The sequence below is a fragment of the Bradyrhizobium sp. MI1.7 genome (genome assembly GCF_055811795.1).
This window is the reverse complement of sequence record NZ_JBVVPO010000072.1, coordinates 1-43,503: the sequence shown is the minus strand read 5'-3', so window position 1 is coordinate 43,503 and position 43,503 is coordinate 1. Positions and strand designations below refer to the sequence as shown.

General features: G+C 62.6%; 45 protein-coding genes and 11 pseudogenes. 36 read left to right on the top strand and 20 right to left on the bottom strand.

Going from position 1 to position 43,503, the window contains the following annotated elements; all coding sequences use genetic code 11:
- The 4 genes from AC0L3X_RS38970 to AC0L3X_RS38955 form a co-directional block, all read left to right on the top strand.
- Positions 1–259, top strand: a 259-nt coding sequence (locus AC0L3X_RS38970) for a hypothetical protein (protein ID WP_473317306.1), incomplete at its 5' end; no start/stop codon positions are given.
- A 94-nt stretch (positions 260–353) separates the two neighbouring features.
- A complete protein-coding gene (locus AC0L3X_RS38965; RefSeq protein ID WP_354098805.1) occupies positions 354–3,482 on the top strand; it encodes a CheR family methyltransferase in 3,129 nt (1,042 codons plus the stop codon).
- A gap of 56 nt (positions 3,483–3,538) precedes the next feature.
- Positions 3,539–3,907 carry a hypothetical protein gene (locus AC0L3X_RS38960; RefSeq protein WP_354098806.1) on the top strand — a complete coding sequence of 123 codons (369 nt, stop codon included), beginning with the start codon at positions 3,539–3,541 and terminating at the stop codon, positions 3,905–3,907.
- Between the two features lie 175 nt (positions 3,908–4,082).
- Positions 4,083–4,385: a hypothetical protein gene (locus tag AC0L3X_RS38955; RefSeq protein ID WP_028154436.1), complete on the top strand. Its 303-nt coding sequence runs from the start codon at positions 4,083–4,085 to the stop codon at positions 4,383–4,385.
- Between the two features lie 60 nt (positions 4,386–4,445).
- Here the strand turns inward: AC0L3X_RS38955 and AC0L3X_RS38950 are convergent, their stop codons facing one another.
- The 5 genes and pseudogenes from AC0L3X_RS38950 to AC0L3X_RS38930 form a co-directional block, all read right to left on the bottom strand.
- Complete coding sequence (locus AC0L3X_RS38950; protein WP_354098808.1) at positions 4,446–4,577, bottom strand: hypothetical protein; 132 nt, start codon at positions 4,575–4,577, stop codon at positions 4,446–4,448.
- 12 nt (positions 4,578–4,589) lie between these two features.
- Positions 4,590–4,834: pseudogene (locus AC0L3X_RS38945) on the bottom strand (hypothetical protein); the annotation flags it as partial.
- Positions 4,828–5,118, bottom strand: a pseudogene (locus tag AC0L3X_RS38940) (Ku protein); the annotation flags it as partial. The pseudogenes AC0L3X_RS38940 and AC0L3X_RS38945, both read right to left, overlap by 7 nt.
- The gene (locus AC0L3X_RS38935) at positions 5,079–5,264 is read right to left on the bottom strand and encodes a hypothetical protein (protein WP_354098809.1); all 186 of its coding nucleotides are present in this window, start codon (positions 5,262–5,264) and stop codon (positions 5,079–5,081) included. The gene AC0L3X_RS38935 and the pseudogene AC0L3X_RS38940, both read right to left, overlap by 40 nt.
- Positions 5,204–6,013: a helix-hairpin-helix domain-containing protein gene (locus tag AC0L3X_RS38930; protein ID WP_473317304.1), complete on the bottom strand. Its 810-nt coding sequence runs from the start codon at positions 6,011–6,013 to the stop codon at positions 5,204–5,206. The genes AC0L3X_RS38935 and AC0L3X_RS38930 overlap by 61 nt, the downstream gene beginning before the upstream one ends.
- Before the next feature lie 1,162 nt (positions 6,014–7,175).
- Here AC0L3X_RS38930 and AC0L3X_RS38925 point away from each other — a divergent pair.
- Positions 7,176–7,316, top strand: a complete 141-nt coding sequence (locus AC0L3X_RS38925; RefSeq protein ID WP_354098811.1) for a hypothetical protein — start codon at positions 7,176–7,178, stop codon at positions 7,314–7,316.
- A 119-nt stretch (positions 7,317–7,435) separates the two neighbouring features.
- Here the strand turns inward: AC0L3X_RS38925 and AC0L3X_RS38920 are convergent.
- Positions 7,436–7,658, bottom strand: a pseudogene (locus AC0L3X_RS38920) (YciE/YciF ferroxidase family protein); the annotation flags it as partial.
- A 137-nt stretch (positions 7,659–7,795) separates the two neighbouring features.
- Between AC0L3X_RS38920 and AC0L3X_RS38915 the strand changes: the two are divergent.
- The 9 genes and pseudogenes from AC0L3X_RS38915 (at position 7,796) to AC0L3X_RS38875 (ending at position 12,821) form a co-directional block, all read left to right on the top strand.
- Positions 7,796–7,985, top strand: a pseudogene (locus tag AC0L3X_RS38915) (hypothetical protein).
- Between the two features lie 60 nt (positions 7,986–8,045).
- Positions 8,046–8,777: pseudogene (locus AC0L3X_RS38910) on the top strand (ATP-dependent DNA ligase); the annotation flags it as partial.
- Positions 8,778–8,893: 116 nt separating this feature from the next.
- Positions 8,894–9,130: a DUF2934 domain-containing protein gene (locus tag AC0L3X_RS38905; RefSeq protein WP_354098812.1), complete on the top strand. Its 237-nt coding sequence runs from the start codon at positions 8,894–8,896 to the stop codon at positions 9,128–9,130.
- 209 nt (positions 9,131–9,339) lie between these two features.
- Positions 9,340–9,537, top strand: a complete 198-nt coding sequence (locus AC0L3X_RS38900; protein WP_354098813.1) for a hypothetical protein — start codon at positions 9,340–9,342, stop codon at positions 9,535–9,537.
- Positions 9,538–9,752: 215 nt separating this feature from the next.
- On the top strand, positions 9,753–10,145 hold the full coding sequence (locus AC0L3X_RS38895) for a VOC family protein (RefSeq protein WP_354098814.1): 393 nt from the start codon (positions 9,753–9,755) through the stop codon (positions 10,143–10,145).
- Between the two features lie 30 nt (positions 10,146–10,175).
- Positions 10,176–10,783 (top strand): annotated as a pseudogene (locus AC0L3X_RS38890) (cysteine hydrolase family protein).
- A 453-nt stretch (positions 10,784–11,236) separates the two neighbouring features.
- Positions 11,237–12,197 (top strand): annotated as a pseudogene (locus AC0L3X_RS38885) (flavodoxin family protein).
- Positions 12,198–12,277: 80 nt separating this feature from the next.
- Positions 12,278–12,608: pseudogene (locus AC0L3X_RS38880) on the top strand (four-helix bundle copper-binding protein).
- A 42-nt stretch (positions 12,609–12,650) separates the two neighbouring features.
- On the top strand, positions 12,651–12,821 hold the full coding sequence (locus AC0L3X_RS38875) for a hypothetical protein (RefSeq protein WP_354098816.1): 171 nt from the start codon (positions 12,651–12,653) through the stop codon (positions 12,819–12,821).
- A 7-nt stretch (positions 12,822–12,828) separates the two neighbouring features.
- Here AC0L3X_RS38875 and AC0L3X_RS38870 read toward each other — a convergent pair whose 3' ends face one another.
- Positions 12,829–13,551 carry a DUF72 domain-containing protein gene (locus AC0L3X_RS38870; protein ID WP_354098817.1) on the bottom strand — a complete coding sequence of 241 codons (723 nt, stop codon included), beginning with the start codon at positions 13,549–13,551 and terminating at the stop codon, positions 12,829–12,831.
- 122 nt (positions 13,552–13,673) lie between these two features.
- On the opposite strand from AC0L3X_RS38870, the gene AC0L3X_RS38865 reads away from it, so the two are divergent.
- Entirely contained in the window at positions 13,674–13,910 is a 237-nt protein-coding gene (locus tag AC0L3X_RS38865) for a hypothetical protein (RefSeq protein ID WP_456679771.1), read from the top strand.
- Positions 13,911–13,916: 6 nt separating this feature from the next.
- On the opposite strand, the gene AC0L3X_RS38860 is transcribed toward AC0L3X_RS38865, so the two are convergent.
- Together AC0L3X_RS38860 and AC0L3X_RS38855 are read right to left on the bottom strand one after the other, a co-directional pair.
- Positions 13,917–14,102, bottom strand: coding sequence for a hypothetical protein (locus AC0L3X_RS38860; protein ID WP_354098819.1), 186 nt, complete (start codon positions 14,100–14,102; stop codon positions 13,917–13,919).
- A gap of 107 nt (positions 14,103–14,209) precedes the next feature.
- Entirely contained in the window at positions 14,210–14,332 is a 123-nt protein-coding gene (locus AC0L3X_RS38855) for a hypothetical protein (RefSeq protein ID WP_354100524.1), read from the bottom strand.
- Between the two features lie 453 nt (positions 14,333–14,785).
- On the opposite strand from AC0L3X_RS38855, the gene AC0L3X_RS38850 reads away from it, so the two are divergent.
- The 3 genes from AC0L3X_RS38850 (at position 14,786) to AC0L3X_RS38840 (ending at position 18,319) form a co-directional block, all read left to right on the top strand.
- Positions 14,786–15,715, top strand: a complete 930-nt coding sequence (locus AC0L3X_RS38850) for a reverse transcriptase domain-containing protein (RefSeq protein ID WP_354098821.1) — start codon at positions 14,786–14,788, stop codon at positions 15,713–15,715.
- A gap of 24 nt (positions 15,716–15,739) precedes the next feature.
- Entirely contained in the window at positions 15,740–16,171 is a 432-nt protein-coding gene (locus tag AC0L3X_RS38845) for a response regulator (protein WP_473317302.1), read from the top strand.
- A gap of 1,443 nt (positions 16,172–17,614) precedes the next feature.
- Positions 17,615–18,319 carry a Crp/Fnr family transcriptional regulator gene (locus AC0L3X_RS38840; RefSeq protein ID WP_085399077.1) on the top strand — a complete coding sequence of 235 codons (705 nt, stop codon included), beginning with the start codon at positions 17,615–17,617 and terminating at the stop codon, positions 18,317–18,319.
- A 397-nt stretch (positions 18,320–18,716) separates the two neighbouring features.
- On the opposite strand, the gene AC0L3X_RS38835 is transcribed toward AC0L3X_RS38840, so the two are convergent.
- The gene (locus AC0L3X_RS38835) at positions 18,717–19,601 is read right to left on the bottom strand and encodes an NAD(P)/FAD-dependent oxidoreductase (RefSeq protein WP_085399078.1); all 885 of its coding nucleotides are present in this window, start codon (positions 19,599–19,601) and stop codon (positions 18,717–18,719) included.
- 309 nt (positions 19,602–19,910) lie between these two features.
- Between AC0L3X_RS38835 and AC0L3X_RS38830 the strand changes: the two genes are divergently transcribed.
- Positions 19,911–20,186, top strand: coding sequence for a DUF3606 domain-containing protein (locus AC0L3X_RS38830; protein WP_085399079.1), 276 nt, complete (start codon positions 19,911–19,913; stop codon positions 20,184–20,186).
- A 20-nt stretch (positions 20,187–20,206) separates the two neighbouring features.
- Positions 20,207–20,437 (top strand): annotated as a pseudogene (locus AC0L3X_RS38825) (glycogen debranching protein GlgX); the annotation flags it as partial.
- Between the two features lie 117 nt (positions 20,438–20,554).
- Here the strand turns inward: AC0L3X_RS38825 and AC0L3X_RS38820 are convergent.
- A complete protein-coding gene (locus AC0L3X_RS38820) occupies positions 20,555–21,337 on the bottom strand; it encodes an SDR family NAD(P)-dependent oxidoreductase (RefSeq protein ID WP_354100521.1) in 783 nt (260 codons plus the stop codon).
- Between the two features lie 172 nt (positions 21,338–21,509).
- Here AC0L3X_RS38820 and AC0L3X_RS38815 point away from each other — a divergent pair, with 172 nt between their 5' ends.
- From AC0L3X_RS38815 to AC0L3X_RS38760, 12 genes are all read left to right on the top strand, one after another.
- Positions 21,510–22,685, top strand: a complete 1,176-nt coding sequence (locus AC0L3X_RS38815) for a zinc-dependent alcohol dehydrogenase (RefSeq protein ID WP_085399080.1) — start codon at positions 21,510–21,512, stop codon at positions 22,683–22,685.
- Between the two features lie 11 nt (positions 22,686–22,696).
- Positions 22,697–23,239 (top strand): hypothetical protein, encoded by a 543-nt coding sequence (locus AC0L3X_RS38810; RefSeq protein ID WP_085399081.1) that lies wholly within the window; start codon positions 22,697–22,699, stop codon positions 23,237–23,239.
- A 28-nt stretch (positions 23,240–23,267) separates the two neighbouring features.
- Positions 23,268–24,872, top strand: coding sequence for an alpha-amylase family glycosyl hydrolase (locus tag AC0L3X_RS38805; protein WP_354266999.1), 1,605 nt, complete (start codon positions 23,268–23,270; stop codon positions 24,870–24,872).
- Between the two features lie 152 nt (positions 24,873–25,024).
- On the top strand, positions 25,025–25,204 hold the full coding sequence (locus AC0L3X_RS38800) for a CsbD family protein (protein WP_354100519.1): 180 nt from the start codon (positions 25,025–25,027) through the stop codon (positions 25,202–25,204).
- 324 nt (positions 25,205–25,528) lie between these two features.
- The gene (locus tag AC0L3X_RS38795) at positions 25,529–26,359 is read left to right on the top strand and encodes a DUF305 domain-containing protein (RefSeq protein ID WP_354100518.1); all 831 of its coding nucleotides are present in this window, start codon (positions 25,529–25,531) and stop codon (positions 26,357–26,359) included.
- A 63-nt stretch (positions 26,360–26,422) separates the two neighbouring features.
- The gene (locus AC0L3X_RS38790; RefSeq protein WP_354080612.1) at positions 26,423–26,989 is read left to right on the top strand and encodes a c-type cytochrome; all 567 of its coding nucleotides are present in this window, start codon (positions 26,423–26,425) and stop codon (positions 26,987–26,989) included.
- Positions 26,990–27,021: 32 nt separating this feature from the next.
- Entirely contained in the window at positions 27,022–27,996 is a 975-nt protein-coding gene (gene coxB, locus AC0L3X_RS38785; protein WP_354098857.1) for a cytochrome c oxidase subunit II, read from the top strand.
- Positions 27,993–29,906, top strand: a complete 1,914-nt coding sequence (ctaD, locus tag AC0L3X_RS38780; protein ID WP_354098832.1) for a cytochrome c oxidase subunit I — start codon at positions 27,993–27,995, stop codon at positions 29,904–29,906. The genes coxB and ctaD overlap by 4 nt, the downstream gene beginning before the upstream one ends.
- The gene (locus AC0L3X_RS38775) at positions 29,903–30,505 is read left to right on the top strand and encodes a cytochrome c oxidase subunit 3 (protein ID WP_354080616.1); all 603 of its coding nucleotides are present in this window, start codon (positions 29,903–29,905) and stop codon (positions 30,503–30,505) included. Before ctaD ends, AC0L3X_RS38775 begins: the two co-directional genes overlap by 4 nt.
- The gene (locus tag AC0L3X_RS38770; RefSeq protein WP_354100517.1) at positions 30,502–30,684 is read left to right on the top strand and encodes a hypothetical protein; all 183 of its coding nucleotides are present in this window, start codon (positions 30,502–30,504) and stop codon (positions 30,682–30,684) included. Before AC0L3X_RS38775 ends, AC0L3X_RS38770 begins: the two co-directional genes overlap by 4 nt.
- A 148-nt stretch (positions 30,685–30,832) precedes the next feature.
- On the top strand, positions 30,833–31,717 hold the full coding sequence (locus AC0L3X_RS38765; protein WP_085399089.1) for a cytochrome c oxidase assembly protein: 885 nt from the start codon (positions 30,833–30,835) through the stop codon (positions 31,715–31,717).
- Positions 31,698–32,108, top strand: coding sequence for a c-type cytochrome (locus AC0L3X_RS38760; RefSeq protein ID WP_085399090.1), 411 nt, complete (start codon positions 31,698–31,700; stop codon positions 32,106–32,108). Before AC0L3X_RS38765 ends, AC0L3X_RS38760 begins: the two co-directional genes overlap by 20 nt.
- A 7-nt stretch (positions 32,109–32,115) precedes the next feature.
- Here AC0L3X_RS38760 and AC0L3X_RS38755 read toward each other — a convergent pair whose 3' ends face one another.
- From AC0L3X_RS38755 to AC0L3X_RS38745, 3 genes are read right to left on the bottom strand one after another with little or no spacing between them, the layout of a single operon-like run.
- The gene (locus tag AC0L3X_RS38755) at positions 32,116–33,030 is read right to left on the bottom strand and encodes a c-type cytochrome (protein WP_354098833.1); all 915 of its coding nucleotides are present in this window, start codon (positions 33,028–33,030) and stop codon (positions 32,116–32,118) included.
- 25 nt (positions 33,031–33,055) lie between these two features.
- The gene (locus AC0L3X_RS38750) at positions 33,056–33,664 is read right to left on the bottom strand and encodes a cysteine hydrolase family protein (RefSeq protein ID WP_085399092.1); all 609 of its coding nucleotides are present in this window, start codon (positions 33,662–33,664) and stop codon (positions 33,056–33,058) included.
- A 40-nt stretch (positions 33,665–33,704) separates the two neighbouring features.
- On the bottom strand, positions 33,705–36,026 hold the full coding sequence (locus AC0L3X_RS38745; protein WP_456679770.1) for an FdhF/YdeP family oxidoreductase: 2,322 nt from the start codon (positions 36,024–36,026) through the stop codon (positions 33,705–33,707).
- A 176-nt stretch (positions 36,027–36,202) separates the two neighbouring features.
- On the opposite strand from AC0L3X_RS38745, the gene fdhD reads away from it, so the two are divergent.
- Positions 36,203–36,997 carry a formate dehydrogenase accessory sulfurtransferase FdhD gene (fdhD, locus tag AC0L3X_RS38740; protein WP_201266130.1) on the top strand — a complete coding sequence of 265 codons (795 nt, stop codon included), beginning with the start codon at positions 36,203–36,205 and terminating at the stop codon, positions 36,995–36,997.
- A gap of 294 nt (positions 36,998–37,291) precedes the next feature.
- Here fdhD and AC0L3X_RS38735 read toward each other — a convergent pair.
- From AC0L3X_RS38735 to AC0L3X_RS38720, 4 genes and pseudogenes are all read right to left on the bottom strand, one after another.
- Positions 37,292–37,497 (bottom strand): annotated as a pseudogene (locus tag AC0L3X_RS38735) (DNA polymerase/3'-5' exonuclease PolX); the annotation flags it as partial.
- 61 nt (positions 37,498–37,558) lie between these two features.
- On the bottom strand, positions 37,559–38,077 hold the full coding sequence (locus AC0L3X_RS38730; protein ID WP_354100516.1) for an inorganic diphosphatase: 519 nt from the start codon (positions 38,075–38,077) through the stop codon (positions 37,559–37,561).
- 2 nt (positions 38,078–38,079) lie between these two features.
- Positions 38,080–39,213: a YihY/virulence factor BrkB family protein gene (locus AC0L3X_RS38725; RefSeq protein ID WP_473317300.1), complete on the bottom strand. Its 1,134-nt coding sequence runs from the start codon at positions 39,211–39,213 to the stop codon at positions 38,080–38,082.
- Between the two features lie 347 nt (positions 39,214–39,560).
- Positions 39,561–40,964, bottom strand: a complete 1,404-nt coding sequence (locus AC0L3X_RS38720; protein ID WP_354100514.1) for a TAXI family TRAP transporter solute-binding subunit — start codon at positions 40,962–40,964, stop codon at positions 39,561–39,563.
- Positions 40,965–40,977: 13 nt separating this feature from the next.
- Here AC0L3X_RS38720 and AC0L3X_RS38715 point away from each other — a divergent pair, with 13 nt between their 5' ends.
- The 3 genes from AC0L3X_RS38715 to AC0L3X_RS38705 all read left to right on the top strand — a co-directional run bounded on the left by AC0L3X_RS38715 (position 40,978) and on the right by AC0L3X_RS38705 (position 42,035).
- A complete protein-coding gene (locus AC0L3X_RS38715; protein WP_354100513.1) occupies positions 40,978–41,190 on the top strand; it encodes a hypothetical protein in 213 nt (70 codons plus the stop codon).
- A complete protein-coding gene (locus tag AC0L3X_RS38710) occupies positions 41,187–41,528 on the top strand; it encodes a DUF1236 domain-containing protein (RefSeq protein ID WP_473317298.1) in 342 nt (113 codons plus the stop codon). The genes AC0L3X_RS38715 and AC0L3X_RS38710 overlap by 4 nt, the downstream gene beginning before the upstream one ends.
- 93 nt (positions 41,529–41,621) lie before the next feature.
- The gene (locus AC0L3X_RS38705; protein WP_354100512.1) at positions 41,622–42,035 is read left to right on the top strand and encodes a hypothetical protein; all 414 of its coding nucleotides are present in this window, start codon (positions 41,622–41,624) and stop codon (positions 42,033–42,035) included.
- 767 nt (positions 42,036–42,802) lie between these two features.
- Here the strand turns inward: AC0L3X_RS38705 and AC0L3X_RS38700 are convergent.
- Both AC0L3X_RS38700 and AC0L3X_RS38695 read right to left on the bottom strand, forming a co-directional pair.
- Positions 42,803–42,949: a hypothetical protein gene (locus tag AC0L3X_RS38700; RefSeq protein ID WP_161495759.1), complete on the bottom strand. Its 147-nt coding sequence runs from the start codon at positions 42,947–42,949 to the stop codon at positions 42,803–42,805.
- A gap of 402 nt (positions 42,950–43,351) precedes the next feature.
- A pseudogene (locus tag AC0L3X_RS38695) lies at positions 43,352–43,503 on the bottom strand (nitronate monooxygenase); the annotation flags it as partial.

Here is a 43,503-nt window from a genome sequence, read left to right as displayed (position 1 = left end):
TTGCTCACACCGCGCCAAACGGCGTAACATCCGCCGAGACTCTAACCGCTACTGGGTGAAACTTCAGGGGCAGGTCACGGCAGATCAAGCCCGGTGCCAAGTTCTCTTTACTTCTAAATTTGGCAATTCGCGGCCCTATCTGGGCTTTCCTCTGTTGCGTGTAGCGATAGCCATTCAAGACACAAGGAACCGAAAAGGATTGGCAGGTTCCAATTTTTCAATGGTTGGGCCATTCCGCTCGCAAGCATCGCGCCATTAAGCCGTTGACAGCGCTTGGGATCATCCCGAGGATGGCGGCGCGAAGCTGTCCGCATTGAAGGCGATGCAGCACCCGCTGTAGATCGCGATTTGCCATGGAAGCATCTGAGTTTCCCATTGTCGGGATTGGCGCCTCGGCCGGCGGCATCGAGGCCCTCGAGGGCTTCTTTCGGGGGCTGCCGTCGGAGCCTGGCCTTGCTATCGTGATTGTCACGCATCTGCCACCGGAGAGGGAGAGCCTGCTTCACGAGGTCGTCCGCCACCTGACCGCCATGCCGGTCACGACCGTGACCGATGAGACCGAGCTCAAGCGTGATTGCGTCTTTGTCCTGAACAGCAGTGCCATTCTGACCGTCAAGCGGCGACGGCTGATCGTGCGACAAAGCGGCAGCCGACGCGAACGCAAGCCGATCGACATCTTTTTCAGCTCACTTGCGGCCGATGCCGGCGAATTGGCCGTCGGCGTCGTGTTATCGGGCGGCGATAGCGACGGAACACTCGGCATCAAGGCGATCAAGGAGCGCGGCGGATTGACTTTCGCTCAAGCCGGCGATGGCTTCGGCCCCGGCCACCCAGATATGCCCAATAGCGCCATCGCGGCCGGCTTCGTCGACTTCGCCATCCCGGTCGATGAGATGGGCGAAAAGCTGGTGCAATTCGCCCGGGGCGGGCTCGATTACGAGGCTCTGCTCGAACCGTCCCAGGGTGATGCGAAAAAGCAAGGTATCCGCGAAGCGATGCCGGAAATCTATGGCCTTCTGCGCAACCAGGTCGGACACGACTTTAGCGGCTACAAGATCAACACCTTCATGCGCCGCGTCGTCCGCCGAATGCAGGTCGCGCAACTCACGTCTATCGAAGGCTATCTTGAGCGACTGCGGCAGGAGCCGCAGGAGGTGCATGCGCTGTTCCGCGACCTCTTGATCAACGTCACGAATTTCTTTCGCGACGGCGAGGCGTTCGAAGACCTCGCAACCTCCGTCGTACCGAAATTGTTCGAGGGACGTGGCGCGGACGATACCGTTCGGGTGTGGGTGCCGGGATGCGCTACCGGCGAGGAAGTGTTCTCGATTGCGATATTGCTGCGCGAGTATATGGACAAGCTTTCGGCAATTCCGCGGGTGCAGGTTTTCGCGACCGACATCGACGAGCGCGCACTTGCCGTGGCAAGAGCCGCCCGCTATCCGGAAGCGCTGCTGGACAGCGTCTCTCCAGAGCGACGTAAGCGGTTTTTCTTGCTCGACGGGGGCAGCTATGTCCTTAGCAAGGACGTCCGCGAACTCTGCATCTTTTCTCCGCACAGCGTCATTCGCGACCCGCCCTTCTCGCGGATCGATCTCATCTCATGCCGTAATATGCTGATCTATTTCGGCGTCGAGGTGCAGAATCAGGTGATTCCGACCTTTCACTATGCCCTGAGACCAGATGGATATCTCTTCCTGGGCTTGGCGGAAAATGTCGGCCAGTTTGAGGATCTTTTCATTCCGGTCGAAAAAAAGCACCGTATTTTCCGGCGGCGTTCGGACGTTACCGCCGGAATCCGCCTTCCGGTCATGCTGAACGCCCTCAGGCCGGGCAATGTCAACGATCTCGTTCCACGACGGCTTCCGCTGGCCGGAGCGACGCTGCGCCGGGCGATCGACGAACATGTGCTGGAGCGGCTTTCGCCAGCGCATGTCGTAGTCAATCGTGACAGTGACATTGTCTATTATTCCAACAAGACCGGAAAATACCTGGAAACGCCCGCAGGGGCGCCAACGCGCCAACTGCTGACGCTGGCCCGCAAGGGCTTGCGGCTCGAATTGCGGACGGCGTTCCGGGAGGCCGTCGAGACCGGCCACGGCGTCTCGCGGGAAGGTGTAGCGGTCGAGGTCGAAACCGGCGGCATGCAAATCGTCAACATTCTGGTCGAGCCGCTGCAGGACGGTGGCAGCGAGCCACTCTATCTCATCGCGTTCCTGGATCACGGCCCGCTTCTCAGCCAGGAAGACTCTCTGCTGCGTGCCCGGACCACCCAGGAAGGTGACGCCCTGCATGTCGAACGCGAGCTTCGCGACACCCGCGATCGGCTGCAGTCGATGATCGAGGAGTATGAGACGGCGCTGGAGGAGCTTAAATCGTCAAATGAGGAGTTGGTGTCCGTAAATGAGGAAATGCAGTCTACCAACGAGGAACTGGAAGCTTCCAAGGAAGAACTGCAGTCGGTGAATGAAGAGCTGCACACCGTCAATGCCGAGCTCAGCAACAAGGTCGAGGCATTGGACCGCGCCAACAGCGATCTGCAGAACCTGTTCGACACTACGGAGGTTGCTACTATTTTCCTCGATAAGTCGCTGACAATCCGCAGCTTTACTCCGAATGTTGCGCGGATTTTCAATATCCTGCCCGGAGACCGAGGTCGCCCGATCACGGATCTGGCGGGTCGATTGAACCTCGCCAGCTTGGCGGATGATATCGCGCATGTATTGGCGGAACAGAATCGGCGCGAACGGCGGGTGACGACGGAAGACCACACGACACACTATCTCGTTCGCCTGTCTCCCTATCGCGGCGGCGATCGCCAGACCGAAGGCATCATCATTGCGTTCGTCGACATCACCAATATCACCCGTGCCGAAGCGCGCCAGGACGTGCTGATCGCTGAACTTCAGCATCGCACCAGAAACCTGTTGACGGTTGTGCAATCAATTGCGCACCAGACGATCGGAAAGGGCGGCCCTCTGGAGCAATTCACCTCAAGACTCGCAGCTTTGGGGCGCGTTCAAAGTCTGGTCAGCAGGGGGCAGACCGATACGGTGGATTTGGGCGAACTCGTCCGTCTCGAACTGGATTCCCTGGGAGCTCTTGAGGGAGACAAGGTTCGGATCTCCGGGCCTTGGTTACCGCTGCCCTTTGAACTTCTCCAGATATTTGGCCTCGCCGTTCATGAATTGACGACCAATGCGCTGAAACACGGCGCACTCAAGCAGCCGACGGGTTCGCTTTCGATTTCTTGGGAGTTCCGACAGGATGAAAAACAATCGCTTATTGTGTTTGATTGGAATGAAGCCGGCGTCGCCATTCCTGCGCCCCCCCAAAAGAAAGGATTTGGAAGGGAATTGATCGAGCGCGCGTTGGCGTTCACCGCCGAGGCAAAGAGCAACCTGATCTTCGGGCCTGATGGCTTGATGTGCCACATTGAACTTGCGCTTCCTGAGGGGCTCGATCGCCAAACAAGCCATTAGCAAAATCGTGTCCGATCACGGCTGAACAAGGCGCCCGGGGCGACTGGGCCCGGAAGATGGAAGTCGATCACCCCGTCTGGCCCAACCACGGCTGGCGCCACCGCTGGAAAGCCGAAGCGCGGCTATCGAGAGCCGAGCCCCGGCTGACCTTGCTTGAAGATCTGGGAATCTGCGACGGCATCGCGGACCGCAGCCGCCCCGGAGCAACGACGACCCATGAAAGCGCAGACGACCGGACGATGGCCAATCTCGATGTCGCTCTCGAAGAAGCTTGTCGATCTCTCCCTCATGGGGGCGACCACGAAATTAGACGGGAGATCGCACAAAAGCTGCTCGACTGCGCCGTCCAAGGCAACAGGACGTTGTCCAGATTGACGGAGGTCGCGCGGGCGGCACTCGCGGAAGCAATCAAGAAGTCCGCCTAACAGCACGACTCCAACGATGCTCCGCCTCCTGATCCGCGAGCCAGCAGCGGGGCCGCGTCATCGGCTTGCATGATTGGACCTCGCATCGCTCCCGCGTTGAGAGACGTCCCGAGATTGGAACTGGTGGCCCTTCCCAGTCTTAAAACGAATATTTTCCAATCGACGGGAGCACGACATGCCTCGTGGCGACAAGTCAAGTTACACGGACAAGCAGAAGCGGCAGGCCGAGCATATCGAAGAAGGTTATGAGCACCGCGGGGTTCCGGAGAAGGAAGCCGAACGGCGCGCCTGGGCGACCGTAAACAAGGAAACCCACGGCGGGAAGAAGAGCGGCTCGGGTCGCGGCACCGAGGAAGATCATTCGCCGTCTCGCAAAGGTGGCCGATTGGGCGGAGCCGCCTCGGCCAAGCGGCCGGCATCGGAGCGCTCGAGGTCGGCCAAGAAGGCGGCCAAGACCAGAAAGCGACGCGCGGCGTAAGTCATAGAGAGCAAGACGGGTCTTGAAGCCGTCTTTTTCCTTGCAGCACTTGTGCTCCTCTCAGCTATCGCTATCGGAACCATGGGCAGGCCTCCGTGACGTCTTCCACTCGGCGACCTTCTGCAGAAGCTTGCGGGCAAGATCCTGCTCTGTCGTCTCCAGATGGCTGGCGGACGAAACTGCAGTGTTCATCGTGGCGGTCTCCTAGGCTGCAGCACGGTCGACCGGCCTCAGCCGCATCGGTTTTCCGCCGGGAGAATTCGCGGCCGCTGGTCCAGGGCGCAAAGCGCCTCCGGAATTTCGTCGATGGTGACCGGCGCCCTCAGTCCGTCGAGCGCCCGCAGCGACGGGCACGAGGCTATTGCGGAAGCGTCAGAAGCCCATGAAGCCAGGATGGCCCGCTTCTCCGCGAGGCTGAGACCCGAATCGGAGACCACGTCGCGAGGATGTCCTTGGTCACTTTGACGTCCTGGATCCCGTCGAAATACTCCTGCTCGGAGCGCACTTCATAGGGGTAGCGCAGCAGCGTCCGACGAGCCCCTTGTCCATCGGGCTCGAGCGCGATGATGTGCTCGCGGTTGGTCAGCACGACACGCCCGATCGCGACCTTGTCCATCTCGCGGATGGTCTCGCGAATCACCGCGAAGGCGTCGCGCCCGACCTTGCCGTCGGGGCGGACGTAGTAGGGGCGGATCAGGTAGCGCGGGTCGATGTCGGCCTTGTCGACGAACTCGCGAGCTCGCCGCGGTCTTCCCGAAGCTCCGGATCGAAGCAGGGCAGACCGAGCGCGCGATAGATCTCGGCCTCGTCGCCGGCGATCAGGGTGCGGCCCTTGTGCAAGCCGTCGGCCTCCAACTGCATTCCTTTCTCCGCAGCCAAAGCCTCGAGCTGTTCAACGTGAGCGGCAGAGCCGGTGGCGAAAAGAAGGGTGGCGCCGAAGTGCTTGCGGTCGGATAAGCGGATCTGCAATCCATCCGCCGCGGACGCCTTCGACGTTTTGGCGTCATGGGCGCTTCTGCAACGATCGTGAGATCACCGACGAGTTCGCAGCCGCGGCGGAAATCACCTGCGATCGTGATGCGCTTGAGCTCGGGCCGGGCCTTGCGAAGCGAGTCCTTGGCGTTCGCGAGCAGGACAGCGGCACGGTGCAGGTGGAGCCGGCCTTCTCCGCTTTTCGCGATGGCGAGGTTCTGCAGGATCTTGGTCTGCAGCGCGGCGCCAAGTCCCTTGGCCTTCTTGATGCGGTCGTCCTTGGCGGCGGCCTCCAATTCCGCAAGCGATGCGATATCCTTGTAGAGACGCAGCACTTTCTCGGGGCGGAGACCCGGCACGGCGAGCATCTCGAGCACGCCCTCGGGAATCTCCTTCCGCAGCTTTTCGAGGCTTGGATGTGTGCCCGTCTTGTGTAGCTTGGTGATGATGTCGGCGATCGCATCGCCGATGCCGGGAATCTCGGTGAGCCGGTCTTCGGCGATGAGTACATCGAGTGGGACGGCAAGAGCTGCCAGGCTGTCAGCGGCCCGAGATAGGCTTTTGCCCGGTAGGGGTTGCCGCCACGCAAGGCGGTGCGCTGCGCATATTCCCGCAGCAGGCTTGCTACGCCGCGGGTGTCGAGGGAGGGCACTCAACAGGCCTCCCGTCCTGCGTCCTGCGACCTCGGCGGACCAAAGCGATTCCCAGCGCCCGCGCCTTCGCCGGGCGGACGGTCGAGAGACCTCTCAAGCTTCTGGGCTGCCCGGAAGTCCTCAAGGTGCTGCGTATTCGGGCCGTAAGCGGCCACTTTCTTGAGGAGATTATAGATCCGCCCGGCCAGCAGCTGCAGATGCTTCATCCTGCCGTGCGGCATGGATCGAGCCTTACATAGAGCGCGGACGTAAGCCCGGAAGTAGTCGAAAGCGTCTGACATAATGTCGATAACGCCTGGTCTCCCTATAGTTCGGTTGCTGGCCTCGCTGGGAGGGCGCCCCCAAAGTCCTCGCACATTCCTTGAGAACGGATGCTGCACCTTTCCCACGGCCGATTTCGCCCGGTCCTCAATCTCCGCCAGCAGCGTCGGCTCGACCAAACGCCTAGGAACGAAACGCAGCAGCATGGCTTCTTCGCTAAAGGAGTCGCCCATGAAACCCTCAGGCATTGCACTTGTCTTAGCTCTCGTCATCCCTTGCGCAGCATTTGCCCAAGGTGGGGGCGGAGGCGGTGGAGGCGGCGGCGGTGGTGCCGGCGGATCTGCCGGTGGAAGCGCTGGCGGTGCGTCGTCCTCTGCAGGTGCAGGGGGTTCGACTGCAGCATCTCCGTCCGCTGCAGGAGCCGCAGGCGCTGCGAACTCGGGCGGGACGGCAAGCCCGTCGGCTACTGCCCCGAATGCAAATACCAATCCAACCACCGGCACCACCAATGCGATAACCGGTATCACCAATGGCACTCCCACCCCTCAATCCGGGCTCAATCAGAGAGCGGTCAATGGAAACAGCACGAATGCCGCAAGCCCCGGCACCAATGCTGCCGGAACCGCAGCTTCATCGGGAACGCCTGCTGCTAATACCCAGGGGGCCGCCGCGGGCGGGATCGGTCGGCCGACGACCACTGATCAACACGATAGTGACGCCACGATCGATAAGGAGAACAGCAAAGTCGACCAGACCGTGAAAAAGATATGCAAAAATTGCTAAAGCATCGACGACAGAGGTGATGGGCCACAGAACCTTCGACGTCCGGCGCGACGACGCGAGGAACAGCGCACAGCAGTGGAGCGTTTTGCCCGCTCTGCCGCCGGGATAGGACAAGGGTAGAATGACCGAGAAGTTTGACCCTGCCCCGCCGGACAAGCACGCGCAGAATCCCAAGCAGCACATCCGGCGTGACAAGGCGAAGGACGACGAGTTGCAAAAGGGACTGAAGGACAGCTTCCTTCGGCAGGGCGGCATCATCTAATGGTTGGAGGAGCGGCCCGCCGCATCGCGGAGCCGCTCCTGCAGGAGGCGGTCTACGCCGCGGTGGACGCCTTGGCGTTGACACACTTGCGCAAGGCAACCGTGTTCAGCTTGGTATTAGATGGCCGGGCAGTGCGTCCCGCTCGGCTCCTTGCCGAGCTTGGCGAAGACCTTCTCGAGCCGCTCGACCTGCTTGTTGGTCTCTTCGAGATGGTTCTTGAGGCCGGTGACGAGATCCCAATTGGTCGCCTTGTCGATCATCTTCGGCAGAGCTTTCAGAATCTGCTGCTCCGCATAATACATAATAGATGTCCTGAAGACCATGCATCAGCAAGTCTTCCATTGATTTGATGTCCTTAGTGAGATGTCCTTGGTGAACAGTCCCATTTCGAATGTCTCCCTTCGCGAACTAAACTAAAGAGATGGAACGCCAGCGAACGTGGGTAGTTCCCTCTTCGAGCAGGACCGGGAGTTATCGAGATGGCCGACGAACGCTTTGCCAAACTGTTGGGTCAGGCGGCTATGGATGTGTGGTGCGATATGCCGCGTGACATCCAGGAGGCGCACGTTCTAGACGGCAATGAAAGATCACGCGGGAGACCGCGAAGCCCTGGCACGGCTGCCGCACGACCGTCATCCACGGACGGCGCATCCCGCCAAGCCCGGTTGAATTGCGGACGGATGCCGTCGCGATGATCAAAGCGTGCCGCGAGTGCTGATCATGGTGCCCATGGAAGCCGAGTCAGTCGGCGAGCTTCCCCGCGGAGCGCAGTGGCAATACGAGGCGAAATGGGATGGATTCCGGTGTCTGCTCATCCGAGAGGGGCAGCGGATCAGGATGCAGTCGAAGGGCGGCCGCGACCTCGTCCGCTATTTTCCGGAAGTCGCCTCGGCGGCGTCGGCTCTCGCGGCCGACTCCTTCATCCTCGACGGAGAGCTGATCATTCGGCTCGACGACGGCTATTCGTTCGATGCCTTGCTTCAGCGCATCCACCCGGCGGCCAGCCGGGTGAAGCGCCTCGCCGGCGAGACGCCAGCAAACTTCATCGCGTTCGATTTGCTGCGATCGGCCGACACGGACCTCTCGGCGTTACCGCTCGCCAGACGGCGGCCCGCACTCGAGACTTTCGCGCGGCGCGAGTTCAGAAGCAGTCATGTGTTCTCGCTGTCGCCCGCGAGCCGCAATTACGCGGAGGCAAAGCGGTGGCTCCAACGTGTGGAGGACGGCCACGATGGCGTCGTCGCCAAGCGGCTCGACCTCGTTTATCGCGGCGGCACGCGCGACGGGATGCAGAAAATCAAGCTGCTGCGGTCGGCTGACTGCGTGGTCGGCGGCTTCAGGTACGGCGAGAAGAAGCTGGGCAGGCGCAAGGTAATCGGCTCGCTGCTTCTTGGGCTCTATGATGAATCGGGGCTTCTGCACCATGTCGGCTTCACGTCGGCCATCGGCAAAAATCGGCGAAAGCCCGCCGGGGAATGGTCGTGAAGCCGGACGATCGACACGGGTGTGAGGTCGCACCTGGAACGTGACGCGCGAAAGCGGGGTTGGGAAGAACAGACATCGAGGAGGGAGCCCAAATGGCAAAGCCGACGGAGGATGACATCCGGACTCGCGCGCATGCGCTCTGGGAACTGGCAGGCAAGCCCGAAGGGCGGCAGGAGGAGTTTGAAGAAGGTGGGGTCTTACCGAGCGGAGCGGCCACTTGTGGCGGTAAGACCACGCGTTCTTCCACACCGGGGCGCGAAGCGGAGCGAGAGCTTTCGGCCGATCCGGCCAACAACGCCGAAGAAGCCTCCGAGACGTTCACGGAATAGCCGATCCGCTTGGTCGCAACGACAGGCGCCGGTCACCATCGAAACGGGACCAGGCCTCGAAAGACCCGTCGCTTTTGGAACTGCCGACCCCTTGCGCGATTAAGCAACATCTTCTCGCACACATCGCAAAACGGCGGAACCCGGCTCCGCCAAGCATTAGCCGTCATGTCAGGCCAAGCATTAGCCGTCATGTCAGGAAGGAGATCGTCGTGCTCAAGAGAACAATGCTGGTTGGCGCCCTGCTGGCGGTCAGCTGGACCATCGCCTTGGCGGGTCCCTGCAACACCGCCAACCGCGACGCAGGCTCAGGGCCGGTCCCGACCGGCAAGGCAGCCGAGACAACCGGTACCGCTTCGTCAGCTGCCAAGGAGCACCCGCCGACCTCCGCCATGAACAAGGCCAGCTAGACCACGGCGACGTCCTCGCAGGACGCCCAGCGTCAGATGCAGGGACAGCCGACGGCCGCCGAACAGTCGAAGACGGCGACGGGACCCAGCGACAAGGATTGCTGAGTCATCGGATTCCAAACGCGGACGAGAAGGAGCCGGCCTCGCTGCTTCTCGCGCGCGACCCCTGGAGGACCACAAAAGTCTGGACGCTTTGCGATGGGAGCAATGAGTCGATGATCCACCACGTCTCCGTCGGAACGAACGACGTGCGTCGGGCGCGCGCGTTCTACGATCTGCTGATGGCGTTGATCGGCTTTCGGATTCTCAAATCCTCGGGTCGCGCCGTTCGCTACGGCGCCTCCGATATCGTCTTCAGCCTCGAAACGCCGGTGAACGGCGAGCCCGCCAGCGCGGGCAACGGCGTGCATATCGCCTTCCAGGCGCCCGACCTGGAGACCGTGAGGCGCTTCCACGGCGCGGCCTTGGCGAATGGCGGGCGCGACGAGGGAGCGCCGGGCATCCGCGAACAGTACAGCGCCAATTACTATGGAGCCTTCGTGCGCGATCCCGACGGCAACAAGATCGAAGCCGTGACCTACACGGCGCGGGAAAGCTTCGGTCTCTGATCGGGCCGAGCGCTTCAGGATGGAACGCCGATGAGGGACGCAAAGACGCCGGAAAGCCAGATCCGGCATGCCGTTCACCTCTGCATCGACATGCAGAACATTTTGCGCCCGGAGGTCTGTGGGAAACGCCATGGATGGAGAAGGTTCTGCCGACGGTCGCCGCGATCGTCTCGCGCCACCAGGACAGAACGATCTTCACGCGCTTCATCACACCGCTGAATCCCGAAGATCGCCCCGGGCAGTGGCAGGTCTACTTTCAACGCTGGCGCCAGGCAAACCGCCTCCAACTTCCGCCGTCGGCACTCGATCTCGTGCCGGCGCTGGCACGCTACGTTCCTCCCGCCCGCGTCGTCGACAAACCGGCCTATGCCGCATTCAGCAATCCGCGCCTTGCCGCCACGCTGGCCGAGAAGAGCATCGGGACCGTGGCGATAACGGGTGCGGAGACCGACGTCTGCGTTCTCTCGACGGTCCTGAGCGCTGTCGATCTCGGCTTCAGGATTGTGATCGTCGAAGACGCGTTGTGCAGCTCGTCGGACGCCGGCCACGATGCGCTCATGACGATGTATCGCACGCGCTTCCACGGTCAGGTCGACCTCGTGACCGCGGAAGGGCTCGCGGAGTTCTGGCGGGAATAGGCGTCCGGTCGTTACCCGGCCGCGCCCCGGGTCAGCGCCGTTTCGCCGTCTTGGTTTGCCGGTTGTAAGGCGAGCGGTTGACGGGCCGCAGCGAAATTCCTTCGCGCTGCGCCTTGCTGCGGATGGCCGCGACAGGCGCTGAAGCTTGATGCTCATGACGCCGGTCGGTGTGTTTCCTTTCGCAAGCTGTTTCAGCTTGCTCACATCCGCAGGCGTCCATGGCTCGCGCGTGCGGCGCTTGTAAGCGGGATTCGCCTTGCGTGGTCCTTTGCGACCGATCGGTGAGCCCGGCCGTTTCCATGCTGCTTTCGCCATGATGCCCTCCTTCAAGTCCTTCATGAACATGCGAATCACCATTTCGGTTCCGGCGCAGTGGCATTCGCCAAGACAGGTGCAGGAACCGCGCACTGCGCGCCGGGTTGGTCGAGTGTACTGATCTGTCGAGGCACCAGCATGACGGACGTCGACGTTCGCAGGGGGATGCCGCCCGTCAAGCTGTCGCGCGAAGCATTCGAGCGGCGCTACAGGAGCATGATTCGCCGATCCCGATTACGATCTCGCCGTGGACTGGCTCGCCGCGCGCGATGCGATTCTAGAGGCGCAGCGGCGGCACGACGATGCCGACGCGACGCCGCGCATCCTCATCGTCAATGGCGCCGCGCGCAGCGAGCACACCTGTCCCGGCGAGATGTCTAAGACCTGGCGCATGGTCAAGCTGGCCGCGGCGGTCTTGGTGGCGATGGGCTATGCCGTCGATATCCTCGATCTCTCCCGCCTGACGTCGGAGTTCGGCAAGACCATCTATCCGTGCAAATCGTGCGTCTCCACCGCGATGCCGCTCTGCCACTGGCCGTGCAGCTGTTACCCGAACTACGCGCTGGGTCAGACCGGCGACTGGATGAACGAGATCTACCCGCTCTGGGTCGCGGCCCACGGCATCCTGATCGTGACGCCGGTGAACTGGTATCACGTCCCTGGCGGTCTCAAGGCGATGATGGACCGCCTGGTCTGTGCCGAGGGCGGCAATCCCGATCCGACATCGACGCACGGCAAGAAGGCGGACGAAGCCAAGGCGATAGAGCTGAAGGGCTGGCCTTATCCGCGTCATCTCGCCGGCCGGCATTTCGGCCTCGTCGTTCACGGCGACAGTGTGGGTGCCGAGAGCGTGCGGCGGACATTGTCCGACTGGCTCACCGACATGCACCTGATCTCGGCTGGCCCCTTTTGGCGAGCTCGACGGTTAGTCGGCTATATGGAGTCATACGCCACGTCGCACCGCGACCTGGATGAGGACGGCGAGTTCCGGCAGGAGGTGCGCAATGTGGTGCGCGCGCTCGGCAACGCAGTTCGGCTGGCGCGCAGCGGGCGGCTCGACCAGCCGGGAGCCGGTCTTCAAGATCCAAATCCCAAATGATGAACGTCGGGAACGAGGCACGCCGGCCTGCTTTGACTGGACAGCGTCGAGAGCAGAGTGCATCCGGAAGGAGAGACGCGATGCCAAAATCAGAAGACATGACCCGCTGCATCGAGCTGTGCCTGGGCTGCTACCGGACCTGTCACGGCATGGCCATGAACCATTGTCTCGAGACCGGCGGCACGCATGTCGAGCCGCGGCATTTCCGCCTCATGATGGCCTGCGCCGAGATATGGCGGACCGCCGCGCATTTCATGCTGATCAACACGCCGCATCACGGGCACACGTGCGGTGAATGTGCCGGAGATCTGCGCCGAATGCGCCCAGGATTGCGAACGGATTGGCGGCATGGACGAATGCGTCGCCATGTGCCGGTCGTGCGCCGAATCCTGCCGCGCCATGGCTGCTTAAGAATGATGGCTGCTTGAAGAGTCGCTGCTGCAGGAGACGTTCATGCTGGAAGAGAAACTCAAGGAAGCCATCGTCGGAGAGCTCAAGCGGCAGGCCGCCAACCGGCCGCAATCGCTGAAGGTCGACTCCTGCGAAGAACTTGTCGTCAACGGAAAGATCGATCTTGCCGAGCTGGCCATGGTAATCGCCGGTTCGGTCGCGGGCGAGCCGTAGCTCCGCATCAAAGCAGGGCCTTCAGCTTCAATGCATCGGCTGGCGCCGCGCTCTTCTGGTCGTTGTCGAAATAGATGTAGACGTCGCAACCCTGCCGCTTCCACGATTTGATCCGCCGTGCCCATTGCGCCAGCGCCGCCGACGAATAGTGGCCGTGATAGCGCCCGCCCGGTCCATGCCCGCGCACATAGACGAAGTCCGCGGTGCGTTTCCACGGCGCCGGTGCGTCGTGATGGTCCGAAAGGCAGAGCGAGATGTTCTCGTCGGCGAGCATCCGCAGGATGCGGGGCTGATACCAGCTCGGATGACGGAATTCGAAGCTGTAACGCCGCTTCCCGGACAGCAGCTTGAAGAAGGAGGCGAGCCGGTCGGCGTTTGCCTCGAATTGCGGCGGCAACTGGAACAGGATCGGTCCAACCTTGCCGCGCAGCCGGGAAATACGATCCTCCAGCAGCTCGAGGCTGTTGACGGAGCGGTCGGACAGGCGCTTCCAGTGCGTGATGAACTTCGATGCCTTCCATGCGAAGACGAAGTCGCGACCGGTCTGCTCGCGCCACGCTGTCACCGCTTCCGGCGTCGGCGTGCGGTAGAACACGCCGTTCAGCTCCGTCGTCTCGAACTGCCCGGCGTAATAGCGAAGCTGTTCCTTCAGCGGCAGGGCCTCGGGAAAAAACGGGCCGCGCCAGGAGTCGTAGTGCCAGCCGGAGGTTCCGATCAGAACGCGCGCCATGGGTCTCTATCGCAACTCCTGTCTTAATGCTCGCGCGGAGAGAACAGACTGCGCCAGCCGGGGAGGGAACGTCCGTGCAGGGGATACGTTGCTGTCGGCATCGAAGGCTCGATCTCCGTGCCATGCAGCAGGACTGGATACCGATGTACGCGCTGTTCGAAGGCAACAAGCAGATCGGCGATCCCTTTCCCACCGAGAAAGAGGTGTGGGAAGCCGCGCTGATCGAGGGACTGGTGACCGACGTTCCCGTCGCGGACGAGGAAGGCGGCCAGCTTCTGCCTGCTGGCTATCACGTCGCGCGCATCGACGAGACGTTCGAGCCGAAGCCGGACTGGAAGCTGCCGCGCGAGATCTCCTGAGCGGGCCTAGTTCGACGCCAGCGCCGCCTTGGCGACCTCGGCCATCCAGGTCGAGGCGACCGGGAGGACCGCATCGTTGAAATCGTAGCGCGGGCCGTGCAACTCGGCGCCGTCGCGCAATTCACCGTTGCCGATCCAGACGAAGGCGCCGGGACGCTGCTTGAGATAGTGCGCGAAATCCTCGCCGGCCATGCTGGGCGCGAGTCGCGCCGCACCTCCGCCCGGCACGTCGGAAGGGTAGTTCGCAGTTATAGGGGGAGACCCGCTTCTCCGCGGCGAGGCGCGCAAGGCCCGCCTCATCAAGGCGTATTGACCACCACGCCGACGCCCATCACGATCTCGGGCGTGACCTTGACGCCGAAGCTCGTCGCGATCCCGGCGCAAATTCGTTCGATGCCGTCGAGAATGACGTCCTTGACCATGCGCCCCGAGGGCGCGAACTATCAGTGAGGGAGGGTCTCACCCGGATAATTGTCGATTGGTCCGGAAGCTGGCAGGCGGCTCGGTCGGGTAACTGGCTGGGTCGGAGCCCTGCGACAAAGGCGGCCTTGGGTCGCTGAGCGATCCGATGGGCCGTAACAAAGTGAAGCCCGAGCAGGCCTCGAAAGTTCTAATGCGGATGCCGACCCTCCGGTCATTTGAGGAAGGCCGCACGTGTGGGGAAGCAATCGACACGCGCACCCACGCGATCCGCCGGGGTAGTGGGCACGGCACACCGTGACCACAGCCTGATGCGATGTTGAGGCCGCTACCCTCGTCCGCGACGTGGGAGTCGGACGGGGCAGTAGGAGCGTTGATGCCGGATAATGCCGGTGGAGCAAAGGGCCCCGACTTCTGGTGCGCTTTTGAAGATGGTGAGGTGAAGGTGATTGGTGATGAGCCTGACAACGCCTGATAAGATCCGGAGCCTTCAGAGAAAGCTCTACTGCAAAGCGAAGGCGGAGCCCACCTTCCGCTTCTATCTGCTCTACGACAAGATCTGTCGCGAGGACATCCTAGACCACGCCTATCGGCTCGCGCGCATCAATGCGGTTGCACCGGGTGTGGATGGGATGACGTTTGCTCGCATCGAGGAGCAGGGCCTGGAAGCCTGGTTGGCGGGCTTGCGCGCGGAACTGGTCTCGAAGACGTACCGACCTGATCCGGTGCGGCGGGTGATGATCCCGAAAGCGAATGGTGGCGAGCGTCCGCTCGGCATTCCAACCATTCGTGATCGTGTGATTCAGACTGCCGCCAAGATCGTGATCGAACCCATCTTCGAGGTCGACTTCGAGGACAATACCTACGGCTACCGGCCCGCTCGCGGGGCGGTGGACGCGGTCAAGGAAGTGCACCGGCATTTATGCCGGGGCTATGCCGACGTAGTTGATGCTGATTTGTCCAAGTACTTCGATACGATACCGCATTCCGAGCTGATGAAGTCGGTAGCCCGGCGTGTGGTGGATCGAAACGTCCTGTGCCTCATCAAGATGTGGCTGAGGGCGCCGATCGAGGAACGGGACGCGGACGGAGCCCGGCGCATGAGTGGCGGCAAGCGAAACACGCGTGGCACGCCGCAAGGCGGTGTCGCAAGTCCACTGCTGGCCAACATCTACATGAACCGGTTCCTGAAGCATTGGCGTTTGACTAGATGCGGCGACACGTTCCAGGCTCACGTCGTCTCCTATGCCGATGACTTCGTTATCCTCAGCCGCGGTCGTGCGGCGGAGGCATTAGCGTGGATGCGATCGCAGGGATTTCGGGTTCTGGACCAGTCCAGCGCGGCCTTCCCCCCGGCGTGTGGAACGATGCCACGCCGCACTTAAGGTGGGCAAAGGAAGGTGCTTTAGATGGCGTCAGCAGTCAGGCGGCCGGTCGTTCTCATCGTCGAAGACGAATCGCTGCTCCGGACCAGCGGGGCGGAGATGGTCGCTGGCGCTGGTTTCGAGGTGGTCGAAGCTGGCAACGCCGGCGAGGCGATCGCCGTCCTCGAAGCCCGAGCCGATATCCCTATCCTCTTCACCGACATCCAGATGCCGGGATCGATGGACGGCCTAAGGCCTGTACGGTTCGTGCGCGACAGATGGCCCCCGATCAAGCTCGTCGCCACATCGGGACGCGTGCCCATCAACGAGGGCGACCTTCCGGAAGGCGGAGTGTTCATCCCCAAGCCCTCCACCGCCCCAACGATCGCCGAGGGTCCTCGGAAGCCTGGCCGCATGTCCGCAGTTCGACGTCGCGTCCTGCCTCACGTGGAGGCGCTCCATTTAACCTTCGCCTGAGAATGGCCCTCGCACGATACCGGATTTTTCTAAGTCGGCGGTCACTAGCGTGGGTGCCGGCGGCCGACGGATGTACCCGGAACGGTTTAGACCTCTCCGGGAGACGATGGCCTCTTTGGCGTTCATCGCGGACGTCAAACTTAGGAGGTCGGCTAGGGGGCCAAACCCAGACATGAAAAGGCCGCCAACGAGGCGAGACTCAACTCAAATGTCTGCGGAGCTTCTTGATACCCTCCCGCAGATCGGATGCGTACTCTTCGATAATCTGGCGCGCCTCCGCCGAGCGGGAAGGCTTTGGCTCCGGCACGCCGCCTTTGCTTGGGGCTGGTTGGTCGGGTTGGTTCATGAGTTCCGTGGTTAGATGAAAACCAAAAGGGCCATTGAGTTAAATCAATGGAAGCCAGTTACGATGGGCGGATGGAAAGAGGCCTTAGCAAGGCGACCTTAGGTCCCCGTATTTCGTTGGGACAGGCGGGCATGTCCCAAAGGTCTAGAGTCGGACATTCCGCCTGCGCACGTTTAATTGGCGTGGTTAAGCACCGCAAAGTGAATTGAGCGCAGCGTTCAGTGTGTTGTGGCGTCTTCGATGATCTGCACGCTTGCACGAATGCCCGCCCGATGGAGCTTCAGCAAACCCTGCGCTAGTTGCCGAAGGTCATTTCGGGCCGGTCCGGGGGGAAGCTTCCGCGCCCGGCGAAGTATGTCCGCAACCTGCACCATGATCGGCATTTTAGGAGTTCGAACTTTCATTGCTCGCTCTTGGGCGTAAAGGTCGCCACCTGACGCGTCTCTTGCCATAGCTCTATCGCGTGCCCGTCGACCAATCGCTTAGCGCATCGAATGGCCTCGTCGTCGTCGCCGCAATTGATCTCGATACGATTGGCAACGTGGCCGTTGTCGTCAATGACGTAGGCGTAATATCCCCAAGGCATGGTGGACCTATTTCGGGCTTTGCACGCCGCGCGCCTTTAGCCAATCGTTCATCTGAGAGGCGGCTTCTGCCTGTCGTGAACGGCGCAAAAGCAGTTCCCGCGCCATACTGCCGACCGGCTGCTCTTCGGCCGCGTACCTATACCGCGCAGCCTCTTGCGCTAATCGCTCTTCAAAAGTCTCTTTGTGTTTGATCCGGCGGCGTACCTGGCCCATAGCAAACCCATCTGATAAGCTGGCCACGGAACCGTTTTTATCTCCCAGAACTGAGTTGTGTCTGTACGCCGGATGACTCAAAAATCGTGATTTTGGGCGGGTTTGATGGTGCGTCACAGCATGGGAAGTGCTGGCTTGGACGAGACAAAAGAAGACACAAAAACAGACCGCGAAGTGTCAGCCACCGTACGTACTCTCGACGTTTAACCTGTTAGGATGTGTTCATTGCCGACCACTGTATCGGGCGTCGGCAACTGAGAGTTCTTGCACTCCCGCCTGCATGCGGGAGCGCAACACATGCTGCAATTAAACGCGATTCTTGCGTCGTTGCCAGAGGGCGACAAAGCAGCCCTGAAACCTCATCTCAAAGCCATTCACCTTCAGCAAAAAACAGTGCTGTATGAGACCGGCGACACGATCAGCGCAGTCTACTTCCCAACAAGCGCAGTGGTCTCACTGGTTTCGACGTTAACGACCGGCGAAATGACTGAGGCCGCGATGGTCGGTAGGGATGGCGCTGTCGGCATCGCGTCGGCATTAGATGGAAAAGTCGCAATGTGTCGTGCCATTGTTCAATTGGGCGGCGATGCGATGGTTTGCGATCCGAGCGCGTTCAGAAGCGCTGCAATGCAGTCAGAGAAATTAATTTCTAAGATTATGAGACATGAGCAGACCTTGTTCGCCCAAGCGCAGCAATCAACAGCTTGCATGGCCAATCACGAAGTCGAAGCCAGGCTTTGTCGCTGGCTGTTGCGGGCCCGCGATCTAGCCGGATCCGACCAACTTCCTTTTACTCAGGAATTTTTAGCTGAGATGCTCGGTGTTCGGCGTCCAAGCGTAACAACTGTTGCGCGTACACTTCAGGAAGCCGGAATCGTTAAGTACAGGCGCGGCCATATAGAAATCGTCGATGTCGAAGCTCTGCGCGAAAGCGCCTGCGAGTGCTACGAAACGGTCAGAGGCCAGTATGAGCAATTGCTCGGAGCGCCGCTTGGGGGTTAGTCACTGCTGTCGATTCGGATTGAACGGCCCCCCGAGTCCAACGTCTGGCCGGGCGCGGCGTTACTCTTCCCGAATGCGTTCGCCGCACCTGTCGCACTGATAAAGCCGTCCCTAAGCGGCTAAGATCGCCTCGTAGCGCGGCGCACAATGTATCTCTGCTTTTTCGCTGGAGCGTGTGATGTCGCCTTCGGGTCAGGAACGCTCTTTTTTGCGTTCACCCGCAACTTCCGGTCTGCCCCTATCAATCGACATCTAGCTGCGTCGCAGCGACGGCCAACATAGACATCGTTGGCACAAATTCTAAAGACACGGACTTGAGCACCCATATTGGCCCGGTGAGGACGGAGAAAGCTGAGGCAGGGCCATTCGTTCCTCATGAAGACGATTTGAGGCTCGGTTACGCCAGCCGTCGCGGCAGGCTGTTGTGGATCGTGCAGGCCGCCAGGGCGGCATGACCAAAGGCGACGGAAATTTGATGCAGATCCGTCACGACGTCGCCGATCCCGTACAGACCGGCTACCGACGTACGCTGATGATCATCGACCTCAAGATAGTCCTGCTCGGTATGCGCCGCGCCAAGCGACAACGCGAGCTGCGATCGCACTTCGGCGCCCATCGCAGGGTAGATGACATCGAACTCCACCGTTCTGCCCTCATAGACGGCTTCGAGCTTGTGACCGGCTCGCCGCAAGCTCAGATCGGATGCTTCGACGAGGTGAACCCCCGCCTCGGCAAGCCCGGGCTTCAGATTGTCCCCATTCAGCCGGGTTGCGAGCAGTGTCACGTCCCGAGAGTAGCCGCGCAGGAACAGGGCCTTGGCCGCCGCCTGGTCCAGCGGCCCTACGACGGCGATGCGACGTCCGATGGCCTCGTGGGCGTCACAGACGGGGCAGTATCGCAAGAGCCCGTCGGCCACGGCCCCGCGCCATTCTTGGAAGGGAGGATGGGTGTCGACGATCCCGCAGGCGAGCACGACGGCGGCCGCATCGATCGATTCCCCGTTCCAGGTCGCACGAAAACCACGCTCGCTCCGCGCCAGGGCGGTAACCTCGGCGCGAATCACGGGGACCTCGAGCTCGGACAGTTGGGCGGACATCCGCGAAAGCAACTCCGGTCCGGACAAGCCGCCGGTGAAACCGGGCAGATTATGGCTGCGCGGAATCAGGGCGGCGCGGCTTGCCTCGGCGTCGACCAGGCAGACGCTACGCCGGAAGCGCGCCAGATAGATGGCAGCCATGAGCCCTGCGGGGCCACCGCCGACGATCAGGCAATCAAGGGACATCGCGCTCCATCAGGTCCGCTCTCGCGCCAGGCACGGCGCCGCTACAACAGGTTGACGGGGGTCCCGTTCCGGGGGCCATCGGAAGCGACGACCAACCTTCAACGAAGCTGCTTTGCATAGGAACGACGTGCTCCATCCGGTCTTCCTTCGCGACGTCAGCGGACAGCCGCAGAGGGCCGCAGTCTACCGGGCCCGCGAGGGGCGCGGTGAGAAGGACCGGGACAGCGAGTAAGTCGGCTGACTGCTTCCAGCGCAATCAGGAACGGGATTACCGAGCTGCAGTTGGCATAGCAGACAGGAGTTGCCGCCATGCGCCGCTCGAAGCCTCACCCAATCCGCAACAAGCTCGACCTGACCGACTCTAGCCAGGTGCGCCTCGTCCGAAAGCGCTTGAAACTCTCCAATGCCGAGCTGACCGCAATCGTCGGCCGGATCGGCAACTCGCTGTCCGCGGTCAGCAAGGAGGCAGAGAGGGCGACCGAACTGCCCGAGCCGGCCGAAGTGCCGCCTGCCGCAGTGATCGCTTCGGCAACCGGCGGCGAGCAGATCGCAACCGATGCGGCGGCGACCGCGCCTGATTCCTAACGGTTTCCTGTGGGGGCACCATGGATCAGCCGGTACATTCAGACGAGGCCCCACCCGGGTGGCGTCGAGCCTGCGCCGCACCACTGAGGCAAGCGTTTCCGCTGGGCGCCACTTGGGACGGACTTGGCGTGAACTTCGCGCTGTTTTCAGCCCATGCCACCAAGGTCGAGCTCTGCCTGTTCGACAATGCCGGCGAAACCGAGATCGAGCGAATCGAACTTCCCGAATACACCGACGAAGTCTGGCACGGTCGACGCACTGTCGTCGTGCTCGCAGGCGCACCCCGCCCGAGACCGACGACTCCAAGTCAGCCACCCCACCTGGGCAAGGCTTAGCAGGACGACCCAGATATGTAACAAGATGCACCGCTACGACTTCGCCGTGCCAGGCTCTGCCATCTTGCGATGTTGCCTGGCCAGCATCTCGTTCGGCGTGACGTTGGCGACCGTGGTTTGGATCCTGTTCTTCAGCCCTGTGACGATATCGGAATCCCCGCGCAGCATCGCATCAAAGCCGGCCTTGGCGACGTCGTAGGCGCCGTCCTTCGGCTCGGTGCCGACCTTGGTGTCCATCATCTCGGCGCGGCGGAAGAACTCGGTCTCGGTGGCGCCCGGCATCAGGCAGGTGACCGTGACGCCGCTGTCGCGCAGCTCTTCGCGCAGCGCGAACGAGAACGAGTCCAGAAATGCCTTGCTGGCGTTATAGGCCGCCTGGAAACTGCCGGGCGTGAAGCCGGCGATCGAGCCGGTGATCAGGATACGTCCGGCATTGCGGCGGAACATTTCATTGCCGACGCGGTGGATCAGATACAGCGTGCCGGTGATGTTGGTGTCGATAAGGTGTTTCACCCTGGCAAAATCCTGGTCGAGGAATGCCTTGCCGAGGCCGATGCCGGCATTGGCAAGGAGAGCGTCGATCGGCCGGTCTCCGATCGCGGCGCAGAGCTTGTCGACGCCTTCCGTGGTAGCGAGATCGGCCTCGACTGGCTCTACGCTGCCGCCGAGCCTGCGCAGATCGACGGCCACCCGCTCGATAGCGGGCTCGTCCGCGGCGATGACGAGATTGAAACCGGCCTGGGCGCAGCAACTTGCGAGCTCCAAGCCGATACCGGTGGAAGCGCCGGTGACGACGGCGAGTTGGTTGGCGGGCATGAGTGCGTCCTCGCTTGAGCTGATCACGCCCAACCCCTGTCTTACTCTCTCGTTCCTATTTGCATTGCTTTTCGCGCGAACCGGTGCAGCGCGAAGAATTTGCGCGCGGCGATAGCAACTATCGTTCATCTCTTGACTTAGATGCCAACTGGTTCAGCCCGGAGGACGGAAGATGAAGGCGCTGGTTTGGCACGGCAAGGAGGACGTCCGCTGCGACACCGTCACCGATCCGGAGATCCAGGACCCGCGCGATGCCATCATCAAGGTCACGAGCTGCGCCATCTGCGGCTCCGACCTGCACCTGTTTCACAACTTCATTCCGGGCATGCTTCCGGGCGACATCATGGGCCACGAGACCATGGGCGAAGTCGTCGAGGTCGGCCCGGGCGTCGACGGCAAGCTAAAGAAGGGCGACCGCATCGTCGTGCCTTTCACGATCATTTGCGGCGAATGCGACCAGTGCAAGCGCGGCAATTTTTCGGTTTGCGAGACCACCAACCGCAACCGCCATCTGGCCGACAAGGTGTTCGGGCACACGACAGCAGGCCTGTTCGGCTACACGCACCTGACCGGCGGCTATCCCGGCGGCCAGGCCGAATATCTGCGCGTGCCCTTTGCCGGCGCCACCCATATCAAGGTGCCTGCCGGCATTCCCGACGAGCAATTGCTGTTTCTCAGCGACATCTTCCCGACCGGCTGGCAGGCTGCCGTGCAATGCGACATCGAGCCGACTGACACGGTCGCGATCTGGGGCTGCGGTCCCGTGGGACAGATGGCAATCCGCAGCGCCATCCTGCTCGGCGCCAATCAGGTGATCGCGATCGACTGTTTGCCCGAGCGGCTCAGCATGGCCGAGGCTGGCGGCGCCACCACCATCAACTTCGAGAACGAAAGCGTTCTGGAGCGGCTCAAGGAGCTTACCGACGGCAAAGGGCCTGAAAAATGTATCGATTGCGTCGGGATGGAATCCCATGTGATGGCTTCCCTGCCCGACACTCTGCTCGACCGCGCCAAACAGATGGTGATGGTGGAGAGCGACCGGCCGCACGTGCTGCGTGAGATGATCTATGTCTGCCGGCCCGGCGGCATCATCTCGGTGCCGGGCGTGTACAGCGGGTTCTCCGACATGCTTCCGATGGGCGCGTTCATGAACAAGGGCCTGACGATGCGTACCGGCCAGACCCACGTCAACCGCTGGACCGACGACCTGCTCCGCCGGATCGAAGAGGGCGAGATCGACCCGTCCTTCGTCATCACCCACACCGTCCCGCTCAGCCAAGGCCCCGAGATGTACCAGGTGTTTCGCGACAAACGCGACTCCTGCGTCAAGGTTGTGCTGAGGCCCTGAGGAGTAAGACCATGTTTCATTTCTCCAATATCGTGCGTACCAAGGGCGACCCGAAGATCGTCGCGGGCGGGCCGAGCCTGAAGCGGCCCGAAGACCAGCTCGCGCGCGCGTTGGGCTGGTTCAGCATCGGTCTTGGCATTGTGGAATTGTTCGCGCCGCGGCGCGTTACCGAAACGCTGGGCATGGAAGGTCGTGAGACGCTGGTCCGTGCCTTCGGCGCGCGGGAGATTATGACCGGGATCATGTCGCTCTCGGTCGACAAGAACGCCGGCCTGTGGGCTCGTGTCGGCGGCGACGGCCTCGATGCCGCCGCGCTGCTCTCCGGCCTGACAGCGGACAATCCCCGGAAGGGGAACGTCGCACTGGCGCTGCTGATGGTCGGCGGCATCGCCGTGCTCGACTACCGCGCCGCGCAGGACACCAAGCCGCGGCGGCCGCCGCGCGATGCAAGGCGCAGGCTCTATCCGACCCGCAGCGGTTTCCCCAAGGGCATTGAGAGCGCGAGAATTGCGGCAAAGCAGATCGCAGCGCACGCCAAGACGGGAAGGACCTGAGGAAGCACGACGGGGGTGAAGCAGGGCAATGAGCGTCGAGGCACGTGACGAAGGAGCGTGGTGGGAAACCGCGGTCATCTACGAAATCGCACTGATCTCGTTCCAGGATTCGAACGGCGACGGCAAGGGCGACCTCGCCGGGCTGATGTCTCGCATCGACTACCTGAAATGGCTTGGCGTCGACGCCGTGTGGCTGACTCCCATCTACAGGAGCCCCTTCCGCGACCTCGGCTACGACATCTCCGACTATTGTTCGATCGATCTCGTCTTTGGCAGCCTCGATGAGTTCGACGACCTCCTGAAGGCGCTGCACGCGGCGAATATTCGCCTGATCCTCGACCTCGTGCCCAATCACACCGCGAACGACCACAAGTGGTTCGTCGATAGTTCGAGCTCACCGAACAGCGCCAAAGCCGATTGGTACATCTGGGCCGATGCGGCCGAGAATGGCGGTCCGCCCAACAACTGGCTGAGCCGCTTCGGCGGCAGCGCCTGGGAATGGTGCGAGGCGCGGCGGCAATATTATTATCATTCCTTCCTGGTCGAGCAGCCCGACCTGAACTGGCGCAGCCCGCAAGTGCGCGCCGCGCTCGCCGATGTCATGCGCTTCTGGCTCGACCGCGGCGTCGACGGCTTTCGCGTCGATGCCAGCGCAGTTTTGATCAAGGACGAACTTCTGCGCGACAACCCGCCCAACCCAAACGCTGAGGGCAAACCGCCGCCGCAGCGTCAGACGCCCGTGTTTACCGACGACCGGCCGCAGACGATGGGCTGCATCGAATTCATCCGCGAGGTGATGGACAGCTATCCGGGACGGATGTTGTGCGGTGAAGTCCAAGGCAAGACCGACCGGATCGGGCACTTTTACGGCAACGACCGCCCGCGCCTGCATTTGCCGCTCAATTTCGCGCTGCTCGACTCGCTTTGGGACGCACTGTCGCTGCAGGCAACCATCGATGCGTATTTCAACGCCATCCCGGAACATGCCTGGCCGGCGTGGGTGATCGGCGGCCACGACAAGCGGCGGATCGCGAGCAAGATCGGCGAAGCGCAGATGCGCGTGCTGGCGATGCTGCTGATGACGCTGCGGGGAACGCCGTTCTTCTTCGCGGGCGACGAGATCGGCCGCAAGCGCGTTCCTATTCCCCGCGACCGCATCCGCGATCCCTTCGAGAAGCTAGTTCCAGACCATGGCCTCTGCCGCGATCCCGAACGCGCGCCGATGCGATGGGATGACAGCACCAACGGCGGATTCACCACCGGCAATCCATGGCTGCCGCTGGAGCCGCCCGAGGGTGCCGCCAACGTGGCGGAGCAGCAACGCGACGAACGTTCGATCCTGGCCCTGTTTCGCGCATTGATGGCGCTGCGTCGTGAGCATTCGTGCCTGCACTCGGGCGGTTATGAGCCGCTTCGATCGCAGAACGACGTTCTTACCTACAGGCGGATCGATCAGCGGAACGACATTCTTGTCGCGCTCAACATCGCCGCCGAGCCGCGGAAATGGCGCTGGCAATGCCATGGTCGTTTGCTGATATCGACTCATTTGGACCGGCCACCTGAATCGTTACCGGACGCATCCGTCCTGCTTCGCGGCAATGAAGGCGTGATCGTCGCGCTCGCGCCGCGGTGAGGGTGCAGGAAGGGAACCATTCGCGCGTCAGAGAGTCTCATCAACGCTTCCGGCGTCCCCCCTGCTGCCGGAAGCTTGTTGAACGAAACCGTGGCTCCGGCGCTCATTCACCCCTTGGGCGCCGGGTAGCGGCGAGAGGTTGGAGGCGGACCATGAGCAAGACGAAGGACCTGGGGCAGCGGATCACCGGCAAGGCGAAACAGGCCGTCGGCGAGATCGTCGGGGATCAGGATCTCCACGAGGAAGGCAAGGAGCAAGCGGAGCCCGGCCGTGACGAACAGGGCAAGCCCGGCGAGTTCAATCCGTTGAAGAAACTCAACCAGCTGACGTGAACGCCGCCGCGCCGTCAACCATTTTCAATGCACGCCCCGCTGATGATGGCCCCTCGCGTCGGCGCTCGCGCTGGATCGCCGCTGCCGAACTCGGCCTTATCAGCAGCTCCTTCTCCACGGTCGTCAGCCAGCTCTTCGCCGCCCGCATCGGCCGCGATGCCGCGGTCGACTGGATGACCGGTCGCCGCCATTCCCGCGCGCGATTGGGCGCTCGGTCCGGAGCCGCCGTGGAGCGCAATCATCACAGGGATCGCCTTCCACCAATGGGCGGACTTTTCCTGGGCGGTCTTCTTCTTCGGCGTGCTCGGACGCTGGACCGCGGATTTGCGCCCGTCCGCGATTCTGGTGCTCGCCCTCCCCTGGGCCGTATTCTCTTCGAGTATGGAATGGTTCGTGCTGGTGCCGCTGTTTCCGTTCTGGCAGCCGCTGTTCACACTGCTGCAGCCCTACTGGATTGGGCTGCTCGTCCACGGCTCCTCGGCGGTGATGTATCCCCTGTTTGCGCGGCTGCGCTGGAGGCGAGGCGCGGCACCCGCGCGCGATGTTCGCTTCACCAACGCCTGGATCACGGCAGCACTGGCCGTGATCGCGCTGCTTGGCGCGGTCGCGCTGTTCGGTAGCCACGGTTACGAGCCGCCATGGATGGGGCGAGACCGGGATGCGGACCAGACTTACATCCGTCATATGACCGCGCATCATGCCCAGGGCATCGAACTGGCACGGATCGCCGCGGAGCGCGGACAGGATCCGCATCTGCGAAAGCTCGCGATGCTGATGGTCGCGAGCCAGGCCGGCGAGAACCGGATTTTGGAGACCTGGTGGCTGAGCTGGTTCGACAGCGAGATGCCCGATTGCAGCACGGACGAACGTGCGACCATGCCGGGCTTCTTGACACTGGTCGAGATGCGGCAGGTCAAGGCGGCGCCGGCCGACCAGTTCGACTCGATGTTTATCGATGCGATGAGCAGGCATCACGCCGGCGCCGTCAGGATGGCCGACCAGATGTGGCATGACCACGGAGACCTGCGCCTGCGCATCATGGCTCATGCCATTCGTCACGAGCAACAGGGCGAGATCGCGCTCATGCATGGCGCGAGCGGCTTTGCCGCCGTCGCCACGGCCTTTCGCAACATGTTGAGCGACAACGTCAATTGAACGCGGGGAACCTAGGTTCGACGAGCCGATTGACGATCACAGTTCCTGAACTCAAGCGATCAGATGAAGCGGATGCGCATCGTTCTCCTTGGTCTTGCAGCCGCCTTGGCGGGATGCCAGCGGGAAGAGCGGCAGTTGCGGCTCGACCCGCCGATTGCCAATGCGCTCGACAAGGTCGCGCTGATGCCGAACCGCATCGGCGGCGCGCCGCCGGAGGTCTATTTCGCGCTCGACAAGCCCTATGAGACCAACGCCTACAATCTCAGCCAAGGCAAGCGGCTCTATTCGTGGTTCGGCTGCAAGAGCTGCCATGGCGACGGCCAGGGCGGCAGCGGCCCTGGCTTCCTCGACGGCTGGTGGTACTACGGTCCCGAGACGGTCTCGATCTTCGCCTCGATCCGAGATGGGCGGCCGCACGGCATGCCCCCCTTCGGGGACAAGATGACCACGGATCAAATCTGGCAGCTTGCGGGCTATGTGCAGACCATCGGCTCTTATGAAGGCAAGACCGCCGCGCCGAGCCGCAACGACGAGAAGCAGACACGGCCATCCGAAAACCGCGCACCGGCAAAGCTGCTGTTCGACGAAGGCCCTTCGCCCGTCCATCCGGACCAAGGACCGACACCGTGATCCGCGCGATCGGCAAAGCCGGTTTGAGCGCGATGCTCGCCGCGCCGCTGGCAGCCTGCGGCGGCAACTGGCAATCCGCGCTCGACGTCCACGGTGCCCCCGCGAACAGCCTCAAGCATCTTATCATCATGATCGTCGCGATCTGCTCCGTGGTCTGGATGTTGGTTATGGTCGCACTGATCGCCGCGTTGTGGCACAGCCGCGACGACCGGCCCGCCGGACCGGCGCGCGGGAACGAGCGGCGGATAACCATCGCGGTGATCGGCGCCGTCGTCGCAACGGTCCTGATCATCAGCACGTTCACCATCATGAGCTTCGTCGCGACACGCGCGCTCGCGGTCGCCGGGGAAGACCATCTGACGATCCGGGTGCGCGGCCTGCAATGGTGGTGGGGCCTCGAATATATCGGCCCCGATCCGTCCAACAGGTTCGAGACCGCCAACGAGATCCACATTCCCGTCGGCCGCAACGTGCGCCTCAAGCTCGAGGGCCTCGACGTGATCCATTCGTTCTGGGTGCCGAGTCTCGGCGGCAAGCAGGATCTCGTTCCCGGTCGCTCCAACGAGCTCACCATCCGCGCCGAGCACGCCGGCGTCTATCGCGGCCAGTGCGCGGAATTCTGCGGCATGCAGCACGCCCATATGGCGCTGCTGGTCATTGCCGAACCGCAGGAGGATTTCGACAAATGGGAGAGTGCGCAGCGGCAGGCGGCAATCCAGCCGGCCGAAGCAGATATCGCCTCTGGCTTGCAGACTTTCCTGGCAAAACCCTGCGCGGCCTGCCACACGGTGCGCGGCACCGCGGCGGCGGGTAAAACCGGGCCGGACCTTACCCATGTCGGCAGCCGCCGCACCATCGCAGCCGGCCTGTTCGAAACCACGCGCGGCTCGCTCGCGGCTTGGATCGCCGATCCCCAGACCATCAAGCCCGGCAACAACATGCCGATGGTGCCGCTGACGCCTGACGAGCTGCGCGCGGTGTCCGCATATCTGGCGAGCCTGAAATGAAACATCCCACCACGGCGTTCGATACGGGAGACATCGATCTCCAGCGCGCGCGTTTGACCGGTGCGCTAGAGGAGACGTGGAAAACGCCATCCGGATTCTGGGGCGCGTTTGCAACCGTCGATCACAAGATCATCGGCCGCCGCTACATCTTCACGGCCTTCGTCTTCCTTGCCCTCGGCGGCGTGCTGGCCGCCCTGATGCGAATCCAGCTCGCGCAGCCGGAGGCGCGCCTGCTCGGTCCCGACCGTTACAACCAGATCTTCACCATGCACGGCGCCAACATGATGTTCCTTTTCGCCGTGCCCGTGATGGAAGCGGTCGCGGTCTATCTCGTTCCGCTGATGGTCGGCACCCGCAACATCGCCTTTCCGCGTCTGAACGCCTTTTCCTACTGGATTTATCTCGCCGGCGGCGCACTGCTCTGGAGCGCTTTCGCTCTCGACATGGGGCCGGATGTCGGTTGGTTCGCCTATGTTCCGCTGTCCGGCCCGCAATATGCCGCCGGCAAGCGCGCCGACATCTGGGCGCAGATGATCACGTTCACTGAGGTGTCCGCGCTCGCCATCGCGGTCGAGCTGGTGGTCACGATCTTCAAACAGCGCGCGCCCGGCATGACGCTCGACCGCATTCCGGTGTTCGTCTGGGCAATGCTGGTGACGTCCTTTCTCGTGATCATGGCGATGCCTGCAATCATGGTTGCCAGCACCAGCCTGATCCTCGACCGTCTCGTCGGCACGCATTTCTTCAATCCGGCCGAGGGGGGCGACGTGCTGCTCTGGCAGCATCTGTTCTGGTTCTTCGGCCATCCCGAGGTGTACATCATCTTCCTACCTGCAGCCGGCATGGTCTCGACCATGCTCGAACCCTTCGCACGGCGACGGGCCTTCGGCTATCTCGGCCTCGTGATGGCGCTGATCGCGACCGGCATCCTCGCCTTCGGCCTGTGGGTGCATCACATGTTCGTGGCGGGCCTGCCACGGCTCGGCGACAGCTTTTTCACGGCGTCCAGCATGGCCATCGCGATTCCCGCCGGCATCCAAATGTTCTGCTGGCTGGCGACGCTGTGGGACGGGCGGCCGGTGTTCAAGACACCCCTGCTGTTCATCATCGGCTTTATCGTCACCTTCGTGATAGGCGGTTTGACCGGCGTGATGGTCGCCTCGGTGCCGTTCGACACCCAGGTGCACGACACCTATTTCGTCGTCGCGCATTTCCACTACGTGCTGATCGGCGGCGCCGTGTTTCCTCTGCTCGGCGCTATCCACTATTGGTTTCCCAAGCTGACGGGACGCATGATGAGCGAGGCGCTGGGGCGATGGTCGTTCTGGTTGATCATCGTCGGCTTCAACGCGACCTTCTTTCCGATGCATATCCTCGGGCTGGAGGGCATGCCGCGCCGCATCTACACCTACCAGCCCGACCTGCCATGGCACGGGCTCAACCTTTTCGTCAGCCTGAGCGCGGTGGTTCTCACCGCAGGCTTCCTGCTCTTCTTCATCAATGTGCTTTGCAGTGCGCGCTTCGGAGAGGTTGCGCCCGACAACCCCTGGGACGCAGCCACGCTGGAATGGGCAACGACATCGCCGCCGCCAAGCTACAATTTCGCGATGATCCCGGTTGTCGGCAGCCTGCACCCGCTGTGGGAGAACCGCGACATGCTTGCGGTGGCTGACGGCCTGCGCACCGATCGCCGCGAACTGGTCGTGACCTCGCTCGCGACCGCGGAACCGCAGGCGCGCGAGTCCTCCCCGCAACATTCGATCTGGCCGCTCTGGGCGGCGATTGCGACCACGGTCATGCTGATCTGGTCGATCTTCTCGCCCTGGGCCGTAGTCTGGGGATCGATCCCCGTTGCGATAGCACTGAGCGGCTGGTTCTGGCCCAAGGGCACGCCGGAGGACGAAGCATGAGGGAAAGGATCGTCCTCGATCTCGGCAAATTGCCATTGCATGGCATGGGCGCAGCGAGCCTCACCTGGTGGGGCACGCTCGCCTTCATGCTGATCGAAGGCACCGGCTTCGCCCTCGCCATCGCCGTCTATTTGTATCTGATGAGCCTGGCGACGGTCTGGCCGATCAATGCACCGCCGCCCGGTCTGCTGCCGGGCACGCTGGTGACGTTAATCCTTCTGGTCAGCTTGGTGCCGAATATCCTTGTCTCGCACTGGGCCGAGCGGCAGGACCTGCGCAAGGTGCGGATTGGGATGGTGATCATGTCGATCCTCGGCATCGCTCCGCTGATCGTGCGCATCTTCGAATTCCCCGCCCTCAAGGTGAGCTGGGACAGCAACGCCTACGGCTCGGTGGTGTGGATCCTGCTCGGCCTCCACACCACCCACATCATCACCGATCTCGTTGACACCCTGGTGCTGGCCGCACTGATGTTCACGCGGCACGGTCCGAACTCGAGGCGGTTCGGCGATGTCCAGGATAACGCCATGTATTGGAACTTTGTCGTCGCGACCTGGCTTCCGATCTATGGCTGCATTTATTGGCTGGCACGGCTATGAGCACATCAAAGCTCCTGACCAAGCTCTCAATCTGGGCAGGTCTCTGGTTCGCGCCGCTGATCTGGGCTGCCAACATGCAGCTTGGACAGATCCTGCCGTATGCTGATTGCCGCTCGCAGCTCCACATTTCCGCCATCACGTCATTCGTCGGTACAGCGCTCGCCTCTCGGCAGGTTTGACCTCATGGTTGTTTCCGCGCCAGACGGCTGGCAATGCCGAGCTTCGGTCGGCCAATGCCGACTTCGGCGCCGGCGTGAGCGCACTCTCCGCAACGATCTTCACTTTCGCGCTGCTGATGCAGGGCGTCGCATCCCTGGTGCTGACCGGATGCGAAAGATAGCCCTCGCCACGATCGCTCTGTGCGCGCCCCGCGCAGCCTGCGCGCATGGGTCGGCGGCTGATACGGCGGTGCCGAACTGGACGTTCGATCCGTGGATCGTGCTACCGCTCGCGGTCTTTGGCCTCATGTACGGCATCGGCATTCTGGTGCTGGCCCGGAAAGGCCGCAGATACATGTGGCGAGATGTCGTCTGCGGTGCGGGCTGGCTGGCGCTGGCCGCCGCGCTGGTGTCGCCACTGCACTGGCTTGGAGAACGTCTCCTCTCGTTCCACATGATCGAGCACGAGATCCTGATGGCCGTCGCCGCACCGCTGCTTACAATCGCACCGCCGGTCGGACCATTGCTATGGGCCTTGCCGCGACGCATGCGCCTGGCGATTGGCCAAGCGATGCGGCATCCGCTCACCACGCGGCTCTGGACCTCGCTGAGCGCGGGCCGCAACGCGACGCTCCTGCACGGGGTCGCGATCTGGGCCTGGCACGCCCCGGCCCTGTTCGATGCTGCCGTCGAGAATGCCTTCCTGCACCGGGCGCAGCATCTGAGCTTTTTCCTCACCGCGATCCTGTTCTGGTGGTCGGTATTCCGACGCAGCGAGACCGGCGCCGCCGCTTGGCACGTGTTCGTGACGATGCTACACACCAGCATCCTCGGCGCGCTGATGGCACTGGCGCCGCACCTGCTCTACCGGCAGCAATCGGACGCCGTGGCGGCGTGGGGCCTGACGCCGCTCGAGGACCAGCAACTGGCCGGAATCATCATGTGGGTACCGGCGGGAACGATCTATGCCGGCGCCGCGCTCGCGCTGATCGCGCTCTGGATCCGGCGAGCCGGTCAACGCAGGGAGCAGCCCGATGCCCTTCACATGCTCTAGACGGACAGCTGTCGCGATTGGAGCGGCGGGTCTCCTCGTCGTCGCGGCGGGTGCGGCAGGCTTCGCCCGGAGTGAGCGTCAGCAAAATGAAGCGGTCGCCCGCGCCATGACCGGGGGCGATCCGACCCGTGCGCCGGCGTTGGTCCGCCGCTACGGTTGCGCCGGGTGCCACGCGATCCCCGGCATTCCCGGCGGCGACGGTCAGGTCGGCGCTTCGCTCGCCGATCTCAGGTCGCGCGTATACATCGCCGGCGTTGCGACCAATGCGCCCGACAATCTGGTCCAGTGGATCGTTGCGCCGCAAACCTTTTCGCCCCGCACCGCGATGCCCGCCACCGGCATCACCGAATCCGAGGCGCGGGACATCGCGGCCTATCTCTATGCGCAATGAGCATATTTCAGGGGTTCGGCGTCGGCCGGGATGGCAACGATTTCACGAAGGCCGCAATGGCCTCGCGATCGCTCTCGGGCAGCATGGCCGTGTTCGTGACCACGTCGGCCATCGACGAGCCGACCCTGGCGTGCTTTGGCGTAGTCCCTGTCTTCAGCATCTCCGCCAACTGCGGCTCCGACCAGTCGCCAAGGCGCGCTGCCGTGATGTTGGGATAGAAGCCGGCACCGACAGGATCCTGTCCGCCGGCATAGCGCGTACTCGCCTTGATGCCGCCGAACATGTCACGGGACGAATGGCACTCCGCGCAATGAGCGAGCGCCTCGCTCAGATAACGACCGCGATTCCATCTTTCATCATGCGCCGGATCGGCCGCAATCGGACCCGGCTTGAAATAGAGAATCTTCCAGAACCCGACGAAGCGGCGAATCCCGAAGACCAGGTTGAGCTCGTGTTCCGGCGGACGCCCCTTCACGGCGGGCAGCGTTCGCAAATAGGCCATCAGATCCTGCACATCCTCATGACGCATATGCGCGAAGCTGCCGTAGGGAAAAGCCGGGTAATAGTGACGCCCGTCCGGGGATACGCCACGCAGGAGCGCATTGGCGAGATCCTTCGCTGTCCAATTCCCGATACCGTCGGCCAGATCCGGCGAAATATTCGGCGCCCGAAACGTTCCGTAAGGCGACGCAAGAGCGAGCCCGCCACCAAGATGCAAGCGATCGGACTGGCCCGGCGAGGCATGGCAGGAGGCACAATCACCCGCCGCAAACACTAGCTTGCCCCGCACCGCATCGCCGCTGTCGGACACGGCCTGCGCTTCCGCCGAGGCAAATCGCGCCGGCGCAGTAATGAACCACACGCCGGCAACGGCCACGCATAAACCGATAATTCCCGACACTAACCAAAGACGCCCGCGCATCCGCTTTTCGTATCCCGTTCGCCCCCTACTCCCGCCAGAACTCCGTCAGCTCTTCCGCGGTCATCAGGTCGACCTGGCCGTGAAAGCGAGTGCGGTACATCGTCATGAGCGCATCGTGGCCGACGTCGGACGAGCTGCATAGCGCATCCTCGACGATCACGACCCGAAAGCCGAGGTCGACGGCGCTCAGGACCGTCGAGAGCACGCAGACGTCCGTCTCCGCGCCCGTGATCACGACCGTGCCGACGTTCTTCTCGATCAGCAGGCCGGCGAGCCCGGGATTGCTGAATGCGGAATAGGCCGGCTTGTTGATGACGGCGGCGGGCGGAACGAACCGGCTCAAGGCGGGTACGAGCTCGAGAGCGGATGGCGAAAGATGCTTTCGGGTCGCCTGCCGCCAGCGACGAAAATAGCTCTGCCAATGTCCCGGGCGATCTTCCGGGGCCTGCGGCGTGATGAATCGCGTGAAGATCGTTCTGGCCTGATGGCGCGAAACTATCGAGGCGATGGTCGGCAGGACGCGTTCCATCCAGGGCGTCGCCCACAAGCCGCCGGGAGCGAAAATGTTCTGCATGTCGACGCACAAGTGAACGGCCTCGTTGATGTCGACAGTTTCCGACGCGCTGTCTCTCATCGTCCTGCACCCCGGGCCAAGTGGGTATCCACCACGGCGTTCACGATGCCGTAATCGGAGCCTCTCCGCCCTCGAGGATCTCAGGCGGGATGTCCTTGAACAGGCGAACCGAAACGGATTTTGCCGCAGGGACCTTGCTGCCCTCCGCGTGATGCCAAAGCGGAATGAGCACATTGCACTCGGGATAGTAGGCCGCGATGCTTCTGCGGGGGATGCCGTAGGGGACAACCTGGAGCTCGCTCAAGCTGCGCTCGACGCCATCGCCCGCCTCCGTCACCAGCGTGACGGTGTCTCCCGATTTCAGTCCGTCTACCTCCATGTCCGCGGGGTTCATGAAGACGACATAACGGCTGCCCTCAATGCCGCGAAAGCGATCGTCTTCGGTGTAGATCGTCGTATTGAACTGCCCGTCGGCGCGCAGTGTCATCAACTCGTAGACGCCGTCCGTTTCGCGGGGCGGCGCGAAAGCCGATTTTGGAACGGTGAAGTTCGCCTTGCCGTTCGGCGTCTTCCACTTCCGCTCGCGCGCCCCGAGCGGCCGTGGAAAACCGCCGGGTTGGAACATGCGCGTGTTGAAGTCCTTGAACTGGTCGGGATAGGTGCGCTCGATGGCATCGCGAATCCGCGAATAGTCGGCGATCCAGGCGTCCCAGTCGATCCTGGGATTGGGCTTCAACGTCGCCTTTGCCAGAGCGGCAACGATTGCCGGCTCGGACAGCAGATGTTCGGCCACAGGCTTGCGCTGGCCGCGCGAGCCGTGAATGCAGGCAGTGGAATCCTCCATCGACACCGCCTGCTCGCCGCTGGCCTGCCGGTCGATCTCGATCCGGCCCAGGCACGGCAGCAGATAGGTAACCTCACCCGGCACGAGGTGGCTGCGATTGAGCTTGGTCGCGATTTGCACTGACAGGCGCAGGCCGGACCACGCGGGCTCCATCAAGGACCGCTCGGGAACTGCCCGCAGGAAATTGCCACCCAGGCTGACGAAGCCGCGAACGTCGCCCTTCAGGATGCCCTCGCAGGCATCAACCGTGGACAGTCCCTCCCATCGCGGCGGCTCGAAGCCGTAGAGCTCGGCAAGCTTGTCGAGCGGCACGAGCTTGGTTTTCTCGGAGATGCCGACCGTGCGCTGGCCCTGGACGTTGGAGTGGCCCCGGATCGGCGAGATACCGGCCCCGGGTTTGCCGATGTTGCCGCGGAGCAGCAGCAAATTGACGATCATCTTGTTGGTCTCGACGCCGTGCTTGTGCTGGGTGATGCCCATGCCATAATTCGCGATCACAGCCTTCGCGGCCATGTAGGTGTTCGCGGCTTCGCGCATCGCGCCCCGTGAAAGTCCTGACGCCCGCTCGACCTCGTTCCAATCCTGCGCGCGGCAGAAGGCGGCAAATTCCTCGAAGCCTGCCGTATGCTGCCGAATGAACTCGACGTCGATGACCCGCGGATTGCCATCCGCCCGCGCGAGATCGTCCGCCTCGATCACCCATTTGCAAATCCCAGTGATCGCCGCCGCGTCGCCGCCCACCCGCACCTGATAGTATTGCGAGCTGATGCGCGTGCCGCCAGCGATCATCTGAACCGGATTTTGTGGATTGACGAACCGCTCCAGCCCGCGCTCGCGCAGCGGATTGAAGGTCACGATCGGCACGCCGCGCTGCGCCGCCTCCTGGAGCGGATGCAGCATGCGCGGTGCGTTGGTGGTGGTGTTGTGGCCGAAGAAGAGGATGCAGTCCGTGGTCTCGAAATCTTCCAGCAACACGGTGCCGACCGGGACCCCGATCACTTCCGGGAGCGCCACCGAGGTCGTTTCGTGGCACATGTTCGAGCTATCGGGGAAATTGTTGGTGCCGTACATGCGGCCGAATAATTGATACATGTAGCTCGTTTCGAGCGAGGCACGGCCGGACGTGTACATCACGACCGAACGGGGATCGAGCCGGTTCAGCTCCGCGCCGATGTCCCGGAAGGCCTCGTCCCAGCCGACCGGCCGATATTTGTCGCTTGCCCGGTCGTAACGCATCGGCGTCGTCAGGCGCCCCTGCTCTTCCAGTCGATGATCGGACCAGTCTCGCAATTCCGCCAGAGTATGTTGCACGAAAAATTCCGGCGTCACGGTCTTGCTCGTGATTTCCCAGGCGGTCGCCTTGGCGCCGTTCTCGCAGAATTCAAACGGACGCGGCTTGGCCGGCTTAGCCCAGGAGCAGCTCACGCACATGTATCCATTGGGCTTGTTCTGCTTGAGCAGAATCTCGCTGCCGAGGATCGCGATCTCTTCCTGCGTAAGAATGCTGGTGACTGCCTTCAGCGAACCCCAGCCCCCGGCTGGACCATCATAGTTTTCAACTTTTGCCTTTTGCCTCATGGCGGGCCTCATCTCCGCAAGCTCGCCTTGAGAACCGGGGAGGTGATTGCAAGTTCCTGCACGTTCGGAACCTTGCCGCGACTCGCGCGTCGATAGATCGTCGTAGGACAAACATCATGCACGGCTCTCACTTCCCTAGCCGCGATTGCTCACCTGGACCGACGGCCTCGGTCAGGATGCCGAAGCTCACGTCGAGCTGTATGCGGGGCGAGCGCGTGGTGGCCGAGGAATGTCCCGTCGCCCTCGTCTACGACGGAACGACCGTCGCGGTTCTGATGGCCACGCCTGCCGATCTGACCGACCTCGCCCTCGGTTTCAGCCTGACCGAAGGAATCATCCAGGACATCGGCGAGATAGAGGAGCTTACGGTCGTTCCGGGCCCCCACGGCATCGAACTGCGCATATGGCTGCGGCCGAAAGCCGGACGCCGGCTGAAGGAACGGCAGCGGCAATTGGTCGGGCCGACCGGATGCGGCCTGTGCGGGATCGAGAGCCTTCGCGAAGCCCGCCGCATCGTTCGTCCTGTCGTGCGGCAGATCCGCCTCAGGCCCGGAGAGATCGGCGCCGCCGTTGACACCATGGCCGCGTCACAAGCCCTCAACCAGCAGACGCGCGCCACCCACGCGGCGGGTTTCTTCGTACCAGGCGGCAGCAACATGACCGTGCGTGAGGATGTCGGCCGACACAATGCGCTCGACAAGCTTGCTGGTGCCCTCGCAATGGAGGGGACGCCGGGACGCACGGGCGCCATCATCCTCACCAGCCGGGTCTCGGTCGAGTTGGCGCAGAAGACCGCGGCGATCGGCGCCGGCTTCATCGTCGCGATCTCGGCTCCGACCGCGCTGGCAATACGCACAGCCGACGCCAGCGGAATCACGCTCATCGGCATAGCGCGGGGCGGCGAATTCGAGGTCTTCAGCCATCCGATCGGACTCGTCTTCGACGACGAACCTAACCCGATGCCGCCATAGCAGCGGCAGTCCGCGTTTGACAATTGCGGCGAGGCACAGCCCACTGTTGAACGGCCTCAGCATTGTGCGCCGGCAGGAAAATTCGCTCCAACTCGGTGAGCGTGCGGTCAGGACGATGACGGGATGTAGAGTGATTCTGCTTCAAAACGTGCCAAGCCGGCGAACCCACCATCGAGCGTTCTTTTATAGCAGGGCGGACGTCGCCGGCGCTCTGCAGCGCCGGCTTGTGGCATCGGTCCGCTTCCAGGCCGGTTTGAAGCGGCAGTTGCTCTCGTCGGCGGAAACGGGCACGGCCGGGATTTCCTTGCGGAGCTTCTCCAAGCTGGGATGGATTCCGGTGCGGTGGAGCTTGGTGATGATGTCCGCGATCGCCTCGCCCATGCCGGGATCTCGCTGAGACGGCCTTCTTCGATCAGCCAGTCCAAGGGGACAGCAAGCGCAGCCAGGCTGTCGGCCGCACGCGAGTAGGCCTTCGCCCGGTAAGGATTGCCGCCGCGCAGCGGTGCACTTATTCGCGAAGCAGCTGGCGACTTCGGGTGTATCGGCCTTGGCCATGGCTCGCTACCTCACGGAGAGCCGCTTGATCGTCTTGATCGCTTGGCCGGGCCCACGCCAGCCCAGAAAGTCGATCTGCTTGTCTTCAAGCGCGTTGGTGGCCCGGAAGAACTGCTCCAGTTCCTCACGCGCTCGTCCTGGAAGATTGCGGACATCCTCCAAATCGGTTTCCAAGGGGGAACGCTCGGGGACTGCGAACACGCGATCGTTACGTTCCTTCTTGCCCTTGCTTTTCTGTTCGACCTCGAGAATGCCGACGGGCCTGCAGCGCAGGACGACGCCGGGAAAGGTCTGGGCATCATGGATGATCAGAACGTCGAGCGGATCGCCGTCCTCGGCTTTGGTCGAGGGAATGAAGCCCCAGTCGTAGGGATAGGCGAGACCGGTCATCAACGGCTTCGCCAGCGCGAACACTTTCAGGTCCGGATCGAATTCCAGCTTGCAGGTGCTTCCGCGCGATGTTTCGACGACGGCATGAATGTGTTCATCGTCGGCCCAGGTGGGAAGCTTGAGCAAGTTCGTCATGGTCATACGCCCTTGGTCGCTGCGACCGTATCTGCCATTCGGGTGCCCCGGGCACCAAGTGGCTCCGGCGCGCCGGTCGTCGTGTCGCGCGCCGTTTGGTGCTCCATCTCGGCGTTCAGCTCCGCTCCCAGCAGGATCACGATGGCCGAGATCCAAAGCCATGTCATGAAGCCTATCGCCGCACCAAGCGACCCGTAGGTTTGGTTGAAAGTGCCGAAGTTGGCCGCATAGAAGGAGAAAAGCGCGGAGGCAACTAGCCAAAGCAGCGTGGCCACGATGCTGCCCCATGTGAGCCATCTCCAACGCGGGGCCTCGCGACTGGGCCCGAAGCGGTAGACTGATGCCAAGGCGAGCGCAACTGCAACGAATAGAACTGGCCATCTCGCCCAGCGAACGACGAGCTCGGCGATGTTGGACAACCACATGTAGTTGAGGATGACGGGTACGGCCACGACCGCACCGAGGGCGATCAGGACGAACGCGATGGCGGCGAGCGTGAACGACAGCGAAATCGCGTTGAGCTTCACGAAGCCTCGCGTTTCCTGCTCGCCATAGACAATGTTTAGGGTGTCAAACAACGCCTTCATCGCGGCATTCGCGCTCCACAGCGAAATCAGAAGCCCCACCAGGAAGGTCAATCCAAGCGTTCGGTCGCCCTTCGTGGCTACCCGCGTGAGCTGCTCGCGCGCGATTTCGATGGCGCCACCTGGGACGAAGCCGGAGATATCGTCGAGATGCTTGGCTATGCTGCCCGGGTCAGAAAAGAAGCCGTAAATCGCGACGAGAGCGGCAAGCGCGGGAAAGATCGCGAGAATGCTGTAGTAGGTCATGCCGGCGGCCAGAGCCAAAATCCGGTGCCTGCCGATGTTGCTGTAGACGCGCAGCAGGATGTCCTTCCAGCCTTTCGCCGGAATCTCGCTGGGCGATGTGGCGTGTCGGCCGTGGTCTCCGCTTTCCATGGCCAAGCCGGCCGCCGAGGCGTCGCCCTTTTCTTGGGGCGGCATCGGCGACGCGTCGTCACTCGGGGGCGCACCACGGTCGATCACGAACGCCACTGCCAGCAGGCCGAAGGCCGCGGCGATACTCCAAGCGCTCAAATTCGATTCTTCCCGGCGCACGTTCTCGACCCTGGCCATGAACTCCTCCAGGAAATCCAACGGTGGTTATCAAGGAGGAGTTCCAATGGAGCTGAGAACCTTGGTCGGCTCCGCAGCACGGCTCAGCGGGAGCAACATCCGGACGCGAATCCCAGCGGCCCGCACGCTGGAGGAGGTTAGCTCCTGATGATCAAGCGGAAGTTTTACGATAAATCAGATCATTGCTGTTCACCCAACGCCGAACCCGTTCCAGCAGTCGGTTTTTCTGAGTCCTTCGACGCTAAAATTGACGGTGGCGATAACGAAGATCCAAACACGCGCCGTTTGATTCTCCGACCTGAGAAGGCGAAGCCAAGACGTTCCACGAGGCAGTCCTGCGGGGGCGCCTACCGGCGAGAGGCAAGGATTGGACCCGGAGATTTTGCTTGATCGGCGGGGCCGCTCTGCAGCGCCGCTCGCCGTTCGGCGACGGCATGATCGAACAGTTCAAGGACCAGTCCGAATGCGGCCAGGTCATCTTGTTCGATCGCTCCATCATCGTAGCACTTCAGGGTTTCGCCGATGATCGCGTCGACTTCCTGTTGCGATGTCAGAAGGTCCTGTTCGGACCCGGCATCGCGAAGCTCCGAGACCACGGCGAGAATCCGGTTGCGATGGCTGGTGGTGTCGGCCCGCTCGTCCCGGTTCAGATAGCGACGCAGCCAGGCGGCGGCCGAACCGATCCCGGAAAGAAGAAGCAAGGCGAACCAGAAGTAGTCGCCGTACTTGTCCAGAAAGGTCCGCTCGGTCCCGTTGATGACCGCTGCGGCGCCCCGGTGCACGGAGGGCTCGGCCTCCTTCTCCGTCTCGGGCTTCGTGATGTGCGCGGCGCCGGCGACACGTTGCGTGATCGTGTCGCGGACAGCGAAAAGCTGCCGGTAGAAGGCCGCCGCCTTGGCTTCTGAAAGTTTTTTTCTGGCCAGGATGAGATGGTTGACGCTGATGGTGTCGACCTTGTCCTCCGGCCAGGCCGGTTTCGCGTTGAAGACACTGCCCGGAATTTCCTCGGCTTCGTAGCGGGCGTTCTTCAGAGCGATCGCCTCGGATGCTTCGAGCGGAAGAAACTTCGGAGCTCCGCGCGATCGCGAAGTCGCGGCGATCGCGGCGGCAGTGATCTTGCTGTCGAGCGGACCGACGGCGAGATAGGCATCGAGGGTGGCGTCTTGCGCAAGTTTTTCGATTTCTTCGGTCCCGAATTGGACCGTCGCTACCTTGTCCGGCTCCACTCCGGAGCCCACCAGAATGGTCCGTAGCAGTGCGAGGTTGGCTCCGGTCCGTCCTATGATGCCAACCTTGCGACCCGCCAGATCGGCGATCTCTCCGATCCTGCCGGTGGCCTTCTTCTTGGAGTCTTTGCCCGGTCGCCCGGAGGGCGACCACAGGACGACGTAGTTCTTGCGCAGGACGGCCAGTGTCTGCGCGTCGGCAGGCATGCCAAGGTCGCCGCGACCGATTGCCAGGTCGGCTTTGCCAGCGCCCAGCAGAGCCATGGATTCGGCCGCTCCTTCCGTCGTGATCGGGGAGAGCCTGACCATCCTGCTTTCTTCTCCGAAAGCCTCGGCCATCGCTTGGACCACCTGATGATCGTCGCTGCCTGCGGGTCCGACGGCGATCCGGAGGGTCTCGGGCTGCAAGACGTAGAAGAGCGCGGCCGCAGCGGCGCCGAAAACAACAAATCCCAAAGCCAGCACGATCAATAGCCGTCGTTGGCGTCGATCGTGAGCACTCCTGACTGGATCCGAAGATGACATCAGCAGACCCTACATGAACGAACGCCTGCTTGGGAGCTACAACTGCGCCGCCGATAACTTGGGCGAACCAGTGTCTGGCCGGAATGTTCCGTCGCGCGAGAACGAGTTCGCGAAGGGCCCGGATTCGACTGCAAAAGAATACTTCTTCGGGCGCCCATGGGGGGACCTTGCCATCATTCGAAGGTTCTCGACGCTGCCGCATATGCCGGCGAGGAGAAAAACATGAACAAGCTTCTACTGACCGCGATGGCGGCGATGATCTCGACCGGCGCGATGGCGCAGTCCACGGTGGTCACCACCACAGGCACCGGCCATGCCGCTGCCGTTCAGATCGAGCCCGAATACCGCACCAAGATCCGTACCTACGTCACCGAACACAACATCCGTCCGATACAGAGCCGCGAGAAGATCGTCGTCGGTTCACTGGTGCCGCGCGATGTCGAGCTCGAGGCAGTGCCCGCGGAATGGGGCCCCTCGCTCACCAAGTACCGCTGCGTCTACTCGGGCGAACGCGTGATGCTGGTCGACCCGTCGACGCGCACCGTGGTCCAGGAAGTGGATTAAGCGAATCGGGGCGCGTCGCCTGAAAGCGGCCTGCCCCGCTCAACGTCCGGCACCAGCCGCAAACGCGATCCTTCATTCCGAGAACGGCGGTCCATGCCGATCATCCGATATTTCGTATTCGTAGGCGGGCTTCTGCTGACGCTGCTCTTTGCCGCGGACCGGTACCTGCCGGCCCCGACCGAGCGCGAAGGCGCGACCGATCCCGACAGGACGACCATCCGGATCAGCTCGGCGAGAAGTCTTCCGGAGAAGATCGTCTTCGACATGCGTCCGCGCGCCGACGCCCCGAAGGTCGTGCAGGCCGAGCAGATGCCCGACGAACCGCAGCAGCCGCTGCGGGAGGCGATGGCCGCCCTCCCTGCGGCGCCTCCTTCCGAGATCAAGAAGCAGACCCAGTCCCGGGCGGAGCCGCGCCCGCATGTCAAGCGACTGACGAGGATGTCGAGAAGAACTCCCGAACGTCGGCTGGCCTTCGAACGGCACGACCCGTTCTTCGGCGACTGGTGAGCGGATGGCCGGCCCCAATGAAAAGGCCGCGCCTTCGGGTGCGCGGCCTTGGTTGCGTTCGGATGGACTAGTTTCACCAGTGGTGGTGGCGATGCCAGCGGTGCCGCACGACCGGATAGGATCCGCGGTAAAAGGCGTAGGCGGGACGCACAGCGCGGCGATAACGGTGGCCGTAGGATACGGGCGCCGTGTAGTAGGTCGTGGTGTAGCCGCCGCCCCAGCGATAGGGTTCGTCGTAGCCATAGTCGTAGGCGGAAGGACCGCCATACGACCACCACTACCGTGGTAGGCGACGGCGTCTACAAGACCAAGACTGAAGCTGAGTCCGCCGTGAAGACCACCAAGGTCTGCACCGCCGAGGGCGAAAGCGGCGAGGGCGCCGCACACGATCAGCTAAGAAGTGCACGGGGCTTGTCACAGATGTTCCAGTTGGGGACGAGGAAGGCGGCCAGCTCCTCCGGCCGGCTATCACGTCAAACAGGTCGATGAAGGGGCGCATCCGCGCGGGGTGAAAGGACGCTCCTGACGGGGCGCGAGCGATCAGGAGTTCAGGAACCTGCAGGATGCCGCTCTATCCGACAGCGACGGACATTGCTATAAGGCTCGCGCTGACCATGCTGGCCGGTCGACGCGCGATTTCAGGAACAATCGCGGGCGCCCGACGACCACAAGACTGCGGAATTTGTGTTCAAGTGGGGTGGCGACGGCCAGAGCCCGCCAGTTGCCGCCTCTCAATATCCTGCAACTCGTCGAACGCAAGTTCGAGATCACATCCTTCGAGCTGACGACCGACAATGGACGTTGAGCACCGCGCTACGCAGTGCCACGGTCAGCGCCAGCAAGGGCAGCAGAGCGAGCCAGGCTCCGACGAGCGCAATCGGTGGGAGCGCGTTGCGCTCGTTCAGGCTGTTCATCCGAATCTGCAGCGGCCAACTGTGCACCCGGACGACGGGTGAGGGTAACCTGTTCGAGCTGCGAAGCGGTGAACGCTGCCTGTGCTGGTCAATGAGCGCGGCGGTCCGACCCATGGCTTTCGCGCGGGGTCGCTTTGTAGAGGGCACGTGCGAACACTGGATCGGCAAATTGCGCACTCTGGGTCTCCGAGGATGCCCGGAACGAACATGCGCGGCCGATGATGGTTCCAAGGGACAGCGGCCACCCGGAAAGGATTGTCAGCCCTCTGATCTTTACCAGCCGCAAGCGCTCGAGAGTATAGGACGATGCGAGGCAGCCAATCGGACCTCGCCGATATCCGGAACGCTGTTCACCTCTGCACGGAGATACAGAATCTTTGCGCCCGGCCGGCTCTGGGAAACCGCGCGCTGCAGCAGGATCATGTTGGGAATATCGTCCTCGCCGGGTGGCCGCCGCACTCAAAACCGTCGACGCTGACGGCGTCGCAACCGATGCGCTCGGCCCTCAGAGAATGGCGCGGCCTAATGCCCCCGCGCCGGCGCGCCGAGGTCGA

Bases quoted from the DNA above. Each gene is read 5' to 3' on its own strand.
- AC0L3X_RS38965 (WP_354098805.1), top strand. From the start codon at position 354: ATGGAAGCATCTGAGTTTCCCATTGTCGGGATTGGCGCCTCGGCCGGC.
- AC0L3X_RS38960 (WP_354098806.1), top strand. From the start codon at position 3,539: ATGGAAGTCGATCACCCCGTCTGGCCCAACCACGGCTGGCGCCACCGC.
- AC0L3X_RS38955 (WP_028154436.1), top strand. From the start codon at position 4,083: ATGCCTCGTGGCGACAAGTCAAGTTACACGGACAAGCAGAAGCGGCAG.
- AC0L3X_RS38950 (WP_354098808.1), bottom strand. From the start codon at position 4,577: ATGAACACTGCAGTTTCGTCCGCCAGCCATCTGGAGACGACAGAGCAG.
- AC0L3X_RS38925 (WP_354098811.1), top strand. From the start codon at position 7,176: ATGACCGAGAAGTTTGACCCTGCCCCGCCGGACAAGCACGCGCAGAAT.
- AC0L3X_RS38905 (WP_354098812.1), top strand. From the start codon at position 8,894: ATGGCAAAGCCGACGGAGGATGACATCCGGACTCGCGCGCATGCGCTC.
- AC0L3X_RS38895 (WP_354098814.1), top strand. From the start codon at position 9,753: ATGATCCACCACGTCTCCGTCGGAACGAACGACGTGCGTCGGGCGCGC.
- AC0L3X_RS38875 (WP_354098816.1), top strand. From the start codon at position 12,651: ATGCTGGAAGAGAAACTCAAGGAAGCCATCGTCGGAGAGCTCAAGCGG.
- AC0L3X_RS38870 (WP_354098817.1), bottom strand. From the start codon at position 13,551: ATGGCGCGCGTTCTGATCGGAACCTCCGGCTGGCACTACGACTCCTGG.
- AC0L3X_RS38865 (WP_456679771.1), top strand. From the start codon at position 13,674: ATGCAGCAGGACTGGATACCGATGTACGCGCTGTTCGAAGGCAACAAG.
- AC0L3X_RS38860 (WP_354098819.1), bottom strand. From the start codon at position 14,102: ATGGCCGGCGAGGATTTCGCGCACTATCTCAAGCAGCGTCCCGGCGCC.
- AC0L3X_RS38855 (WP_354100524.1), bottom strand. From the start codon at position 14,332: ATGGTCAAGGACGTCATTCTCGACGGCATCGAACGAATTTGCGCCGGG.
- AC0L3X_RS38850 (WP_354098821.1), top strand. From the start codon at position 14,786: ATGAGCCTGACAACGCCTGATAAGATCCGGAGCCTTCAGAGAAAGCTC.
- AC0L3X_RS38845 (WP_473317302.1), top strand. From the start codon at position 15,740: ATGGCGTCAGCAGTCAGGCGGCCGGTCGTTCTCATCGTCGAAGACGAA.
- AC0L3X_RS38840 (WP_085399077.1), top strand. From the start codon at position 17,615: ATGCTGCAATTAAACGCGATTCTTGCGTCGTTGCCAGAGGGCGACAAA.
- AC0L3X_RS38835 (WP_085399078.1), bottom strand. From the start codon at position 19,601: ATGTCCCTTGATTGCCTGATCGTCGGCGGTGGCCCCGCAGGGCTCATG.
- AC0L3X_RS38830 (WP_085399079.1), top strand. From the start codon at position 19,911: ATGCGCCGCTCGAAGCCTCACCCAATCCGCAACAAGCTCGACCTGACC.
- AC0L3X_RS38820 (WP_354100521.1), bottom strand. From the start codon at position 21,337: ATGCCCGCCAACCAACTCGCCGTCGTCACCGGCGCTTCCACCGGTATC.
- AC0L3X_RS38815 (WP_085399080.1), top strand. From the start codon at position 21,510: ATGAAGGCGCTGGTTTGGCACGGCAAGGAGGACGTCCGCTGCGACACC.
- AC0L3X_RS38810 (WP_085399081.1), top strand. From the start codon at position 22,697: ATGTTTCATTTCTCCAATATCGTGCGTACCAAGGGCGACCCGAAGATC.
- AC0L3X_RS38805 (WP_354266999.1), top strand. From the start codon at position 23,268: ATGAGCGTCGAGGCACGTGACGAAGGAGCGTGGTGGGAAACCGCGGTC.
- AC0L3X_RS38800 (WP_354100519.1), top strand. From the start codon at position 25,025: ATGAGCAAGACGAAGGACCTGGGGCAGCGGATCACCGGCAAGGCGAAA.
- AC0L3X_RS38790 (WP_354080612.1), top strand. From the start codon at position 26,423: ATGAAGCGGATGCGCATCGTTCTCCTTGGTCTTGCAGCCGCCTTGGCG.
- coxB (WP_354098857.1), top strand. From the start codon at position 27,022: ATGCTCGCCGCGCCGCTGGCAGCCTGCGGCGGCAACTGGCAATCCGCG.
- ctaD (WP_354098832.1), top strand. From the start codon at position 27,993: ATGAAACATCCCACCACGGCGTTCGATACGGGAGACATCGATCTCCAG.
- AC0L3X_RS38775 (WP_354080616.1), top strand. From the start codon at position 29,903: ATGAGGGAAAGGATCGTCCTCGATCTCGGCAAATTGCCATTGCATGGC.
- AC0L3X_RS38770 (WP_354100517.1), top strand. From the start codon at position 30,502: ATGAGCACATCAAAGCTCCTGACCAAGCTCTCAATCTGGGCAGGTCTC.
- AC0L3X_RS38765 (WP_085399089.1), top strand. From the start codon at position 30,833: ATGCGAAAGATAGCCCTCGCCACGATCGCTCTGTGCGCGCCCCGCGCA.
- AC0L3X_RS38760 (WP_085399090.1), top strand. From the start codon at position 31,698: ATGCCCTTCACATGCTCTAGACGGACAGCTGTCGCGATTGGAGCGGCG.
- AC0L3X_RS38755 (WP_354098833.1), bottom strand. From the start codon at position 33,030: ATGCGCGGGCGTCTTTGGTTAGTGTCGGGAATTATCGGTTTATGCGTG.
- AC0L3X_RS38750 (WP_085399092.1), bottom strand. From the start codon at position 33,664: ATGAGAGACAGCGCGTCGGAAACTGTCGACATCAACGAGGCCGTTCAC.
- AC0L3X_RS38745 (WP_456679770.1), bottom strand. From the start codon at position 36,026: ATGAGGCAAAAGGCAAAAGTTGAAAACTATGATGGTCCAGCCGGGGGC.
- fdhD (WP_201266130.1), top strand. From the start codon at position 36,203: ATGCCGAAGCTCACGTCGAGCTGTATGCGGGGCGAGCGCGTGGTGGCC.
- AC0L3X_RS38730 (WP_354100516.1), bottom strand. From the start codon at position 38,077: ATGACGAACTTGCTCAAGCTTCCCACCTGGGCCGACGATGAACACATT.
- AC0L3X_RS38725 (WP_473317300.1), bottom strand. From the start codon at position 39,213: ATGGCCAGGGTCGAGAACGTGCGCCGGGAAGAATCGAATTTGAGCGCT.
- AC0L3X_RS38720 (WP_354100514.1), bottom strand. From the start codon at position 40,964: ATGTCATCTTCGGATCCAGTCAGGAGTGCTCACGATCGACGCCAACGA.
- AC0L3X_RS38715 (WP_354100513.1), top strand. From the start codon at position 40,978: ATGAACGAACGCCTGCTTGGGAGCTACAACTGCGCCGCCGATAACTTG.
- AC0L3X_RS38710 (WP_473317298.1), top strand. From the start codon at position 41,187: ATGAACAAGCTTCTACTGACCGCGATGGCGGCGATGATCTCGACCGGC.
- AC0L3X_RS38705 (WP_354100512.1), top strand. From the start codon at position 41,622: ATGCCGATCATCCGATATTTCGTATTCGTAGGCGGGCTTCTGCTGACG.
- AC0L3X_RS38700 (WP_161495759.1), bottom strand. From the start codon at position 42,949: ATGAACAGCCTGAACGAGCGCAACGCGCTCCCACCGATTGCGCTCGTC.